This is a genomic window from Rummeliibacillus pycnus, assembly GCF_050459865.1.
Taxonomy (GTDB): Bacteria; Bacillota; Bacilli; order Bacillales_A; family Planococcaceae; genus Rummeliibacillus; species Rummeliibacillus pycnus_B.
In genome coordinates this window covers 57,672-115,342 of the sequence record NZ_JBCMNM010000042.1, presented here as the reverse complement: position 1 = coordinate 115,342, position 57,671 = coordinate 57,672, and the positions used below count along the sequence as shown (strand labels likewise).

Genomic DNA, 57,671 nt, shown 5'->3' with positions numbered 1-57,671 from the left:
AAATCGCTACCCATTCACCTGGTTTTGCACCAGATACTTTTAAAGCTTTATAGGTTGTTACGCCAGCACATAAAATAGGTGCGATTTCAACTGGATTCACATTGTCTGGAATTCTCGCTACATAATCTGCTGGTGCTTTACAATACTCTGCATATCCACCATCAACAGAGTAACCACCGTTTAATTGATTTGGACATAGTGTTTCTTTACCAGTTAAACAGTACTCACATTCACCACATGCAGAAAATAACCATGGAATCCCTACACGATCACCGACTTTAATAGATTTAACACCTTTTGCTACTTCAACAACAACCCCTACGCCTTCATGCCCTGGGATTAACGGTAATTTTGGTTTTACAGGCCAGTCCCCATGTGCTGCATGTAAATCTGTATGACAGACACCGCATGCTTCAATCTTTACGAGAATTTCACCTTCCTCTAGCTGAGGTATAGAAACTTCTTTAATCTCCAACTCTTTTGAAAACTCATTCACTACTGCTGCTTTCACTAACATTCACTCCTTTCTTATTTTCAGTGTTAAATATATGATTGTTAATATAACTACTATTCGTCATTCCTTAATGTTTCTATTATTTAGTTATCTTAAGTCTTGTTGAGATAAAATTTAAACTATTACATTTGAAAGATTATAGTCTATTGAAACTTTCAATTTTATATTACCCCATCTTTTTTCAAAAAAAATAACCCTCCTGACATCAAAGGAAGAGTTAATCGATAAAGAGGAAATTCTCTCTATTTTTCATTAAAAGAATACCCGAACTATACTTCGAATTTACGACATCCAAATTAAACAATTTAAAAAATCTGACTTTATGATGCTTAACCAAATAACGAAAAGAAGTTTATGATCAACAAAATGTTTCTTTATTGTTTATCATCTGTTTACCATCTACTTAAAAAACCTTTTCGAGCTTCTGTTACAATTTTTTCTTCACAAGTATCGCACCAAAATTTTTTATCTCGATTTTCTTTATATTCACGATACTTCTTTGTACCTTCTATAAGTTCAAATTTTTCTTTACAGATCATACACGTAGTTGTGTAAGATATCATTGGTTCCCCCCCTTATTTTAAATTGGATATATATTTAATTTACATTAAATATATATTTTTTTCAAAGTAATAAGAATTTTCCGTTTCTTCATCTTCTTTTCCATTGATGGATCATTCATATTATTTTTCTTCGTTTCTAATCTTCAATATTGTTTGATACATTGTTTTATCTTCCAACTCATGGAACATTTTGATATCAGGTACCTTATTACCTTCAATAATCCATATGTTCCCTCTTTTGGCTATGCCTATATCAAAACCTATAATATTCAGCTCTCCATAGGTTTCCTCCAACAACGTTGAAGCAAGAATACAAGTCTTATTCAGCAGTGTGTCAAAGTTTTTGTGATGAATTAGTCGTATCTTAGCATCAATTATTGCCTGATCTAACGTTAGTAATTTTTGAGCAGCATTGGTAATAAAAAACTGTTCGCCTGCGACTTTTACGATCTTACCTGTAATTTTCCAAACTCCACTTACCTTTTGTGTAACAACTCGGAGATCAATCGGGTTGTTATTGATTGTTGCTAGCGCAATCCTTCGTTGTACAATATACTCACTTTTAGATAGATAGGTCTTTTTTATATATTCAAATGCTTCATCCACGCTCACTTTTTTTAGTTTCCTTATACCTGCGTGAATTTCATATGTTGAGTAATTTTTTCTCGTTATTTGAAGAACTCCTATTCCATTTTGACCGATGCATGGCTTCAGAATGATGGCTTTATAGTGATGTAAATAATCGCGAAACGTTTCTGAAGTGAGTAAATCTGTTTTAGGCAAATACTTTTGAAGCAAATTCTTTCTTTTTAGTACATGATACTGGCTCCATTTACTGTTCAGAAGGTGAAGGAGTGAATCATAAATCCATATATTCCCATACCTATCACAAGCAATATCGAGAACAATTGTATAGCAATCTGGAAACGATTCTCCCAACTTAGTAGCAGCACGAATGGCAATCTGACGTATTTTATGAAAATAGATTTCACAAATGAAAGAATTGAAGGTGGTACGTGTCTTTTTTGTTTTCTTCGCTATACACCATTCAGATAATGTCGTGTCTCTTTGCATTGTTATAAACTGCCGTAATTGTTTATTCGTAGTTGGTGACTTTTGAATAATGTAGTACCGTTGTGTGGTTTCATTTTTCAATGCAGAGAATAACTCTTCTTTATCATCTACTGTTACTATTTTGTCGATTGTTTGAATATGGTATTGATTATTTTTATGAAATATATTCATTTCTTCCGAACCGTATACAGCTTTTATGACTATTGGCTCGTATACATTTAACATAGCTATTAAAGATTCTTTTGATAAAAGTTGGATTTCAACAAGATGTTTTTGTAATTTTTCATCAGCAAATAGTATTTTATATAGATTAAGCCTCCCCCTACTAGCTTTCATTTCCTATTTTCCTCCTGTTCTAGAGAAACCCTCGATCGTTTTCAACCGAGAGTTTCATTAGCGTTACAAAGCTTGACAACCTAAAGCAACAATTGAACCTTGTGTAACAGGCACTGCACCATTTTGATCGAAGAAGCCTGTGATCACAAAGCTTTGAACAATATCATTCGCCGCTGTTGCAACTTGATCTCTAAATACTGCTTCAAAAGGAAATTCCCTTGAACCAATCAATCCTGTTCCTGTTACAGTTACTACACAGTTTTGTCCATCTCTTTTACAAGTAACAGACGTGATATCATTAGCTGTAAACATGAAGCTAAAAGTACCTGGCGACTCTGTATCTACAAATACTAGAGAAAGTGTAGAAGCAGCACGTGTTGTAACACAAACATTCGCTAGGTAAGTCAAATTCCCTGTAATCGTACCACGCACTCCATTGAATTTGACATTCTTGCCTACCTTAGTTGCATTTACTAAAACACCGCATGGACAAGTTACCCCCATATATTCCCCTCCTTTCATAATAGATTATTACAATATATTATCTAAACAAGTTTGAAGACAGTGTATTTGTCATGAAGAACGATAAATTTTCAAATTAATTATTTGAAAATAAAAAATTCCCTCTGAAAATAATCCTTTTCAGAGGGAAAATATATATAAGATTATATAAATTGATAATTAATAACTGCACTAACAAGCGCACAGCATGCAAATATAATCAACCACAAGGCCCATTTGTTTGGTATACCTTTCTTTTTGCTCGCCATTAATCCGATGATACCAACGAGCAACAGGATCATAGCTACACCTATTCCTACCATAAAGGGTATATTCATAGAATTTTCTCCTTTCATCATTACTATTCTCCTTTATCAATTAACTGAAAACGAAACTTAAGCGATGAAGGGTGTGAAAAACGAATATTTTATGCCTTACATAATGTAAAGAATCCCCCTCTAACCTCTGCATTGAATTCACTTTTTCCATTTTTGTGTACATATGAATCTTTATCTTTATCTAAAGAGAAATCACTTTTAAAATTCCCTGAAAGCTTTTTAAAATGGAATGAAAAGCCATCATTTTCTGGAATTGCTACTTTTACATTAGCTGCTGTAGAAATCGACTTGATTTTCTGTAACATAGTTGATGAGCTTACCATAATACTTCTACCCGTTGAATTGACATTCATTTCTGAAAACTCTCCCGAAAAATCTATTTTTGTAGAAGTTGTCTTCAAATGTAGTTTCTTTATATCAAGATATTCCCCGGTTATTTTACATCCGGTAGCACGGATAGTTAGTTCTTCCATTTTCCCTGAAAGTTTAGCGTTACCAGATGTTATATTACAGTTGCATGTTATCGCGTCTAGATCGTCAACAATCAAATTCCCTCCTGTACAATCAATAGAAATAGCATGTAGTTGTCTTTTTGGTAGATATATTTCTAAATTCGTTTTATGAATATTGAATCCAATTTTTAATTTCTTTTTCCTACCATCCGAAATATATAGCTTTCCGCTATTTACTTTATGATGAAAAAGTTGATGTTCTGGAAATTTCTCATTCGTTATTTGAACAATTTTTATTTCATCATTTTCACTTTGAAGAATATGGATGTCCCCCGTAATCCAATCTAATGAAATATCAGATATCGCATCTTTATAACACACTCTTTTTCTATCAGTTAATTCACTAAAGCCAAACATTTCAATATCTCCCTATCATTATTAATTTCACAACAATTTCATTCCGATTCATCTTGTTAGTAACCTCCAATATCAGAATAACGTTCAGCTATTTTTTCGATTAGTTCATCACTGACAATATCGGCCCCCAACCCTTTCATCATTTGTTGTAAAAACTTTAGTCGGTTTACAGTTTCATCATGATTTCGTTCAAATAGAACAGGATTGATCCAAATATTCACTAACAATATAAAAATTTCTGCACATTCTGTAGGAAAATCTGTGGTGATTGATCCATCCTCTTTCCCCTCTATCATAACTTGAGCAATATTTGGTGCATCCTTATCTACTCCTGTCTTAATTCCTCTCACAACAAATTGGGGATTTTTTATTTGTTCGCTTAAGAGTCTATCCATGGAATGTGCTTTTGGGTCTACCACAATATGATCTAATATTTTTGTAAGTTTTTCTCTTGCATTCGTTGCCTGAACAGTTTGAATCAGGTGATCCAACATTTGAGCTGCATAACTAAATTGCTGATCCATTACTGCATTTAAAATATCTTCTTTTGATTTGAAGTGATGATAAATCGCTCCCTTCGACATACCTAACTCGGCAATAATGTCTTGAATACTGGTCTTTTCATAACCTTTTTCTTTAAAGAGTTTTGTTGATACAGATAGTATTTGTTCTAAAGTTTGTTCTGGATATTTATTTCTCGCCATATCTATTCTCCTTTTTAATACCGACCGTTGGTATCTATAATTTATACTATAATATTTTCCATGTCAATAAAAGGTGTTAATACAGAAATATCCAAAAATGAATAATAGGTTATTCATTTAAAAAAAGGGACTGATACCAATCCCTTGGTACCAATCCCTAAAACTCTTTTTATATCTTATTTATTTTTACGTTCATTCGCATATTGTGCTGCTGCTGTAAAGACTACGTCTGATGAAGAGTTCAGCGCTGTTTCACAAGAGTCTTGGATAACCCCAATGATAAAGCCGATTGCAACAACCTGCATTGCAACATCATTTTGAATCCCGAATAAACTACAAGCTAATGGAATTAAAAGTAATGAACCACCTGCAACACCTGAAGCCCCTGCAGCAGAAACGGCTGATACCACCATTAAAATAATAGCTGTTGGAATATCTACATGAATATTTAACGTTTGTGCTGCTGCTAATGTCAACACGGAAATCGTAACCGCTGCACCCGCCATATTAACCGTAGATCCTAGTGGAATTGATACAGCATATGTATCTTTATCTAAACCTAATTTTTCACAAAGCTTAATATTTACTGGGATATTCGCGGCAGAACTACGAGTGAAGAATGCTGTAATCCCACTTTCTTTTAATGCTGTAAATACAAGTGGATATGGATTTCTACGTGCTGCAACAAAGACGATTAATGGATTTACCACTAATGCGATAAATAACATACAGCCTACTAATATAATAAGTAGTCGTCCATATTCAAGTAATGACGAAAATCCATTTGTTACAATAGCATCAAATACAATACCGATAATACCAATTGGTGCTAGGTTAATAACCCATTGTACAACCTTTGAGATGGCATCTGAAAAGTTTACTAGCACACCTTTTGTTGAATCGCTTGCATGCTTAAGCGCTACCCCTAATACGATTGCCCAAGCTAAAATACCGATATAGTTGGCATTCATTAATGCATCTACTGGATTTGCAACAACATTTTGAAGAAGTGTTTGAATTACTTCCCCAACGCTACCAGGTGGTTTTAACTCACCTGTACTTGGTTTTAATGTTAATTGAACTGGGAAGATTGTTGTCGCAATGACTGCTACGCATCCCGCTAAAAATGTACCAACGGCATAAAGAATAACGATCGTTTTCATATTCGTTTTCTGGCCACTTTTATGTCCCGCAATCGCATTCATTACGAGTAATAAAACTAATACTGGGGCAACTGCCTTTAACGCACTTACAAATAACGTGCCCAGCATTGGAACCCATGTTGCTTTCGGGAATACGAGTGCCACGATAACGCCTATAATGATACCAATAATAATACGGTTTACTAGACTAATCGCATTCCACTTTTTCAGAATATTTTTCATAATGTTTCCCCTTCTGTGCCCCTGATGCAAAAAACATGCTGTCTTCCACCCAAGAAAACACTTTGTATTTCTATAAAATACATTTTATCATGAAATTTTAGAATTGTGACAAAAATTTATACAATAATCCTGTTTATTTATGTCCTTATTTTCTAATTTCTGAACGAAAAACTAATATCGGTGATTTAATGTTCTGATTTAGATGTTGTTATTCTAGATTTTTGTACGAATTAAGGATAAATCATTAGCAAATAAGAACATTAATAAAACAGGAGACTTGTAGCTGGATTTTGATCTTGTTTAATAGACAAAAAATCTCTAAATTTTGCTACTTTAAAAAGACAGTTTCTTTTTATATGGAAGAATTATGAGATTTGTTCTAAGGTAGGACTTAAAATGATGTATTCGCGGATATAATTTGGAAAATTGCGGGAGTATGGACTAGAATCGCGGAACTTTCATCCAAAAACGCGGAAATTTGTTCTGAAATCGCGGAAGTTCACTCTTGAATATTCAAAGTATGATTCACTGTTGGATTACAATTGAATATTGGATTAGCCGCATCTAAAAAGACCGCCGATGTAGATACATCGAACGGTCAAGTAGATAGTTGGTTCCATCAAGGGATTTTCTGCTTATACGCTAAGTAACCCTTCTGAGCTTAAGTACCAAGTTTTCTTAAAATTTATTATAGTAAGTATTTGTTCCGTTTAATATTAGGACACTTTTTTTCTTTTCTTAATTCGAAGTTATATATGTCATTCAGATTTCTTATAAAATTTATATTCTATTAATGAAGTATTATAATTCACCCCTAGAGGATGTTTTGGTTGATGATTAGCAATTTCTCTGAAACAGTACAGCTGAAAGTTTGAAAACAAGTTTTTTAGGGATTCATCCATATTACGTTTTTGAATTTTCCCATGTTTCCCCCAAGCAACAACAATCTTATTTGCCCTTTCTAAGGCATTTTTAATGTAAGAATAATTATATTCCCCCACTATTTTGTAAAAGTCCTTCTCGATCTTCAATTTATTAGGATCAGTTGCTCGAAAAGCAAACAGATTTACAATCTCAAGTGAACCATATCCCCATCTCTTTGCAAATTCAATACATACTTTAGTGGTTTGGTCATCTTCAATACCATCCGCAGTGCTCGGATTTAGTAATACAAAGGCTACTCTTGCTGGATTTGAATCGTCCCATTCTCTTATTAAAGAATAACGATAATCACCATCTATAACAGCTTCTCTTCTTATGACTCCTCCCCCCTTAATTGCAGCATTATTAACGTATAACTAAAAATAGAACGGCTATTTATCTATAAAAAAGACCCCCCCGGTGGAGTCCTTAATTATTACATTCTTATTTATCTTGAATGCTGAATATGCAGTTGTTCTCAATTAAACTTCCATACTATCCTAATCCATAGTTATCAATAAATACTGAGGCAAAAAACTACCCTGAAATTTCTTGACTAAAAGATATATTAATCCCTTTTTCTTCTAACTCGCTGACAAACGGGTCAAAGAAGTCACCAATAATCAATTCTTCTGGAGGATTTACACCAATATTCGGAATTTTGCCTTCTGCAATCCATTCAGCCATGATGACAGCTGGGAAACCAGTTGTTTTAGCCATAGAGGTAATATTTCTCTCATTATCATATAAATCTATCATTTCCCATTTTAATGTTAGTTCTTGATTGTCTTTTCTACCTTTTACCATGACACGTAAAACGGTAATATCCTCTTTTGATTTACCTTTTAAATTTGGCTCAAGCAATTTCATGGCTAAAAGTTTAGGAGTTATAAGTTGGCCATCAACCTCGACAGGATTCTCATCTAAAAAGCCAAGTTCATATAAGACTTTCATTTTTTCAAAATGCCCTTTGTATCGTACTGTCTTTTCATATATTCGTTTTACTTTATCCTTTAATACATGAGCTACACTATGAGCATCAGATGCTATCGCTTCACATTCACCTACTGGATTTGGGAAGGTTAAGCTTTCTAGTCCCGAAAATGGAGGTATTTGCACTATTTCTCCATCTTCAACTGCAACGGGATTTCTCGTATATAATCCTAAAACACTTTCCAATCTAAATACCACTTGATACCAAAGTGGAGGTATCGGATCCTTTGGAAGACCTCCACAAATCATGATTGCTTCATCTGCTTCATCCAAAAGTTCTACACCTCTTGCAGCTAGGAAACTAACTATACCGGGTGCAACACCACATCCAGGAACGATAATAATACCTGCCGATTTTGCTAATTCATCTAATTCGACTTTCTCCTCAAACTTCGATCCTACTAAATCTACTAAATTACATTTTGCCTCAATTGCAGCTTTCACCGTCTGTAAGCTAAGAGCATGTGGCAAACAAGCAATGGCAATATCCGCATCTTGTAAAATTTTCACCACGGTATCAAATTCTCCTAGTGCAGCGACCTTACCCGATACATTTGGATTTTGAATAGTTTTTAGACAATTAGCAAGGCTTGTTTCTGATCCATCAACAGCTAATATCTCATCAAACTTAGTGCTATTCGCTAATTCATGCACAATAGTAGTACCAATCATACCCGTACCTAAAACAACAATTTTCAATCGATATTCCCCCTAATTATTAACCATTTGAAACGCTATTCAAAAATCGACGTGTTCTTTCATGATTTGGATTATTAAATATTTGTTCCGCCGTTCCTTCTTCTACAATGACTCCGTTATCCATGAAAATCACTCTATCCGCAACATCCCGTGCAAATCCCATTTCATGTGTCACAACGACCATGGTCATTCCTTCTTTGGCCAAATCCTTCATTACTTGTAAAACTTCTCGAACTAGTTCTGGGTCCAAAGCAGAAGTTGGTTCGTCATATAGCATGACTATTGGTTCCATCGCAAGCGCTCGAGCAATCGCTACACGTTGTTGCTGACCACCAGATAGACCAGATGGGTAAAGATCTACTTTGTCTTTCAATCCAACCTTAGTAAGTAAATCCAATGCTAATTTTTTTGCTTCATCTTTAGGTGTCTTTTTAATAGTCATTGGACCTTCCATTACATTTTTTAATGCCGTCTTATGAGGAAAAAGATTAAAATGTTGAAAAACAAACCCTGTACTTTTTCGCAAAGCCCTGATTTTATTTTTCCTTTGTCGATTTTCTGGTTCAGCATTTATCTCAATGTCATCAATTTTTATATATCCTTCATTTATTTCTTCTAAAAGAGTCATACATCTTAATAATGTTGACTTCCCAGATCCACTTGGTCCCATAATAACAACAACTTCTGATTTTTCTACCGCTAAATCTATACCTTTTAACACTTCATTTTTACCAAAGTTCTTTTTGATGTTTTTTAGAGTGATCATTGTTATTCAACTCCTAACTTATACATTCACATGGCGAGATGATCTCTTCTCTAACCAATTTAGGAATAGATTAAAGCAGGTACATATTACCCAATATATAATAGCTACTGCAATGTAAAGAGTTAATGGTTGGAAAGTCTTTGCAATGATAAGCGTCGTTTGGTAAAGCAGCTCTGTAACCGTTATAACGGAGACTAATGATGTTTCCTTCAGCAATCCAATATACGTATTACCAACAGTAGGAATAGCAGTTCGAATACTTTGTGGAATAATTATTCTTCTCATTGCTTGTCCATTCGTCATCCCTAGCGAATGGGCTGCCTCCGTTTGTCCTTTATCTACAGACATGATTGCGGCACGAAATGATTCTGATAAATAAGCACTTGTATTAATACTTAATGCAATAATTCCTGATGTCATAGCGCCAGGTGAGATTCCTATTTGCGGTAATCCAAAATACACTAAATAGATTTGAACCAATACAGGAGTGCCCCGGATGATGGATACGTAAAATGTAGCTAGGTTATATACGATTTTATTTTTCGAAACGCGAGCTAATGCTACTATTAAACCTATGACTAGTCCAATAGCCATAGAAATAACAGCAAGATAAATTGTGATTAGTGCAGCTTTTGATAGTAAAGGTAATGCACCAAGGACTATATCCATACTATTTCCCTCCCTACTCCAACGGTTTCATACCAAACCACTTCATATAAATTTTTTCGTAAGTTCCATCTTCTTTTATCTCACCTAGTTTTTCATTCATCTTCTTAACAAAATCTTCATTACCCTTTTTGATTGCCATAGCATTTTCATCTCTACTTAATAGTTCACTAGTAACTTTAATTGGAAGTCCTGATTTTTTAATGTTATATCCCATCACTAGACTATCGTTTACTAAAGCATCTAATCTTTTATTAACTACATCATTCACATAGGTACTAAATCCACCATCATATAACTTTACATCTGCACCCTTAGCTTGCTTTGCTAAATCAGCAAAACTTGTACCAGCAGCTGCTCCCACTTTTTTTCCTTTTAAATCTTCTAAAGTCTTAATATTATTTGTATCATTATGCGTTACAATAACTGCACCGGTTACAATATAAGGATCAGTAAAATCTACACTTTTCTTTCTCTCATCAGTAACCGTCATTTGAGCAATAATCGTATCAAATTTATCTGCATTTAATCCCCCAATCAACCCTGCCCATTTGGAAGTTATAAACTCAACTTTAACCCCTAAACGACTAGCTATCTCCTTTGAAATATCAACGTCAAATCCAGTTAATTCACCCGAATCATCCTGGTAATTGAATGGAGGATAAGTGCCTTCGAAACCTACTCTTAGAACACCTTTATCTTGTATGCGTTTCCATACATCCCCACTGGTAGCTTCAGTATTCTTGTTACCATTGCTGCTATTCTTTGCTGTTTGATTACCCTTGGTTCCACATCCTGCTAGAATGCCTAACAGAAGAATTACAGAAAATAGAACATAAATAGATTTACGCATCAATACCCACCCCTTGTTTAAATTTATATATTGAAGTTGTTCGTTCGTTATACTATGAAAATATATGTGGTAGAGAATATAGGTAGAACTAAATTCCGAATATTGAGACATTTATAATGATAGAGTGATCTTTATACGAAAATTTTATTTGATAAAATATAGTTTAGCTGCAAGTGCCTGTTCTCAACACAAATGAAGTCTCTTTCTATTAATAAGACATCAAAAGAATGATGGACTGGCTCCAATCCATTCTCTTGTTGAATAATTCTTTATATCCCTCTATGTTCAGAAAATTTTTTGAACAATAGAAGTAAAAAGGACATAAAAAAAGACAGGTTCCCCTGTCTAATCAAACTTATTTTTATCTATTTTTTCTACCATTGTTTTCAAAATACTATTTCTTTCTTGTTGTATTTTAAGAAATTTAATTGAAATAAAACAATTAAAACAACAGGAATTACGTACATCAAGAGAGTGAAAAGTGGAAATATAAAAATCATCATTTCACGCATTGGATCACCCAATAAATCCACCCCCTTTTTTGGATAATAATACCACATTGAACATGAAATTAATAAATATAAATTTTTTTAGAATAAATCTAAAAGATCATCAAATTTCTCTATAACTTGATCATATTCACTTACATTCCCATAACCGTACTTTGCGTAAACAAAAGGGATACCCGCATATCTAGACGCCTTTAGATCACCCTCTGTGTCTCCAACATAAACAGATTTTGAAAGGTTGTTTCTTTCAATTATTAATTTGATATTCTCACCTTTTGTAAGCCCCGTTCTATCGGGGGTTTCATAATCTAAAAAGTAATTCTCTAGTTTATGATACCGAAAAAATCCGTCAATATAACCCTGTTGACAATTGCTAACGATAAAAAGTTTATATTTCTTAGAAAGGCTATATAGTACATCTTCTAAGTTTTCAAAAAGAATTCCACCGTGTTCCTCTATATATTTTCCTTCAATCTCAAAGCACTGTTTAATTAATTGTGTTCGAGTGTTTATATCTAAGTTTGGAAATAATTTGCTACTTATGTCGCCCATTTGAAGTCCCATAGTACCTTCGAAGTCTCTTCTTGTTAACTTCTTTTCTACCTGCTTATTTTCTTCAACTATGCTATTCCATGCCAGTAGTACAGTATCTATAGAATCCCAAATAGTTCCATCTAAATCGAAAATTATGCTATCCATATGTATGTCCTCCTCTACATTTATAAAATATACGTACGAATCATGTTTTTTGCAGGAAAAATACTGAGTTAGAAGGATATAAAATTCATGTCTGTGATTAAATATTTTCATTGATTGACTACGATCTTTAAATTTCTCAATGTTCAAAGTACAAGCAACTCGATATGCTCCTTGATTTCCTTTAAATCTCTCTAGTTCAGATAAAACTTATTGAACAATAGAAGAAAAATGTGCAACAAGGATGGAACTTATCATATCGAGATGTTATTATTATTCAATTTACATTGGTATAAAATGCAAATTCCAGCCTAAAGCCAAAAAGCTTAGTGCAATCACCCAAATCATCAATAGATCGCCCTTGTGTTTCTGCCAATATAATCCAAGTACTATACATACAAGAAACAATATCTGACTCACTAAAGAAATACTTGTGAACAATACATCTTGCTCCAACTTTTTGCTATATAAATCTATACCAGTAGTTGCAAAATTTAAAATCGTGAGTAAAACTCCAATAATAAAAGCGATTCCTATTAACCATTTTATCCTTTTCATAATATCTCTCCATTTGTTAATGATATATTTCATAATTGTACCATTCAAAAAAATAATAAGATGATTCATGTAAATTGTTGCTGAATATTTCGTAGATTTAGTGATATAGAGGCTACGTCATTAAAGAAGGATTATGCGAATATCAAAAAATCCACCAATAGTTGGTGGACAGGAGTATTTATTGGTTTTGATGAAGTATGTTGCAAGCACTTAGAAGATTTCCATCGGGATCTTTAAATCCGAAACCTCCAAAACTTTCATTATTTACATTTAGGGTTCCGACTGTAACCTCTTTGTCGATAAGCCAATTATAAAATTCTTTTAAATTAGGAGTATAGAAGTCAATTACACTATGTTCAATATCGTTATTTGTATTGATAAAAGATAAGCCCGTTTGTTCTTTAGTTTCAACTAAGAAAATCGTTGGGACTCCCTTTGTACTAAAGGAGAGCATTGCTTGCTTATTACCTCTAAACACTACCTTAACACCGAGAATGTCAATATAAAATTCGATAGATTTATTAAGGTTAGTGACAGGGATTTCAATAGTAGCGATATGCGTTATGAAGTTAGACAAAATCAAGATTCCTCCTTAAATTTTTTAATATTATATATTCAATATGTATTTTGATTATCCTTGTAAGTAAGGAAAAGACTATTGGGACGGTAAGTTGAATAAATAATCAATATGTTACACATCACGTAGATAATGAGCAGCAACATATATACAGCGAAATTGGAAGTATTCTAATAATTTAACGTTCAATTTAAATTAATTTTTAAAAGCATAAATGGTTATTTTCAGTAGAAGATAATTACAGTAGTATTTCTAAAAATAATTTTTACAGGAAGTGAAGAATTGAAAAGTAAATATATTTTTGTATTCACGATTTGTATTTTATTTGTTTCCTTTTTCTTTCTTATAAAAAGCACTTTAGCAGATAAAGGCAGAAAGTATTACGAAGAAGCTGGATATATTGTTTGGGATATTAAAACGAAAAAAAAGATTGTTGCTCTGACCTTTGATGATGGACCTCATCCAACTTACACTGCTGAAATTTTAGATTTATTATCAAAGTATGATGCAAAGGCAACATTTTTTATTCTTGGTAAAAATGCAGAAAAGAGCCCTCAAGTGGTTTTAAGGATGTACGAAGAAGGACATGAATTAGCAAATCATACCTATACTCATCCTCTTAAAGGTAGTGTGTCACAAATATTAAAGGAAATTAAAAAAACAAATGAGACAATTTATAGTATAACAGGTTTCACTCCAACATTATTTCGTCCAGTTGAGGGCAGATATACAGATGGTTTAGTTAATGAAGTTGTTAAAGAGGGATATAAAGTAGTGATGTGGTCTTGGCATCAAGATACAAGAGATTGGGACGATCCAGGAGTTAATAAGATTGTTAATACAGTGTTAAAAGGAACAAAACCTGGGGATGTGATTCTTTTTCATGATGGTGGTAGTGATAGAAAACAAACGGTTAAAGCTTTAGAAAAAATTTTGCCCGAGCTTCAAAAGAAAGGCTATAAATTTGTAACTATTTCGGAGCTGTTAAAAGAACAAGAAATGGTAAAAAAAGAGATTAAAGGAAAAAAATAAGACAAAATATTATTCAATTAATGTAAGAAAATGCTCTCGTAAAGCAAATTAAGGTAATCCCAACGCCTTTATTTGTAATATAAGAGCCTTACTACACTTTTTTGTAGTAAGGCTCTTTAAATTTGTTCATTTTCTATCCTTTTAAATGTATTTACACACAAAATCATTAATAAGTTTGTTGCAAGTGTATGCATTCAAAAATAATTCGGTTAAAGTAACGCCATATTTTGATTACTTAACAATTATTATTGTTGTTGAATCTTATTTTTAGATGGTACAAATAGAGTTAAAACAAATGCGATTATAGCTAAGATTGTCATGAAATAATACGCATCACTTGAACCTAAGGTTGAAGCAATTGTTCGAATGGCTTCAGCAGTAGCATTTGGTGTTTCTTTTATCAATGTTTTCGCATGTTCTGTAGTTTGTGCTGTGAAAATTGTAATAACTACAGCAGATCCAATTGCACCTGAAATTTGGCGTAAGGTATTATTCACTGCTGTACCATGTGTCACAAGTGTTCTAGGTAAGGCATTCAAACCAGCTGTGTTCAATGGCATTGTGATAAAACTCAATCCTATACGTAGGAAAATGGTACGTACCATTAAAAAGGTATAGGTTGTTGTGTCTGTTAGATCTGTTACAACCCACATTGAAGGAATGACGAAAATCAAACCTATAATAAATAACGGCTTTGCACCAAAGCGGTCATACATTTTCCCTGTAACTGGAGACATAAAGGCATTTACAAGAGCACCCGGTAATAATAATAAACCAGCGTCTAATGCAGTAAATCCTCTTCCGTTTTGTAAATATATTGGTAATAAAATCATATCCGCATACATCATCATTGTGACAATAATGTTGATGATGGAAGTTAAAGTAAATAATTTATTATTAAAAACGGATAAGTTAAGAAGTGGATCAGAAGATTTAATTTGTCGAAGACAGAATATTACTGTAGTCACTATCCCCGCAAGTATAGAAACTATTACGACTTTATCATCCCAACCATGGCTTCCTGCATTACTAAAACCATACAAAATAAGACCAAAGCCAATTGTTGATAAAATAACACTCACTACATCTAACTTCGTTTTTGCTGTTTCTGAAACATTAACTAAATATTTAATTGCCATTAATATGACTAGCATAACAAATGGAATTATTCCGATAAATAACCAGCGCCACGAATAATAATCTATTATAAAACCTGCTAATGTTGGTGCAATTGCTGGAGCGAAAATCATGGCTAGTCCAATTAATCCCATCATACTGCCTCTTTTTTCTGGAGGAAAAATAAACATAACTATACTCATTAGCAATGGCATAATAATTCCTGCTCCAATGGCTTGAATCATACGGCCTATTAGTAATGTAGCGAAGTTTGGTGCTACTGCACACAAAATAGAGCCCAATAATAAAAATAGCATTGAACTTATAAATAATTGGCGTGTAGAAAACCGCTTCATTAAATATGCAGTAATTGGGACTAACACCCCGTTAACCAACATAAAACCAGTAGATAACCACTGAATAGTTGTAGCAGAAACAGAAAAAACGTCCATTAAATTACTTAATGCAACGTTTAACAATGTTTGATTTAGTGTAGATAAAAAACACCCTAAAATTAATACAGTTAATAAAACTTTTTTATTTATTTTTATTGATTCCGACATATAAGATCTTCCTCTTCCCGCTTGTTTTTTAGACACTGTGTCAATAAAATAGATAATAGCATTTTTTATTATTGATTCCTATTTACAATTTTTCAAGAAGTGTCAATTAAACAACAAATTTTAAAATAATATTTACTAATTTCGTGTTAATAGATAAAGGAGAATTAAATTGAGCACACAAAAAAAGCAAGACCCACGAGCTCTTCGCTCTAAACGAATGTTTAAAGAAGCTGTCGTAGATATATTGATTGAAAACCCAGATATTTCGAAACTTACAGTACAAAAAATAGCCAAACGTGCCGAGCTAAATCGAGCAACTTTTTATTTACATTTTTTAGATATTAGGGATTTATTAAAGCAGTTAGTTTACGATATTTTCGACGACTTGTTGTTGAAAATGTCTCCAACTTTACAAATTGATAACTTAAATAATCAAGAACAATTAATTACGTTTTTAGATTATTTTTATAAGCATCGAAAAATTTTAGCTGTTCTATTTGAGAATCCTGGTTTCAATAAAAAAATGCATATGTTTTTAAAGGACTTAATTGTCATACAACGTGAAAGTGAATACACTGATCCTACGGAAATAACTCTGTCAATGGATATTATCGCATCTTCAATACTTGGGATAATCATGTGGTGGCTCAGAGATGGGGTTGATTTTAGCTCTGAATATATAGCAAAACAAATAAATGAATTATATCGATAATTATTTTGGAAGTATCCTTACTCCCCTTTTATAATACTTTCTTCAATGTAAAAAGAGCTTGTTACGATTATAAATAACTGTAACAAGCTTTTTTATTAACTTTTAATCTATAAAATTCAATTGTTTGCAAAATACAGAATTAACAAACAATTCAGACTTGAAAAAGAAATCTGCTATAATAGGTTAATACCCACACACATTGTACCCTAGTGTTGGTAATATATTTAAATAACTAATGCTGAAATACCCATATTACACTCAGGATAATATTGCAAAATGTATAACTCCTGATATTCTTAAATTTTGGGGATATGTCCACGGTAGGAAATGGAATATTAATATAATCAAAGGGAGTTCATCGATGAGAAGTAGTTTAAAGATTAAAATGTTAATGGTTTTTTCAATTTTACTGGTTATTTCGTGTTTTCTAATTAGCTTTTTTGTTTATCGTTCATCGTTAAATCTAGTGAAAGAGACTGTTGGTCAACAAAACTTAGCTATGATAGATCATGCAATCTCTAAGATAGATGATAAAAGTTATCAAAATTTAGAAATTGGTGCTAAAAAGGACGGGTATTATCTAGAATTACAAAAAGAACTAGGCTCTGTTAAAGAGTTTTATAAGGTATCTAGTTTGTATACGATGTCTCGTGTGAAAAAGGGTGAAGACTACGAATACTACTATATGGTAGATAGTACGCCAAGTGAGGAATCAACGATTGGTGTTCAAGAGGAATCACCTGAATCCTATCCTAAAATGAAACAAGTATTTGAAACAGGGAAAGTACAATTTCAGTTATCAAATGATGCAGAATATGGTGCTGTACTAGCTATTTATGCTCCGATAAAAAATAAGGCTGGAGAAGTGATTGGATTATTGGGGGCAGATTTGGATGCCACAGCTGTTTATAATGCCATGGATGCCAATAAAATGAAAATTATTACTATTACACTGATTATCCTATTAGTAGGGATCTGCATTGTTTATTTCTTCACAGATTATTTAACGAAACCTATACGAAAATTAACATCACAAGTGAGAAAAGTTGGTAATGGTGATTTAACTGTCGTGATAGAAACAGGCCGAAAAGATGAAATTGGACTTTTAACACAAGCATTTCAAAAGATGGTATTAGATTTACAAAATATCATTCTTGGCATAAACTCTGGGTCCAAACAGTTAATTGACACGACCAATTCAGTGGCTAAAAGTAGCGAGAATGCAAGTGAAGCAATTAGCCACATTTCTGCGTCCGTTCAGGAAGTATCGGCAGGAGCGCATGCACAGTATAAAAGCTCGGAGGAAAGCTCTGTTACATTAGAGCAAATGTCAGAGGGCATCCAACAAATTGCTGAAGCTTCTTCAAATGTATCTCAATTATCATCGACTAGCTTACAAAATGTAGAGCTCGGAAATAGTAGCATTGAAAAAGTGATTCATCAAATGAATGTTATTCATCAATCTGTTCAATTATCGGCAAATGCAATTAAAGAACTCGAGAATCAATCAAACGAAGTTTCACTTATTATAAATATCATTCGTGACATTGCTTCACAAACGAATCTACTTGCATTAAATGCTGCGATTGAAGCTGCGAGAGCTGGTGAGTCCGGAAAGGGCTTTGCTGTAGTAGCTGAAGAAGTAAGAAAGCTAGCTGAACAATCGGAGAAATCAGCAAATAGCATATCGGATTTGATTTCTAAAATAAATGTGGATACGAGTTTAACAGTACAAACAATGAATGTTGTAACAGAAAATGTCGAAGATGGTATACAAGCTGTTGAAGAAGCTGGAAAATCATTTGAAAGTATTCTCCACTCTATTCAGGGCGTAGTATCTCAAACGAAACAAGTTTCTGTAACTTCAGAAGAAATGTCAGCATTCTCGGAGGAAATCACAGCAGGAGTAATGGAAACGACGATGCTTGCAAATAAGGCCGCGAAGGCAACAGAAAGTGTGGTCGACCGAACAATTGAACAAGAAAACTACAATCAAGATATCCTTCACGCCGTATTAAGGCTTAATAAAATGGCGGAAGATCTTGAAAAAACTGTTTCAAAGTTTGATGTAGGTGTCAAAAATCCAGACAATTCCCATGTAATTTAAGAATGAAAAGATAATCTTTAGAATAAAATACCAATCCAATCTATGAACCAGTTGCCGATCTTTAATCGGCAATTGGTTCTTTAATTTCCTGAACGTTTCGTACTTGAACAGCACTCCAACCAATTACTTTGGAAAGAAATTTAAATATTCAATTTACAAGATGATTTGATACAATAACGAACGTCAGGGAATGATAATCCCTCCCTCCTAAGCTTTTGAGCTTGCCCTCTTCAGTTAAAATGCATATGGCCTTTTAATGAAAATAAGTATTGTTTCACGTTCAAATAAAATATTTATTTTTTCCATGTACTAATAGAAATTAGTTCTTATTGGCTTAAAAATAAAGATTTCTCGCAAGAAAAGCTTTTATTAACCTATCTCGATGTTCTAATTAACATCTGCAAATTTTTTTTGCTTAAAAATACATCGTGGTTTAAAGCCGTTGCGGGAAATTTCTTTTCGTCTAAAATTATGATATCTTAATTTGTAGTATATGAAAAATATAAAAAAATTAATTTTACTTAAGTTTTCCATATAAGAAGGGAGTTTTTTTCATCTATGGATATTAGACAACTGCGATATTTCATAGCAATTGTAGAAGAAAGAAAAATTTCTGCTGCCGCTGTAAGGCTTCATATCTCCCAGCCTCCGCTAAGCCAGCAACTGAAAACAATGGAAGATGAATTAGGAACGAAATTAATAGAGAGAACTGGGAAATTTTTAGAAGTGACGGAAGCAGGAAAGGCTTTATATAAGTATGCGCTACAAATGACTCAGTTAATGGAAGAAGCCAAAATGGATGTAAAGGAAGTCGGAAACGGGGAAAGTGGAAGACTGACGATAGGTATCAATACTTTTTCGGTAACCGGATTACCTGAGTTACTTCACCAATTTCACCAAAAATATCCTAAAGTTACATATAAAGTTCAGCAAAATGAGTCATCTCATCTTTGTCAATTAGTGAGAGACCGGATTGTAGAGCTGGCGATTATTCGATTACCGCTCGAGTTAGATGATTTTTCAACTATCCATCTTTATACAGAACCTTTTTACTTTATTACTTCAAATAAAAAGCAGCCTTTTAATCATCAGGTTATGCTTGCTGACATTCAAAACCACCCTCTGATATTACCGAGTACAGAAGGATTGGGAGTGCATTATATGATTTTGGAAGCATTTTCGAAAGCTCAACTACATCCGAACATTATTGCCGAGTGCTCTGACATCTCTCTTTTATTAGATTTAGTTGCTTGTAACTTTGGGGAAGCTATTGTTCCGGAAACCGTCATTAAACAATACAAAAACTACAATATCCAGGCTTTCAAAATTACAGATACAGAGCTATCTGCATCAACGGGCTTAATATGGCTGAAGGATCATTATCTATCAAAAACTGCTCAAAACTTTACAAAACTGTTAACGGGGGACATCAAGGAAATCACGGATTTACAGTGTTAAGGATATTCCAGCATTAAAAATCCCAATCTCTCAATGTCATAATTGAGAATTGGGATTTCCCTGGATGAAGTCTCAAGGATTTTCTTTCTTATATTTCTCCCGCAACTACACTACCTTTAAACATCGTAGCGGTTCTATTGGAGCTTCTAGCAATAGCCTCGGCAGAACATGAAGCTTTAACAAAGACAATGTTTGCTTCGTCTCCGACCTTTGGCCAAATCTGATTGCCTTCATCATTCAAAGTAGTTTTCCCGTCTGTTATAAATCCAAGCGTCTGTGACAATGAACGTTCATCAGCCCACCCTGAAATCTCTGCCAAACGACTAACACGTTCCAAAATGTCTCCGTTTCCAAATGGTGACCAGACATCGAAAATATTATCGTATCCAACAGAAACATGGACTCCTTTCCTGTGCAATAAGCCTACAGGAGGGAATTTCCTTCCAATTGGTACACTAGTAATTATAGAAATTCCTGCATCAGCCAAAATTTCTGCCATTTCCTCTGCATGTGCCTTTGAGATATCGCCAAGTCCAAATGCATGACTGATTGCTACTTTACCTTGCAAACCAGCTTCATTCGTTAATTGTGCCAATCTTTTCATGGTATAGACACCGAGGTGATCCGGATCATGTAAATGTAGGTCGATTCCCGCATTTCCTTCAATAGCAAGTTCAACCATATCTTGTAACGATTTTTCTATATTACCATCAACTGTAGCTGGATCGACCCCACCTACCAACGTTGCTCCCTGACGCAGGCTTTCCCTTACCAAATCATGTGCCTTTGTACGTAACAATCCGTGTTGTGGAAAGGCAACAATTTCATATGATAATTTACCTTCAAATGTTTGTAATGCTTTTTGGACCTCTTCTAAATTTTTTAATCCAACCTCTGGATATATGTCCACATGGGTGCGAACGTGTGTTACCCCGGCGTTCAAGTATATATCCAGTAATTTTTCTGCCCGTTCTTGTGTGGTTGTTTTTAGAGAAGGGAGTATTTTTTTCTCGATTTCAAGTCGATCATAAATATGATTAACTGGTGTTACTGCACGCCATTCATCACCTAGCAATGTTTTATCTAAATGACAATGTTTTTCAGTAAAAGATGGTAGAAGTAACAACTGTTTTACATCCTTTTGTGGGAAGTCGTCTAAAATAGTCTCACTAGCAGAGATAATTTTTGCAATTTTCCCATCCTGAATTAAAAGGTGATAGCAATCGGTCTTTGTGCTGGTTACCATATTGCTATCTACTTGGTATTTACTCTCTAACAGGGCGTTTGTTAGCCAAAATGTATTGTGCATATTATCTATCCTTTCTTATGTGAATTATGAAAGATTGTCTGTAACAAAATTTCCTTTAAAAACTACAGCCTTTCTGGTTGCTCTCCTTGCAACTGCTTCAGCTGAGCAACTTGCATCAACAAAAACGAAATCAGCATTGTCACCGATTTTTGGCCAAGTACGTTCTCCTTCTTTATTTAACGGGGTTATGCCACCGGTAATATACCGAAGGGTTTGTCCTAGTGAACGTTCATCGCTTAAACCGAAGCGTTCTGCCAATGTTCCTGCTTTTTCTAAGCTGTCTCCTTTTCCAAAGGGAGACCAGTGATCCATAACGCTGTCAACACCAAGAGACACATTGACACCTTTCTCTTGAAGCAGTGGGATTGGTATTGTATGACCAAGTGGAACTGAAGATGCAATTGAAATTCCTTGCTCGGCTAGTAGTTCAGCTACTTCGTATACTTCTGCACGTGAAATATCGGCAAATGCCAATGCATGACTAATTGTGACTCTACCTTGCCATCCAGCTTCTTGTGTTAGAGTTGCAAGCCGTTTAAAGGTAAAGATACCTAGATGACCACCTTCATGTAAATGAAGATCAATATCTGCATTTGCTTCAACAGCAAGCTCCATTACAGTTTGCAACGATTTTTCAATATCTCCGTCAATGGTTGCTGGGTCGACACCACCTACAAGTGAAGCCCCATTGCGCAAGGCTTCTCTTACAAGCTGAACGGAATCACTGCGCAATAATCCATGTTGTGGGAAAGCAACTATTTCAACAAAGGCTTTTTCTTTATAAGCTTCCACAGCACGTAAAGTTGCCTCAAGATTTTTTAAGCCAATTACTGGGTCGACATTACAATGTGCACGAATACGAGTTGAGCCTTTACTAGTTAGCAAGTTCAGTAACTTTTCTGCCCGTTCTGTCGCAACAGGAAGCAGTTTTGGAAGCAATACTTCTTCCTCTTCCAGACGAGTGATAATTCCCTTCGTCGGAATGGATGGTGCTTTCCATAGTCCACCATAGTATGTTTTGTCGAGATGTACATGCATATCTCTAAAGGAAGGCAACATCAAATAGTTTTTTGCGTCCTTCACAGGGAAATTTGTTTCTAAAGGCTTATCCGCCGAAACAATGTCTGTTATTTTGCCTTCCGTAACTTGAACGTGGAAACTTTCCGTTTTAGTTCCTGTAACTATACCATCTAGATAATGATAGCTGGTCTCCAATTGAACATTCTTTAGCCAATATGTTTTACCTATCAATTACTTTCCCCCTCGTTTGTTATTGCGCGTTTATCTATTTAATTCATTCCAGCGTTGGTATTCTTTGATTCCGTCTTTATGTTGATGTTGCACCATAGGTAGTCTGCGTTGATTGATTGGTTTGCAATACCCATAAAATTAACATGCCCCTACCTATCTTCATACCATCCTTCCCTCTTATATTGATAATGCTATCATGGTATAAACTATATTAATAATATTAAAAATATAACTTTTCGTTAGTTTTTTAATATATCCGAAGAGATCTTTGGGCTGCTTTTGGCAGGTATTTTATTCAATATTCATATCAATTTGCCTTATCTATTCAGGCATTCATGCTACTTGTAAGCAGTTTTCGTATCAGTTAAGTGCCGGAAACCTTTTCAATAGTTTAAGTGTATACTTTCACAATATACACTTTAAAGTAGTTATAAAATCTGGTCCTTAAATGAAAAATGAGCGCTTATCCTTTTTCAAGGATAGCGCCCTTTTGTTTAATAGCTAAATTATTGTGGTTTCCAATTTTGATCTTTTTCATCTTTTCTGTTTGATTTTCTTACAAACTGGGACAGCCCCTCTAATCCTTTAACTGATAGAAAACGTGTTCAATTTTGCCTCAGTACCAAGCATGACGGTGTTAAGCTCATTCCCTCGGCTATCTTGTCCCCTTCTGAAATAGAGACTGCGTAAAAAATTCTTGCTGTTCACGCGAGCAATCATCTGACTGCGACTTCTCGGCAAATTGCAGCATTGCGCTAAGCCATTAATCCAATCAGCGATTTCTTGATGTGGAAGTAATTCTTTATCAATCATCGTATCCACGATGTTGACCAACCGCTCATCATCCTCATCGCTAAAAATGTGTCTACCATTATGAAGCATACCAGAAATAGCGACAAGAACCTCACGGAGCAGTGCGACGCTGCTCTCCTCGCACTGCACCAGCTCTACAAAAACATCCGCACCGTGAGACGCGCTGTGAGCCCACCCTCCTACTGAAAGGTAACCTCGCAGATCCTTCTCCTCTTTATAATAACGGAGCATTGCATGCATTAATTGCTCAATTTCCGCTTGATTGAAAAATGGATTCTGTCTGTGGCGTTGCACAATCAAAGCGATAGGCAAGGCAGAGAACGTCCTTGTAAAAACTGACTGATCATCCTCGCTGCCAATATTATATAACAAATGGTTTTCATCAGTCAGAACAGTTACGAGGCTACGCAACTCCTCTTCACTGAACCTATTCTCTTCCTTAATCCACATATAAAACATCGGATAAATCAGGTTATCCCGTAATTCTGGCTTAGGATCGCCAATATATTGAAGTAACAAAGGTAAGAAATCTTGATGTTGCTCACCTTCGCGTAACTGATATTCATCCTTCTCAATTCTTTGCAAATCCAACATCAATTTGGTCCTTGTATCGCTCATTTTCCCATCCCTCTCAACATTCGTTCACTCGCCCACCATCTAATCGTACACGATTGTTGAATATTGTTTTATTGTTATTGAAGTAAAGCACCCGTTAGTGCAATGAGATAACTGTTAAATATATCCATTTGACACTTCCTTAGAAGAGGAAATACTTCGCAATTTAGAATGGAGAAGTTTCCAAGTTATGAACCCTAAAAATGTTCCAATAGTATTTAATATTACATCATCTACATCTGCGGAACGCCCCATAGGAATAGAAAACTGCACCATTTCAATAAACAAAGAAAACAGAAATCCTGTTAGTATTACAAATAGTTTTAGATTCTTTTGAAAAGACGACTTTTTCAAAGTTAGAAAAAAACCAAAAGGAACAAATAGTAAAATATTAAGCCCTAAATTACGAATAGGTACGATTATATCAACTGAATTAAACATAATATTGTACATTCCAATAAAAGGTACTAAGTTAACAATTCTCGGCATTCCTGGATTATATACTTTAGGATAAACAGTTACTATTAAAATTCCAACAATGCTAAGAACAAACATCACGTTAACAATTACACTTTTGAAATCTAATTTTCTCTTTCTGCTAACAAAGTAAGTAATCAAAATTACCGCTAAAATGGTTATTAAGAATAAAGGTACTAATACTCCAAATGCCCTCCATAATTGAACCACCAAAACACTCCAATCTGGAAATTACTGTATAAGTTAGTGTATCGTATAATGGACAAATGTGGAAGTGTTTTTCTTTAACTATCCTGCACCATTACTTTAAGTACAAAGTTTCATAAACTCACCTAAACCTTCACCTAGATATCTAGGTGTTATTCAACAATATAGCTATTTAAATCTATTACTTTAGATTCTATTGTGTTCAAAGAAAGCATTTTTCATACTTGGATATTTAATAATCTAAGATACTATTAATTGTTGAACTATAAGTAGCCTTAAAATATCAGAAAAAAGATCCTTTCCTTCTTTCCAGGAAAGCGCCCGATTGTTGAATAATATTATTCATACGTGATTGACTGACAGATACCAAGACTATTTTCTATTTCTATTAAAATTCTGATAATTCGATAAAAATACATCTATAGTAACTGTTCATATAAATTCTGAATTGTTAAACTATTAACAACTACCAAGAATACACTTAAAACTTAATTCTTTCAGGAGGGATACAGATGGAGCAAAAGTTACATTTAATTCCGTATGAAGTGAATGCAGTTGTCGAAGTCGTGTCTGAGGTGCCAAAAGGTATTGAGCTTATTGCAGCTCCAAAAATTTGGGAGAAATCTAAAGGCAAGGGAATCACTGTTGCGATATTGGACACAGGTTGCGATGTCACACATCCTGATTTAAGTGAGCGTATTATCGGCGGACGGAATTTCACTGATGATGATAATGGACGTCCTGATGTTTACACCGACTATAATGGCCATGGAACCCATGTGGCTGGCACAATTGCTGCCGCCCATAACGGTACTGGAGTAGTTGGTGTTGCACCTGAAGCAAGTTTATTGATTTTAAAGGTGCTTGATAAAAATGGATCAGGACAATACGACTGGATCATTAATGGAATTAACTATGCAGTTGAACAAAATGCGGATATCATCTCCATGAGCCTCGGCGGTTCTGAGGATGTATTTGAGTTGCACCAAGCTATTCAAAACGCAATCGCTAAGCAAATTCTAGTAGTTTGTGCTGCTGGAAATGAAGGAGATGGACAGAGTACTTCAGATGAATTGGCATATCCTGCCTGCTACAATGAAGTCATTAGCGTCGGATCCATTAATCTGCAACGCCATTCTTCTGAATTTTCAAATTCGAATAATGAAGTCGACTTAGTCGCCCCTGGTGAAGAAATTCTTTCAACGTATTTAAAAGGAAATTATGCAAAACTAAGCGGAACTTCGATGGCAACACCGCATATATCCGGTGCACTTGCTCTCATAAAAGAGATTGCCAACAAAAACTTTGAGCGAAATCTGACAGAGGACGAGCTGTATGCACAATTAATAAAGAGAACGATTCCTTTAGGAAATTCGCCAAAACTCGAAGGCAACGGATTGTTGTACTTAATAGCAGAGGATTACTTATCGGATGTGTTCAACCAAAAATTATCTGCACAGGCGTTGAAAATATAATGGAAAAGCTAGAATTGCTATACTGTGAATGGGAAACTGCCAAGTCAGACTTTTTAAAATATAAGGGAAATCGACCCTATTATGACGAAAAAAAAGATAAGGAAGTCAGGAATCAATACTATCAGAGTATTTCATTCACGGATGCTAATCTTTCAGACAGCCTTCATGCATTACTTGAAAAAACACATACAAATCAGTTAAATTACAGCCCCCACCGTTATGTGTACCCTTGGGTTGATTTGCAGGAAAACGGTTCATTAAAAAGCCTTTATTCTGGAAATGGGATGGATCCACTTTCTGTCATAGAAGAGGACGTTCGGCTTCATGAAATGCAGGTAAAAGGGTTAATCAGCATCTTTTCGGATAATCGATTAAACTGTGAACATGTAGTACCTCAATCATGGTTCAATAAAAAAGAACCGATGAAAGGAGACTTGCATCATCAATTTGCTTGCGAACCCACCTGCAATAGCAGTCGCAGTAACTATCCTTACTACGATTTCTACGAATATGTCCCTGAAGGATGGATTTTAGGAATCAAAGCTGGTTGCGGCAAGGCTGAAAAAAGTAAATTCGAACCAGAATATGGAAAAGGTATCGTTGCCAGAGCAACACTCTATTTCCTAATTCGCTATCCAAACAAAATAAAAAAAGAACTTGCGAATGTCTCTTTATTGCTAAAATGGCATCAAACATTTCCAGTATCTATCTATGAAAAGCATCGCAACCTAGCTATCCATGAACTTCAAGGTAATCGGAACCCATTTATTGATTTTCCAGAGATGGCAGAAAGTATCGTAACCATATAAACTGAAACTTCCATCAGTGGGGGGGCTTCATCCCCCACTGATTCATAATTGAACGCAAGCTAAGTACGCCACGTCCGTGTGGCAACGCTTGTGTGACCAACATCCTGTTGGCCCGAACCAATTGGGGTTTTAGAGGCTGTTTATCCCCCACCTTTCCTTTTCTCTTTTCTTAAAGTCCTGAGGTGAGGGTATTACCTATTAAACCGGGAGAAAAATGAAGTGATTGATTGAAAACTCTTTTGTGAAGTGGTCTTTCTAGAATAAAAAAATTGAAAGAAGAGCAGCCATTAGGCGGCTCAGATAGTAGACAAACGGCATCCGAATGTGAACATTCGATGCCGTTTGTCATTTTTATGCTTTTCAGAAATGTGCCAGACGATTTTAAAAGGTTCCATCAGCAACTTGTAACAGAATCATACATGGTTTATTAGGAGTAACCCGCAAAACGCGAATTTTGTACGCTAAGCAAATACTCCACCCAATAAAGTGGATTTCCTGTACGTTAAAGGAATCGACTTTTTATTTGTCTTATACAATTAAATGGCCCGATCAAACTTTTTTATAAACGGTTAATCTTTGTTTTAAATGTACATCATGCTGTCTTTAAAGCTTTTCGAGTTTCTTCGGAGTAATGTATTCTTCTTTGTTTGTACCAATATTAAGTTTCTTTTTATATGCAGAAACACAACTACTTTTTGTGGAGTATATAAGTTAAATGGCCCTATACATAAAAAAAGAGCGCACTTCATTCTAGAAATGCGCCCTTTAATTGAATAACAAATAAGTTTTTTATTATTCGTTATTGGAAAATTTTGTTCATCAATCCTCGTCAATCTCATCTTCAAATTCAAAATTCAAAATTCAATACAATTCTTCGGTACTACAGTTACTGATACAATATTTTGAACCAGTTGAAATTAAATCCGTCTGCAGCTGCCTGAAGCCTTATTGTATGCTTACAGGCCGTCAATGTAACCTTATCTGACACTGTTGTCCAATTTTGCCACCCTCCTGAATTCGACAATGTCGTTGTCTTCTGCGGAACACCGTCTACGATAAATGTGATGCCGAATCCTGCTGACTTATTGACAGCCACCCTGTATTGCAAGGTATAAGTTCCTGACGACGGAATATCGATGTCACTATATTCCATCCAAGAATCCGCACCAATCCATCCAAGTGCCTGTCCGCCTCCAATGTCATTGGTATCCTCTATCTTTACATTGTTCATAGAGGTATAGTTTTCCGCCTGAATAAAAGCTTCTGCATCTACAGTTACACTGATGCTTGTTGTCAAAGGAATGTTTTCGGGATTTTCCACACCATTTGGCAAAGTTACAGTTCCATTTACAGTAAAGGTCTGTACAGTCTTTACGGTAGGATCATACTTTGAATCATCTACATTCCATGTCACTTTAGCAACCCCATTCAAGTTGCCTGCATCAGTAACCAAGTCTACTGTCTTCGGCAATCCAAGGGCTTCTGGTGTCTTCGCCGTTCCGTTAGCCAATCCCTGGATGGCTGCGGGCACTGTTATGTTCTTTAACGTCAAGGTTGAACGACTTGGAATGTCTTACGATCCACTACCGTATAACCGTCATTGAGCAAAAAGAGTGCATCATAAGTGCCAGGCGCCAGGCCATTGTTTAAACTAACTCTTCCAGATCCAGACTTTAAATAACTCCATCGCAAAGATGCACCGGCACCTGGAGGAATAGCTCCGGTTCTGTAGATGCCGACCCAATCTTTCCCATTTAACGCTGCCCCAGTATAGGATAGGGTAATAGCTTCCCCTTGGATGTACTGGGATTTGTCTAGTGTTATTTGACCTCCAGCTACTCCAACTGCTTGAACAGTTACGTTAATGCTTGTTGTCAATGGAACGCTGTTCGGGTTTTCAACTCCGGAAGGCAGGGTTACGGTCCCTGGCACCGAGAAGGTCTGCACCGTCTTGATAGTCGGATCGTAGCTAACGCCGCTTAAATCCCAAGTCACACTTGCGTCCACATTTCCTCCATCGGTTGCAAGAATTACTTCTGTGGGCAATCCAAGAGCTTCCGCTGTCTTGGCCATTCCGTTGTTCGCAGATACCGATGCAGGCGCAGTGATGCTGTTTAAATTAACACCGTCAGTCATGAGGTCAATGTCCTGCGAAGAACGGTTATACATGGAATCCGTAGCGAATACCCTAAGTGTATATGGAGTTTTTGGTAATAAACCTGTAATCTTATATTCCCTGTGTTGATCGAATGGCTTATCTAGCGGTAGCGAAAGACTGTTGAACGATTTGTCAACTTCCCCGGTAAGCTTGTTGATCAACTGAACATTGTATTCCAACACACGCACATTGTCATTGGCTTGCTTCATTGTAAAAGTAAGTTCGTTGCTTTTTACGGAATTGATCGTAATATCCTCATCAAACTGTGGAGCGATGAGTTCTCTTGTATCGCTCTTGCTATAGGTAAAGGCATCTTTTCCTTCTCCAGCGTATACTACAGAAGGTATGCCTACAAATTCATTTGTACTTAAATTATAATGTTTGATGATAATTTTAGTACCGTAAACCTCTATGAAATTCGCGATGCGAGGTGTGGTATGATAATTGATATACGCGCCTTCTATATATCCGCCATACGGACCGGCATCAATATAACTAGAATAATTCGTTGAACCGGCATCGAAATACGAAGCCGCACCTTGAAATAGAGAACGTTCGTCAGTCGGGTCGTAATGCGTATGACCTGACAGATATACCACCTGTGACAAATTATGGTCGGCAATATATTTACCTACATTATTACTTGCTGAGGTGCTCCATCCAGATCCCCAATTGGTTCCGCTGATAGGGAAGTGAGAAGATACAAATATTGGTTTGGTTGGATCGTAATCCGGTTCTTTTTGTATTTCGTCAAGGTAACGTTTGGCTTTTTCAGACGTGTTGTTGTTGTCATAATTTCCGTCAAAAACCACAAGATTATATCCTTTTATCTTTACCCGATAAGCATCGTTAAAGAAATTGTTATCGTACGATTTCGTAGCTTCGTTCCACGCGCCCGCCGAACCAGGAGGAATTAATTTTTCGGCGCCGCCCATATCATGGTTTCCTCTTACCAAATAAAGCGCGATATTGTCAAATAAACCTTCACCTTTAAGTTTATTGTAAACATTTGTCAGCTCATTCATCCACTTATATTCTATGGCATTGTTACCACCGGTAACGTCGCCAGGAATCAACAACACGTCGGTCTGCGGGAATATTTTCAGGCTTTTTCTGAAATCATCTTCCACGCGCGCGATTGCAGCAGGATTACTACTGATTTCCGTGTCGCTGTCCACAGTCATATTTAAATCGGCGGGAGTTAATGTTTTATTGCTTTTTTGATAGATAAATATAGCGTTCTTTAGTTCACGCTCGTAATAATTAATGGTTTCCTGTGTATATAATTTTTCTTTTTGCGTTGTTACAACTGTATTTGCCGTATCCAAAACCTTTTTCAAATAATCAAAATCAGTTTGGCTGTAGCCGTTGCTGAGACCGCCTGCTACGATTTTATTTGCTTCTGATATTTGGTCGTTTAATGCGTTCATATCTACTTTATTTACAGCGTAACTATTATAATTCGCTTGAACTACATCATTGCTAAATGCGCCTTTCCAAATCATCAGATCAGCTATATCGAATGAATTACCACCTTGGTTACCCAAACCGTCGACACCTATATTTAATGGGTTCGATGTATCTAAAGTTCCATGCTTCAGCGTAGTTTCAGCCATTTCATAACCATCAATATACATCGACGCGAGCATTTTATCTCTGTCTACAACATATGTCACGTAACGCCAATTGGAAGCATCAAACGTATTGCGCCCAAAGGAAACGTTCTTGTCTTTTGAGGCCGGGAATCCTAAATTCATTTTGACCGAATTAGGTGATGTGTAAATCGCCCAGCCTGGGTTAGAGCCGCTATTTAAATCCTTGTTTGATAATATGGCCTGATTATTTTTAGTGTCGCCCTTATACCAGAAGGATACGGTAAAACTGTCATTACCAAAATTCAAGCTATGCGTAGTACCGACATAATTGCCGCTTCCGCTTTCTAAGTGCAGAGCTTTGGTCCCAGGTAACACACCGTCTACAAAATTATAAATTCCATTTGCTTTCAAATCCTCTTGATTTGCATCGTCCTTTAAATTATTATCAAATTTCATCGATGCAATAAGGGGGTTGGCATTTAATACTGCATTCGTAGGCAATGAAGTTTTACTTTCACCAATTGATTGTGAAACGACAACGCGCAATTTTTTACCAATATCATTTAACGTTACAGTGTAACTGCTGGATGTACCACCCGATTTTATATTGATATATTGATCGCTGATACGTGATTCCTGTACTTGCCATTGATATGTTAGATCTTTGCCCATTGAACCATCACTCATGATAGCATTGGCGTTAAGTGTTTGACCGTAAACCGGCTGCATATTGTCGATTTCGACCGATAGTTTAGGGATGAAATTACCAATGAACACCATATTGATGTTTTTATTATCATATACTTTAGGGATAAAGAATACATAACAGCCGTCATTTGTCATCTTCTGACCGTCTTGCACCTTAATCTTGAAATCCCAATATGTATCTGATTCTTTCGATGTAAGTACGAAGCTATCATATTTCTTGAATACATCTGCGGAAACCTTCAGATAACCATTGTCTTTTTGCTTGGAGTCCCAAATAAAGTATATGCCCGGGAAATCCGTACTGCTAGCGTTAGAAGGAATTTTGTCACCCGATGCGTTTGTACGTGTACTCGCTTTATAACCAATCTCTTTAGCTACGTCTTTATCTGATGTATTCCATGTTATTGCGCTGGCAGTATCTTTTTCTGCGTCTACGTTAGGCGATAACATACCGAATATCATCGATAATACGAGTGTAATGGATAAAATTCTTTTCATTACAGAAAACCTCCATATTTTTTAGTATTTTACGAGCCTGTTCAAAAACTCTTAAAATTGAGTAAAAAAAACGTGCTGAAGTGAAATTTTGATGCGGAACTCATCGTTTATATCGATCATTTCGACGACTCCATAGCGAGTAAGTCGCTCCTCTTTACAAGGATAGCAGGCATCCTCCCATCGGTCGGGATGAGAGGAGATTTTTCGTCATGAAAATCCCCCTTTCATTTCCAATATTGGAACCTTTGTTTTTCTCCTTCTGCTTCTCTCATTAAACTGAAATGTGCATTTCGGAATAGGTTCTTGTTTAATTGTAAGGTAAAAATATTATATTGATATTTTTTCAGAGTATATTTATTGTAAATCTAGTGGGCAATTGTTAAGGGAATATTTATCTTTAAATGCAGAATCAGGTAATGTTACCTACATTATAAAATAGCTCTATGTCTAATGAACCACTCCCGTATAGTAAGTTTATAAATTGCCTCGCTATTTGCATTTCCGAAGTGGGCAATATCGTTATATGGTGGATTAATTGTTTCTCCAGTATAGCTTTTTATGTATTTTATAATTTTTTGTCTAAAGAAGTTTTTAATCCTACAGCAACAAAAGCTTGCACCAAATTTTTCTCCTGATCCCTGATGGACAATATAGGCGATACTGAGGAACAAGCTTTTTTATATTTGGTTTTTCCCTCAATAAACTGAATTGAATATGATTTTTTCATTTAAAAAAGATCCCCGCACAACCTACTTGCCAGGTGTGTGGCGATCTTTTTCATGTTCTGATACGCAGCAGATACTATTAAAATAATCTTTTCATTTTCCGATTTTTTAAGATTTAGTAGTAATATTTGAGTTGGATGAGCTTCTAAAAATGCAGCTGTTGATCTAAATCGTTATAAAATGTTCCTTTGTAATTAAAAGTCCGTGTGAAAAACTGATTCCAATTGATTTTCTTGAATTTTAGACGGCAGCATTCTCATAACTAAGTTACGAATGCTAATTTGAAGTCGATTATCTAACTGTGCAGCTTTTCCTATTCGCCATGACAGATTGACAATCTTTTTTGTCTTTGGAATTCGCTGCTTTTCAAATTCACAAAAAGCATCTTGAATATTTTTGCTCTTCTTTAAAACATTGCTCAGTATGATTGCATCTTCAATTGCTTGACCTGCTCCCTGACCGATATTAGGGGTAGTTGCGTGTGCAGCGTCACCTATTAGCAACATCCTATCGAAGGCAAATCGGCTTAACGGCTTCAGATCAATAATGTCATTCCATATAAGATTTTCGTCTTTAGTCCATTTGAGTATCGCCGGTATAAGTGAATGATAATCATGAAATAGGTGATACAAATCATTCGTTGTAAAGGCCGAGATATTTTTGTCTTGAAAAGGCGCGTTGACACATGCGAACCAATATATTTGATCGTTCGCTAGAGGAACAATGCCAAATCGCCCCTTCGAACCCCATGTTTCAGTAAATTCTCCCGGTACATAAATTTTTTTCGGAACTTTTACTACAGCACGCCAACATGTATAACCTGAATAACGTGGTTTTATGTCAGGAAGGCATTTTTTCCGCACCGCAGAATGAATGCCGTCAGCAGCAATAAGCGCGTCCCCTTCTACGGTTTTTCCATCTTCCAGATACACTGTAACACCAGTTTCATTTTGATCAAAGTTAATGATTTTTTTTCCAAATTCAAGTGTACCTGGTAGAAGACGTTGAATGAGTACTTTTTGCAAATCCGCACGATGGATAGTGAAATAAGCAACTCCATATTTACTGTTTAAGCGATCAATGTCCATTTCACTTATCAAATTACCCTTTTGATCTAGGAATTTCGTACTTTTTATGAGATTGCATTTCATTTCCAAGTCATTTGTAATCCCCAAACGCGCAAGCCCTTTCCAAGCGTTAGCGCCAAGTCCCAGACCTGCACCAGCCACTTTTAATTCTTTCATACGTTCAAGCACCTTGACATCATACCCTTCTTTTTGCAATGCAATTGCTGTTGTCAATCCAGCAATTCCACCTCCTGATATAATGAAGTCATATTTCATTCTTAATGTTCACCTATCCTTTTTGGGGTCTGTTTGTTTTTAATCCAATCTTCTCTCATGCAATATTCACATTTGCCGCGACGACGATAATAGTAGGAAATCGCAGCAAGTCCTAGAGCTACTCCCCAAGGCATCCATGACAACATCGGTCCAATTGTCCCTTCAATTTCACTTAATATAATCCCCTCAGCCGGTACGACCTGAAATTTTATAGCGAAAAAGCCAAAGGTAAAAATAAAACCAGCAGCTGTCAAAGCAATCGCTACTATGGATGCGGGAATAACAGCCATCAGAACCGGTACTCTCTTGCCCCCAATGAAGGGAACCCAACGTGGAAAAACCTCTCCCCACTTCTGAATTAATCCGATTGTTAAAAGTCCGCCTCCTACACATAACCCTCCAAAGACCCATTCAGTTAAAGTAGCCATTGGATTCATTTTTACACTTTCTTCTAAGAATTGAGGCTCCACACCAAGAGGGATTCCCAATGCCCAGGCAAATCTTGTAACAGCATATGGCAACGGCGCAAGCGCAGCTATGAGTGTAATCCAATTTCCCCACCTTATTAAAACAGATGGATTGCCATTTTCTTTTCTTCCACAATACCTGCAAGCATTGCGTACTTTACGTTGATAAGAAACAACTGCAAAAATCCACAATAATGCACCAATAATGCAAATGATCTGATTCAGCATCTGCCAGCTAAATGCAAACTTAAACAAAAAAGCATAAGCAATGGCAGAAATCAATTCGACATCAGGTATAAAAAGGAGTAAGAAAACAGCAAACGCCCAAGAAAAAATGATGATTAACCAGTCAGGTACCATTCTCCCCCATGGACGATTCATAGCTAAACTTATGAATACTCCGAGGATACAAAGCACACAAAAAACGAAGCTGCCTGTTTGAAATGGCAGATAGGTGATGAACGCTGAAAAGATTCCTGATTTCTGTTTAAAGGGATAACCTTCTCCCCCTTGTAACCAGTAAAAATTCATTATTCCGTAAATTACTGACCAAAATAAAGCTACATATCCAACCCAAGAATGCCATCTTATCATTTGTTTCTCGCGTTTTTTTTCTAATTCTTGAGTACTAATCTCCATTTGAACACAATCCTTTCTATTTGTACTTATAAAAAGGATAGTCTGCAAAGGTGTTCATTAAGATGACTTCGAGTTAAAGATTTGTTTAAGTTTTCATCCCCAAATAAATGCTGGTTCCATCTGAAGAAGTGGAAATTTCCAAATCTAAATTCATTTCCTTCATCATGAGCGAAACGATTGAAAGTCCAATTCCAGCACCTTTATCTTCAGATTCTTGGCCAAAGCCAGCTCCCTTGTCCTTAATAACAATGAAGGTTGATCCACGTCGTTCTAAAGTTTGAATTCCAATATATCGTCCTGAGCGAGCATGTCGAGTGACATTTTGAATTAAGTTTTCCAAAATACTTTTAAACCAAATAGGGTCTACCTTCCATATCAGTGATTTTTCCTTTAAATCAATATCTATTTCAAACTTATACTCTTCGAATATAGGATACCATTCCACTATCACTTTCCTAACTTCATCCAATATATCCGTGTCTCGCATATCCATTGGATGTTTACCAGCTGAAAGCAGTGTATAAGAAAGAAGATTGTTGATCATTTTGTCCATATCATCCAGTTTGTTATCAACAATTTGAAGTGATTCTATTTCTGCAGAGGACGTTGGATATTTCTTAGCAGAATAAACGTGCTGCCTCATGACTGTTAAAGGTGTTCGTAAGTCATGAGATATATTGGCGATTAGCTGTTTTCTAAGATTTTCTTCCTTTTTCTCCCTCTCTCTGCTACTCTTCAACTGGTTGATCATCTCGTTAAAAGCACCTTCCAGCCTTCCAATTTCGTCCATTTTTCTGATCACGACTTCATCAGGGATCCCTTCATCTCCCGTTACAGACATCGCAAATTGAAGCTTAACAAGCCGTTTGCGTATATTAAAGAAGAAAAACCAAGAGATTAATAGAAAAGCTCCACAAATGGAGATAAAAAATATCATGAATGGAAAGTCTTTGTATAGAGAAATACTGCCAAGATTTGTGTCAGTGATCGGAACTTGAAGAACCATTACCCCTTGCCTAGGATCGTTTCCTATTAATGCAATAATGGTATATATATTTTGATGGTCTTTATTTTGTAAAAACGTATCTACATGAAATTTGCTTTCCTCCATAAATACAAGGGAATCAGTAAATGTCCAATTTTCAGGAATATCGGCAGACTGATTTCCTATGAATCTAGATTCGCCACTTCCATTTATCCAGAAAACCTCAGCCTTTGGATACTTATTTTTTATAGACTGAAGCCGGCGATTAATTACCTCCCCATCCTGACCATCTAATTCAGCTGCAACTCTTTTCCAAATATCTTCAATTTCCTGTGGATCGTACAATGCTTTATTAAATAGAAGTGGAGAATAATAAATGGCTGGAATAAGAGGAAAAAGGACTAAAGCAAATAAAATTAGAAACAAATATCTAGTCATTAAAGATTGTATGATATTCATGATTTCATCCTATATCCAATCCCTCTGATTGTTTCAATAATTTGCGGATTGCTTGTGTCCAACTCTATTTTTTCACGCAAGTGGCGAATGTGAACCATTAATGTTTTATCCCCTTCAATGTATGGATCTCCCCAAACTGCTTCGTAGATTTGCTTTTTCGTCAATATTTGATTTAAGTGGTCTAATAAATACATAAATATATGAAATTGTTTCCCGGTCAAAACGATGTCTGTTTTCGAATTTGTATTCAAAATACGGTTTGCCTTCTGATCAATTCGCAAGTGCATGACCTGAATAATTTCCGGTGAAACAATTCCAAATCGTCTTACTAAAACTTGAATACGTGCAGCTAACTCATCAGGATGGTACGGCTTTGTCATATAATCATCCGCGAAAGTGAGTCCCTGTAACTTATCTTCCATAGAAGTTCTTGCCGATAGCATCATGATTGGCGTATTCGGGTACTTCTGCTTCAGACGCTGACCGATTGTATATCCATCTAAACCCGGCAGCATAATGTCCAAAATAACAAGATCAGCCTGCTCCATATACTTCATTGCCTCATGACCAGATGTAATCCAAATGACTTCACATCCACAATCTGTTAAAAATTTGCTTACCCAAGAGCCAATTTCTTGATCATCTTCTATATGCAAAATAGTTAGCTTCATAAACTAGGTGCCTCCCCTCAATAATAAAACAGGAAAATTCCACCTAATTTTACCATGCCACCCCAATGATTTATCTAATTATTTTAAATTAAATGACATTTAAAAGCTGATTTTATCAGCGAAGTCAAAAATCATAGACGTTGCAAAAAGTGCTGTTAAAAGAAAAACCATGATTAAATAAAGGACAGTCCCCCGTATAAAAAAGGATTGTCGAACCCCAGAAGCTTGAGCATAATGAGCAGCAGTTAAGCCAGCCATTATACCCAAAAAGGAAAACCACGGTTCGAAGAATAATAAATCCCATAAAGCTAGGTCACGAACATCTACTTCAACAAACCCAGGAAAATCCATTGTAATGATCCCTGCCAACAGAAGCGCTTTTGTAATCATTCCACTTAATCCATGCGCAATCAAAAAGGCTGTGCCAATAAGAGTGGGAGTCAATAAAATAAGTGGATGAATTTTTTTGCCGCCAATCAACGGTATCTTTATCGGAACGATCCTACTCCAAGGCTTTATTAGCGCAATCAAAGCGAATCCACAGAACATGATGGCAATACCCGCCATGTAACTTCCCATGTAAAATATTGCAGGATCTTTTATTTTCCCCGGCATACCAATAGTGCCGCCAGCAGCATGATAAAATCTGACGAATACCGCATACATAATCGCGCTAAAACAGCCAACGTAAGCTGGCCATACAGACGATTTTGTAAAACATACAAAGCGTTCAAAGAAATTCACTCTAGAAGTTGTTGATATTTTATTGATATTTGTTTTTTGCATAGGTACTTATCTCTCCATTTCCGATTCATTTTTAGATGGATTACACTCTTCTCTGTAACCTCAAATAACCTCACATTCATTTTAACTATCGAAAGTTAAATGAAAGTGAGGTCATCTTTAAGTTCTGTTTAAATTTATCGAGATATACGATGTATCAAATTATTGCTAGACTGCTTTATCACGCAGGCTTAACATTTTACCACAATTCTTTTTACCTTATATAAAAGTACAATTTCTGGATTTAGATAAGGATTTAGATAAGGAATACCCGTATCAGAGTAATTAAAATTTGACAAGCATTAATACTATGACATTGTTCAAATGACATATAATCCCCTCAGATTTAAATGCTTAATTATTTTCTAATTTAAACATACTCTTTATTAAACTTTATTCCATTAAAAAAGACGTTTTTCTTGTTCTGGAAAAGCGCCGATTGTTGAAGATCATAATTTAGAAGGATCAACTTTTTAAGATAAAATTTTTTCCTTGGCTTTATGGACTTGGGTTAATAACTACTTTATCCCCTTTTTCTCTTTTTTGAACCAAGCATCTAGCAGCTCTTGCTCTTTTTCACGCGATATCCCTGTTTTTCGTTCTAAATCCTGTCTTGTTTTCTCCCAGTGATACACATCGTGAATTGTATCTTCAAGGGGACGGAAGGTGAGGCCAGCATCTACAGCTTTTTCGATGTCAATGCTAAAAGATCCAAGCCATGGTTCTGTTTCTCCTTCCAAAGGAAAATGTTCAGGTATCCATAACGGCATTTCTGTCCAGGGCTGTATTTTATGATCCAAGAAAAATTGCTCATCTGCCCAGACAAATTCGGCATCGCTATTCGTTACTGCTTTACACGTATTCAAAAGTTCTTCCATAGTTAGTTTATTATCTGGGCATGTTACATTAAACGTGCCTGATTGTCTGTTTTCCGCCATTTTGAACACCCATGTTGCTATATCTTTCACATCAATAATTTGAACAGGACGGACTGAGGGCCCAGGTACCAATACATTTCCACCTTGCTCCATGCGCTGGATCCAGTATGGAAGCCGATCCGTATAATCAAACGGCCCGACAATAAGACCTGCCCTGACATTTAAAACGCGCTCCGGCCAATATTTCTCTGCTTCTGTTTCACACAGCATTTTCAACGCACCATAATGCTCGTAAGGAGAAATTCTCCCTTCCTCAACGTCTTTCAATCGATCATCCGACGGCATGGACTGTAGATGATAGTCTTCAGTGATATGCAACGGAATCCAATCTTTATAAACAGAGATGCTTGAAATGAATGTATAATGTTCGACGCTATCCCTTAGCACAGCTGCGATTTTGTTAATTTGGTGGGGGGCAAATCCACATGTGTCCATTACGACATCCCATTTCCTGTTTTCGAGCTGTGATACATTACCGTCCCTATCACCAATTAGCTGTTCCACCTCGGAAAACGCCTCTTTATTGTTCCCGCGATTGAATAACGTAATTTCGTGTCCTCTTTTCAATCCTTCTTCTACCAACGCTCTTCCTAAAAAACGAGTACCTCCCAATATAAGAACCTTCATACGCTTCCCCCATTCGTATTAATAGCCTACAACAAATACATTCGTTTTATATAACGTTTTTCCTTCTAAAAAGTTAAGACTTAAAATGGAAAATGAGCGCTTATCCTTGTTACAGAAAAGCGCCCTTTAATTGAATAATGTGAGAGCTTCTATTAGCTAATTTAATGAAAAAGTGGCTGCTCTTGTTTAGCAATCGCCCCCATTAGTTAAATAACATTACATTTTTCTGATTTCTTGTAATTTCTTTAATTGGGGTACCGTCAGGAAAATGCGGATTTACAACGTTAAGAAAATTTAATGTGAAAAAGCCGAATTCCAATGGCTATGGAATCCGGCTTTCATGATGACTTTTAATAAAACTCGTTATTCAACTATCGCGTGTTCGTTAGCTTAAGGTACTTCCGCGATATGAGTAAACCAAACAAATGAGGTCATTATTTACTTTTATTTAAACGAACGACCAATTCTAATTCCTTTATTTCTTCACTAAAGCCTTCACTATTTGTTCGACTTGGCTTGAGTGTAAATGATTTTGGTATCGTATCCATTGGAGGCAAAGTCAGTACCATATGATGACCATAGTTCCCAACAGCCATGCCTGCTTGTAGTTTCAGTTTATCATATACATTACCATTATTATCGACTACTGAGAAATCAAACCATGGCCAACTATCGTTTTCATCCATTTCAGTAGGGTAATCAATCGTTAGGTCTATTCTTGTTGATAGAGGTGAAAATGTTACTTTGTCGGCTGTTAATGTATAAACTTCATCAATCGTTTTAGTTGTAGCCTTTGGATAAAACTCAAACACATCGCCTTTTATTTTTTCAATTGGGAAAGCCACCTTCAATTTGCCCTCATAGCCAAATAAATCTTCTCCATGGACCGCAACCTCAATGTTATCGCCATAGTCATTATAATTAGAAAAGGTAAATTGATGATGTTCAATTATTGTTTTCGAGTTTATGTCATCTTGCCCTGTTGATCCAATCGCTGGTTTAACGGGTTGTCCATTAATTGTTATATAGCTAAAGCCGGCCTTTTCTTCTTTCATCGAAAGTTCTTTTTGACCTGTATAAACTACTGTTACGATTAACCGGCTGCCATCATAAGCTGCTTCTTTTACAGTCATTGTTAAGCCATTTTTACTATCCTGTTTATCAATTATTGTCGTAAGTTGATCGTGTTCAATTTTATCTGAGGCAATGTCTCTAAAGTCCTTATAAATTGGACCAATTAGGGGAATATTTGATAATGCTTCCGCCATGCCTGTTGAAACAAATCCAGAACCAAGCAAAGATAGACATAACCCACACGCTACCAAGATTGACCGTTTTGTGGTTCTTCCTACTTTTCTTTTTTTCTTGGCTTGAAAGATAGCCATCTTCTCCCTTGCCATTAGCTTTTCAACAGGTACATTTATGTTGTCGATAGATCGATTGAATTTGTCTTTATTCATAAAGATAGCCCTCCTTTAAAATGGGTCTTAGCTCATTTTTCGCTCTATTTAAGTGTGATTTCACAGTTCCTTCCGGATAATTCATGATGGTGGCAATTTCCTTAATGGACAAATCGTGATAATACCTCAACAAAATAATGGTCTTAACAGTAGGATTTAAGAATTTAAAGGCTTCTGATAAATCCATCGAATGCATTATAAAATCAACATTTTCAGAAGCGATTAATTCAGTAAAGATTTCCTCATTATCTGTAGTAAAATGGCGGGACTCTTTCCGAATAAAATCAATCGATTTAAAAACTAGAATTTTTGTAATCCAACTCGAAAAACGTTCAGGCTTTTTTAATGTCTTTATTGAAATATAGGCTGTATAAATTGTTTCTTGATAGATATCTAGAGCATCTTGTTCATTTCTAACGTATGCATAGGCTGTTCGGTACAGCTTTTGTCGAACAGAACCAATAAGTTGTTCAAATGCTTCATCATCACCCTTTTTTGCTTTTTGCACAAATTTTGCTATATCCATTTTGGATCTCCCCTCCGTTACACAATAAAGTCGAATGAGGAAGTAAATCGGTTGCAAAATAATTAAATACAGTAAACTTTTTATACATTATCTTTTTCCATTTCCTTTAGCCTACTATAAAATGCCGCCTGACTGATTCCTGTAATTGTACATATCTCCTTACAGTTTTATCGGTAGTTTTACGTAATTCAATGGCATGATTCATACCTTGATGCTTATCTGTATATTTTTTAACTCTTCCTCGATATTTTCCCTTTTGCTTGGCCAATTTAATTCCTGAACGTTAAAGAGTAAATATAAATATAACTAATCCTTCTTAACTAACCTGCCCGTTAGTTTAAGTGAATTTCTTCACAATTTTCACTATACAATTTGACGTGTTATTCCACAATCTGGCCCTTTAGCTAAAGAAGGCACAATTCTTTTTCAAGAATTGCGCCCGATTGTGGAATATCAAGATTATAATTACTCCATAAACAGAATTAGCTTATCAATATATGTTTGTTTAATAATTGCTTTCGTCTCTGAATAAAGAAAACTCTACATAGTACAATACCTGCCACCCCTGTTCCAATTGGATAAAAAAATGGATAATAAATTGTTGGATAAAGAGTTAAGATATCCGAAAAATACCCCATTCTCATAAGTTCTGTTCCTGAGTAACCAATTATTCGCACTGCAAGTGGGGTTTCTCTTCGTGATTGATACGAAATATGGTTTTCAGTAATCTTACCTTTTCTGTCAATCCATATAATCTTCCATTTTCGTTCATCCATTGGTGTATCGTCATCGGTAAGCCGTTGAACAATGGCAATCTGTTTATTGACTGTTAAAATATCTAACCAAGAAAAATAGCGACTTCCACGGTTACTATTTGATAACCAAATTTCATCAGCTTTTGTTACTCCTTTACCATCCACTAAAATATGAAGCTTCACAATATCACCAGCTTCCAGGCCTTCTTCTTTATCCCATAGTGTTAAGCTTCCTTTTTTTTCAGTAGGTTCCTCTATAATTTTGATATTTTGGCCGTTTACTTTTATATTTTGTACATCAATAATTGTTGGAAATCCTTGATCATCTTTATAAGCATGCTGGATTGAATATTGACTATCAACTACCCATTGCGTCAACACCTCACGAACCATAAAAAATAACGGTAATGCAGAGACAACAAACAAAATTATACCTATAATTAATAAAATTCTACGTTCGATAACACATCCTCCTTATTCCATTTCTACAATAGAATGGGTATTATTATCATATCAAACCAAACGAGCATTCGAAATAAGTTAATGTTAAATTGTATAGGATAAACTACTTATTACAACAATGCAATTGCTATTCAAGCCCAAAAACTCAAAGTTCTATTTTGCTAATCTATGTTTATTTTTTCTTGAGATTCTTCCTCCATTGAATGGTCCCTTTAATGAAAATAAGCGCTGTTCCTTGTTACAGAAAAGCGCCCTTTAATTCAATACCGGAAGAACCTCTTTTAGTGATATGACACTCATTTCTCTGTCGAATGAAGTAGTTTTATTGAGATGAGCTTCTCTTTTATTCATCATTAGAATTTCAAGTCTTTTTTTATCAGGATGCATAATAGTCTATCTGTAAGGTCCAATCGTGATAAAATATCATACAAACAAATAGAGCTTTGAAAACTCATATATGAAATATTATATTGGCTAATAACAGAATAGTGAAAAAGTCATTAAAATAAAGGGGAAAGAAATAAATGGCAGAATTAATGGATTGGAAAAATAGTGCTCACGGGCAAAAATTTATAGCTTCTTTTAGCGGAGGAAAGGATAGTGCATTAGCTCTATATAAAGCAATGATGGTTGGAGAAGCGGTTGGACTGATTGTCATGCTGGAGGAAGAAGGGAAACGTTCTAGATCCCACGGAATGCCTCCGGAACTCATACATGCCCAAGCTAAATCTATAGGTTTGCCCGTATATACTGCTGCTGCAAGTTGGACAGATTATGAAAAAGTATTTATACGTCTTTTAGAAAAGGCTAAAAATCAAGGATCAGAAGTGTTAGTAACTGGAGACTTAGATATGCCTGCACATGGCTGTTGGCATGAAAAGGTTACGAAGTATGCTGGATTAAAACTTGGAATGCCCTTATGGGAAATGAACCATCATGAAGCTGTCGAAGAGTTCATAGATTTAGGATTTGTAACGATCATTGTAACTGTAAATTTATCACTTGGAATGCGAGAGGACGATTTAGGGCGAACGTTAACTCATGAATACGTGAAGGAGCTTGAAGCTCGTGGTATCGACCCCTGCGGAGAAGGTGGAGAGTTCCATACCACAGTACTAAATGGGCCCATTTTTAAACATCCTATTCCAGTTCGTAAATGTGAGATTTTTAAGGATGGAGAATATGCTTTTTTGCCCTTGGAGCTAGATCAGTAACTTTATAAACCTTGATAAAAGTGCAAATAGAAAAAGCATGTTTTGAAAAATGATCAAAACACGCTTTTTCTATATTGAATTGAAACATCCTTTTATAAAATTTGATAATTTTTATAATCCTTTCTACACAGATATGCGAGAGAAAAGCCCCCGTTAGTTGAAAAGACTATCATTTAAATCTTGGATTCATTAAATTTTCATCATGTAGTTCTTCCTTAAAAACTTCACCTTTGAAGTATCCTAAGTATGCAATTTCTAATCGTTCAATATATAGGCTTAATTTATTCTTAGGTACACCTTTTACCTTATACATATCTTTGGGATGAAAATGCCATAGAAGACTTCTCATAATAAACACATACGTTTTACTTAACATCACGGACAATTCTTTATCTAAGTTATCTTGAATTAGAGTTTCATTTGTTAAATCTATTATACAGTTGTAATAATCCCAAAAAGCACTCTTATTAAATTTACATTCTTCGTGTAAAAAATAAATAAAACTACCTTCTTTGCCTTCATAGTTACTTTTTAATACTTCTACTGCAATACTCATATTTCACATCCTTATGTGTTACTAATGTATTTAAAAATCCCTTTTGTTAAACAATCCTGCCCCGATAGTTTAAGTAAATTTCTTCACAATCTCACCTGAATTTTAACATAAATACCCAGAAATTTTTTAAAGGTATTGTTCAATTATATGCCCCGATAGTTGAAGAAAGAGATAAACCAAGTAGTGACTTTATCCTTTAGTTTATATTCCCAATTGGTAATATTACACAAATAATCCTGTATCATTCAAACCAAAACATCTTTATAAGTGCATTCTGTTAATATGTATCTTACTCTTCTTATTAAAAAGCCTAATTTCTCAATTTATTGTAGAGAAATTAGGCTTTTTCATCACTCCATTAAAGCGTCTATAGTCTAATGACTTGATTTATTGATTATTTCTTATAGTTATAGTTTTTGTTGCAACTGTTTGTTGAAATGCCTTATCATGCTCAACAATAACCATTGTGGGATTAAATTGTTGAATAAGCTCTTCAATCTGCATTCGCGAATAAATATCAATAAAATTTAATGGTTCATCCCATATATATAAATGAGCTTTTTCACATAAACTTTTAGCGATAAGCAGCTTTTTCTTTTGTCCACCAGAATAAGTAGATATATCTTTCTCAAATTGAATTCGTTCAAAATCCATCTTACGTAGGATGGATTTAAATAACGTCTCATCAATCTCGTGTTCTTCAATAAAATCCGATAACAATCCCTTCAAATGAGAAGTATCTTGTTGGACATAGGAAATTATGAGTCCTGAACCTAAATTAACTGTACCTGTATGCTGTATTGGATTTCCAAGAATTAGTTTTAAGATACTACTTTTCCCGCTTCCATTCTTTCCATCAAGTATAATTCGCTCCCCTTGTTCAACTTTGAAGTTAATTGGTTCATTTACTATTTGGTCACCATACTTAACAGACACATCAGTCAAAACAACCAATTCATTTGACTGAAATTTTAATTGTTCTAATTTTAACGACTCAGTTTTCTCCACATTTTTTAGTAATTTTGACTTTTCTTCAATTGCTTTTTGTTGCCTTGCTTCAAGGTTCTTCGCTCTCTTCATCATCTTGGAAGCTTTATGACTTACAAAACCCTTATCTAACTTAGATCCTGAATTCGTTGTTCCATTTTTGGAAGCTTCCACTTGATGAGACCAACCTGCTGACGACTTTGCAGACTTTTTTAATCTCCCTATGTCTTTTTGTAGACGCTCATTTGTAGCCTCTTCGTATTCCTGCTGTCTATCAAAATTTAACTTCCAAGTGGAATAGTTACCACTTTGAACTTCAATATTTGCTCTATTTATAGATAAGATATGGTCAACGCATCCATCTAAAAAGATTCTGTCATGTGAAATTAAAATAAACCCTTTTTTCTTCCTTAGATAATCAGAGACCATCTTTCGTGCATCAGTATCTAGATGATTTGTTGGCTCATCAATTAATAGAAATTGACCCTCATTCAAAAATAGTGCAGCAAGCAACACCTTTGTTTGTTCTCCATTTGATAATGTTTTAAATGGTCGATACATGGCCTCGGCATCAACACTTAAATAGGATATTTCACGCAGAAATTCCCAATCTTCTGCATGAGGACAAATTTCTTCAAGGATTTCATGAGTGAACTTGTTCTTATCCGAAACTGGGTAAGGGAAATAATTAAATTCTACCGAAGAAGTGATCTTCCCACTATACTCATAATTACCTAATAATAAATTAAAGAATGTCGTTTTACCTCGTCCGTTTCTACCAATAAACCCTAGTTTCCAATCCGTATCTATTTGAAAGTTTACACCTTCAAAAATATTATCAAAGCTACCTGGGTATGAAAAAGTTAAGTCTTGAACATTTATCATTGACATAATAATTCCTCCTTTATATATCAAAACTTTTCATATAAAGTCGGAATATCCATCTATTTTTTTAATTCCTCTATATAAGTTTGATGGATATTAACGACTTATATAGAGCATTACATGTGTAACAATATTGTCTGAATCACTCATTTTTATCTCTCCTTTATTTGTTAGGTTACAGATACGGATTAATAAAGTGAAACTGCCCGTTAGTGCGGGATAAGTATCAACTTACCTATAAGAGAATAAAAAAATCCTCCCAATTTGTAATCGGAAGGATTAGTATTTCACTTATACTTTATAAGTTCTTATTAATCATGGGAATCATGACAAATAAAGTATGAACTGATTTATAAAAATGGACAGACTAACCCTATATTTTGTAGTTTGAAGTTATTAATTTCAAATTTTTAAATACAGATTAGTTAATCATTATTCATCCATCAGTCCTTTCATTATTCTATTTTTAGTGTAACATTCTTTTTTATGGAAAGCAATTTCACGAGCGGTGTTTCTAATTAAAACTGGACGTATTCAGCAATTACAATATTTCGATATATCCTTCTGTTCCATGCACGCGAATTCGTTGCCCATCTTTTATCAGTTTGGTAGCATTCTCCACTCCGACAACTGCTGGTAAGCCATATTCACGAGCGATAACTGCTCCATGGGTCATCAGTCCACCAACTTCGGTGACTAGGCCTTTTATGGATACAAACAATGGTGTCCAGCTAGGGTCAGTAAATGAGGTGACTAATATATCTCCATCTTCTAAATCAGCATCTTCTATGTTTAAGATGACACGTGCTCTTCCCTCTATAACTCCGGAAGAAACAGGAAGACCCACAATCGCTTCGGCTGGGAGATTTTCTCGTTTGTACTCCCCTACAGTGATTTCACCATCAGACGTGATAACACGTGGTGGAGTTAGTTTTTCATATAATTTGTACTCGTCTTTTCGTTTGCAGATAATCTGGTAATCTAGTTTATTTATGCGTACGACTTCGTGAAGTTCTTCAAAAGTAAGATAGAATATATCTTCTTTTTCATGAATAACGCCCACTTGTACGAGTTGTTCGGCTTCTTTCAGTAAAGCCTGCTTATAAACAAAGTAGCGATGAATCATGCCATATTTTGGATATTCACGATAACCGATGAAATTCCGGATTAGGTCAATCATTCGTTTTGTTTCTTTAGCTTTTTGTGCACCATCTGGTAATTGCTTCAGTCGATCTAATAACTCTTGTTCTTTTTTCAAAGCAACATGCAGCCCTTGCTCAAATTTCCGATTGCTAGCATTCGGCTCGAAGTTTTTGATGTTACCTAGAATCATGGGGACAAGTGTAGTTGGTTTTTCGCTCCAACGAGTTTTAGTGATATCGATTTCTCCACTACATCGCATTCCGTATTTGCTGAGATAATCATAGATAGCGTTCCGGGTTTCGGATCCACCTTCAAACTTAAGCAGATCATCCAAAAAGTTATCATCTTTTACGTGTTGTAAATAATTAATTACTTCTGGATAAGGACGAATCACATCTGCGACATCCAATAGTGCCAGACCCATTTCCGAAGTAATATTGTTTGGTACAGATTGAGAAAGCGTGTCTGCTACGTTTTTTTCACCTAACCACTTCTCCATTTTTTCATTGATCCATGATGAAGCATTCATAGCAGCCATAAATACACGCGAACTCTGTGGGTTAAATAAAATCCTCTTTAATTCCTGGATATCTTCTAGAATAAAATCAAACAAATCTGATCCTGATTTCGTTTGGATGTTTTGTTTTAACTCTTCTATCGACGATTGACTACTTTTGATCAAATCAGAAACGATCGTCGGATTGTTTTCGATTTGTGCTTGAGAACCCTCAGGCGTCACACCTTTATTGCTTTTACCGGGACTCTGTTCTTCCTTATCATTTGGTAACAATTTAATAAAATCTCGCTCTAATACGGTCATTAGTGCGTCTTTCATAAGTGGATCGTGTTGTCCCATGGTATTTAATAAAGCTTTTCTGCTGTCAGGTGAAGCCAGATGATGTGTGCAATCAACAAACAACCTTCCACCGGCTTTACGCATGGATGCAGGAGTCGTTAAAAGGAAAAAAGACAATCCCAACGGTTTCATGGGATCGGTCATCATTTGTTGATGACCAACAGATAAATAGACGTGATTTTCTTGATCATTTGCTTCAGGGATGGGGTATAAAGTCGTGATGGGACGACTCTGGACAATATAAAATGTGTCGTCTACCAAACACCATTCGATATCTTGCGGGCAACCAAAATAAGCTTCGATCTGTCTTCCGATACGCGCTAGTTGTAATATTTGTTGTTCTGTAAGTGTTTGAGTCATTTGCTGATCAGGATCGATCGGCACGGTCTCTGTTCCTCCTTCTTTTCGTGCATAGATGGCCAATTTTTTGGTTGCTATCATCTTATCGACGATTTTATCTTCCTGTACTTTATAACAATCGGCAGAGACCAATCCAGAGACCAGTGCTTCACCTAGCCCAAAACTGGCATCGATTGATAGTAACTTTCGGTTAGAGGTAATCGGATCAGCGGTAAATAAAATCCCTGAAGCCTGTGGGAAAACCATCCTTTGAACGATAACGGATAAATAAACTTGACTGTGGTCAAATCCATTTTGTATACGGTAGATTACCGCGCGATCCGTGAAAAGAGAAGCCCAACATTTTCTAATATGCTGCAAGATGGCTTCTTTTCCGATGATATTTAAATAGGTGTCTTGTTGACCAGCAAAGGAGGCATGTGGCAAATCTTCAGCGGTCGCACTAGAACGCACTGCATAAGCATGTTCATCGCCAAACTTTGAGAGATAGTCAGCAACTACGCACGCAACATCGGAAGGAATTTCTACTTCCATAATAATTTGTCTAATCTTCTTGCTGATTTCACCAATTTGATCTCGTTCTTCTACTTTTAGCATTGTTAGGCGATCCAACAAAGAACGATACATTTCGTTATGTTCGATGGCTTTTTGATATCCCTCTGTTGTAACACAAAATCCTTCTGGTACTTGTATTCCTTGAATTTTTGATAATTCCCCTAAATTCAACCCTTTTCCGCCAACGAGCAATAGCTGTGTTTTATCTATCTCCTGAAAATCGATAACCAAAGAACTCATCTGCATCGCTCCTAACCATTAATGTGTTATTGATTTTAGCAGTAATAAATGGGAATAAACAGTCTATATTGACCATTTTTTATATGGTATAATTAAAGTAGGAAGAGTACAAAAAAGCGAAACCTTACCATACAGTAGTAAACTGATGCCTCGGTTCATCCACTCGAAAGTAGCTCAAATGCCTTTTAGCCCACTGTTTAAAACAACTTTTTCCTTTTATTCCCCATATAATATCTTATATTAATTTGAGTTATCAAATTCTTAATAAAATCCCCTGCCCATTGGCATAAGTACTCAAAACAATTCACGATTGAATCAAAGCTTCCCATTTTAACAGAACTACAGAAAGGCAAAAAATGTTATACTTATTAAAAATTATCAAAAGTACCAAAAATCCCCTCAACAACATTGTCAGCAGTCACCTGAGTAAGTGGAATTCTCTTGATTGTAATTGATTGAACACCCCAATAATATCGATCACTTGCTTCTTGGTCCTGTGCTTCGATGTGCAAGAACCCTCCATCCTCTTGTATGTCCATGATATCTGGATTACGTAGTGGATAATAGAATCGCCAGTGATTCGATGGGGAACAGCCGATGGACCAATTTTGGATATCATTATATTCGAAATTAAAAGCCGAATACATGGTAAATGCTCCATTTCTTAGAGTGTATAGTCTTCGTCATATAATTCGATTTCCATAACATACTAGGGCCCATCTCGCCATTCATTATCTTATTCTATATCATTCTTATTTTGGAATAAGAGAATAAAACCCTTAATCATCCAGCCTGAAAAGTAATTATTCGATTTATCTCTTAAAAATTTGTCACGACACTTACATAATCACCTTTCTCAGTACGATTATTGAAAGGAAGACCGGATAAAAGAACAATTGTATCTACTGCATTATCGAGACTTAACTGCCCTTACCCACGAACTTACACGTAGAGGTAGGAAAAGTAGTCGCAGAATAAAATAGAAAAAAGAGTAATTAAAATAGTATAGGGGGAAGTATATGTTAAAGAATTGGACTTTGTTCGAGAAATTATGGTTAATCATTTCAACCGCAGTTATCGTTACACTAAGTTTTATTTGGAAGGACACACTAATTGGTTTTATTTCATCTATCACCGGAATTATTTGCGTCGTCTTAGTTGCGAAAGGTAAGATATCGAATTTCTATTTTGGACTTGTGAATGCAATTGCTTATGGATATGTCGCTTACGGTTACGGATTATATGGAGAAGCTATGCTCAATATCCTCTTCTATGCACCTATTCAATTTATTGCATTCTTCGCATGGATTAAGCACAAGAAATCAGTAAATGACGCGGTAAACGGGGAAGAAGTTTATGCGAAACGGTTAAGTAAGAAGCAGTGGATTATCTTAGGAGTAATCATAGCAGTTGGTTGGATTGCTTACGCGGAAATTCTATTCTTCTTTAATGCACAACAAGTACGATTAGATAGCCTTGCAGTTGTTCTTTCTGTAATTGCACAGTTCCTACTTTTATTCCGATACGCTGAACAATGGGTAATGTGGATTGTCGTAGATGTTCTAACGATTTCTCTTTGGATTGTAACGCTTGTTTCAAGCGGAGGAAATGACTGGGCGGTATTAGTGATGTGGATTGCATTCCTAATTAACGCAATTTACGGATATATCAACTGGCTGCGCATTTCTAAGGAGGGAAAATAGTATGAACTACGGAGTAGAAGTTTCAGAATACAAAGGAAAAACAATTGGTGTCTACGGAGGGAAGTTTCTCCCCTTCCATAAGGGACATCTAAGTTGTATCTTAAAAGCACAATCAATGGTAGATATCCTTTTCGTTGTCGTAGGTTATGATGATGATTACGATAAATCATTATGCAAAGGAGCTTCCTTCAAATGGGTATCGAATAAAGTCCGGGAACGTTGGATTTCCCGCGAACTAAAAGATTTCCCTAATATCCGCGTATTTTCTCAATATGAAAGGCGTTCCGACGATTACATGAACGATCCTTCTATTTTAATTTCCTATGCAGAGTTGCTCGAGAAAGTCGGAGGGAGAATTGACATGGTATTTAGTAGTGAATTTACCTACGAAGAATACTTTGCAAAATATCTTCCGGAAAGTAAGCACGTAGTTTTAGATTACGGACGAATAGATGTTTTTGTTTCTGCTACAGATATTAGAACCAATGGGATTTACGAAATGTGGGATTTCCTACCGAAAGCAGTTCGCGAGTATTATACGAAGAGAGTTGCAATTTGTGGAATTGAATCCGCGGGAAAAACGCACCTTATCAAGATGTTAGCGAGAAGGTTTGATACAAATAGTATTGCAGAGTACGGAAGAACGTACTACGACGAGCTGAATAATTTCAGCGGTGTCGATGAAGAAAGCGATTATCCTAAAATTGCCATAGGGCATTGCCATATCATGAATGAAGCGTCGAAGGAATCGAACAAAGTATTATTAGTAGATACGGATTTAGTCTACACGCAATATTTCTACTCAAGAAGTTTCGGTCAACCTTCCGTACTACTTGACCAATTAATTTCCGGAAGAGAGGAGAAAATAGATACTTACATCTATATCGAACCGCACAATTACCATGAACTCGATGGTACACGAAGACCTATAGAAGAGGCGGAGCGAAAAGTAAGGAATACGTTTTTGAAAAGTATTTACGCGGAATACGGAATCGACTTAATCATTGTTGATGAACCTGACCGACTAAAACGTTACGAAAAATGTGTAGAAATTATCAAGAAGGTACTATAATGGCATATATTATATTAGAAGGAGCGCGTGTATCCCCCTGACGAATTGGATGCGAACTCTTACTTTTTCGAACAAACACAAGGACATTCAAATACATAAAAATCGCACTTGCCTCATTATAATAAATAAATTTTTTGAATCGATTTACATCCTGAAAATTTAACGATATTTGAATTTACTGTAAATTTATATCTTTCGCTTTCACATGGTATATTAAAACTCTTAATATATTTTGAAAGTGATTTAGTTTATGAAAAAATTATATATTATTAATTTTATTATTTTAAAATGCTTATTTATTGCAGCTTCAGTCTATGGACTATGGTTATGGTTGCTATTTATCTACGTTAACCTTCCTTCAATTGAATCAAAAAATTCGTATATTATTACGTTTTTCAAGGCTATTATATTATATTCAGTAGTGATAGTAGCTGGAGTAATTCTGCTTTGGGGTATATTTTTACTTTGTCACTCATTTATTAATGGAATCTACATGTTAGTTTGCAAAGTATTTAAAATCAAAACGAACGACTTATTTTCATACAAGCAAACTGATAAAATAGATGCAAATGGAAAAATTTCAAAAACCTCTAAATTTGTTTTATTAACATCTCCTAAGATGAATAGTAAAGAGTTTGAAAAGCTATTTTATAAAATTTTTGGGGTTTGTGAAATATTGACTTTAATCATTTGCTTAACAGTAGCAGATAAAAGTCATTCTTTACTATTTGGTGGTATCTATTTTATAGAAATTAGTGTTTATTTCTCACTTATATTGATACTTATCTCCATTACTATAAAGGATACATTCCAATTTGATGTACCCCAAGTTGTTTCCAATAGCGAAAAACTTGATACTAAACCAGAAGAGCAAGTTGTCGAACAAAAGATTGAAAAAATTATTTTTACAAAGAAAGAATTAAACGAAGAATTTGCTAATATTGATTCTTTAGATGGCTATGCATTTGAAGAATATTTAGCAAATATCTTTAGTAAATTAGGTTTTATCTCATCAGTCACCCAAAAATCTGGGGATTATGGCGCTGACCTAATATTAGAGAAAGACAACATTTCAATAGTAGTTCAAGCGAAACGGTATAAGGGAAATATTGGAAACAGCGCTGTGCAAGAAATCTATGCTGCACAGGCGTATTATAAAGCAAATAAAGCTTGGGTAGTGACTAATAGCTACTTCACCGCAAACGCAATTCAATTAGCAAAGAATACTAACGTAATGTTAATCGATCGTGATGAACTAAAACTACTAGTATATAAAGCGATGACTACATAAAAAGATTATCAAATAAAGGCGATTTGAGAAGACCCAATCTTCTTTAATCGCCTTTTAATATTATTTTTATACTCTTCCTCACCTACTCCATTTGTTTTTTGCGTGAATAATTATTAGAAATTATTAAATGAATTAATTAAAAAGACCGCTGATTTTAGTACATCGAACGGTAAATTAGGTAGTTGGTCCCCTTGTGTTACATATGCACGAATTTGTTCATAAGTAACCTTCAATAGTGGTTTAATGATTATTTGGTTAAAGTAAAATACGACTTAACTAAAATTATGTGAAAATAACACATAATTTTGATTAAGTCGTATCGCTAATTTGCTATTTTGTTAAATTGAAGCTCGTATTATTTTAAACTTTTAGATAAAAAACTTGGCAAACACTATATCTTATTACCAATTTAAAATGCTAAAGCATTTAGTAGACTGTTAGGTTTACTAGATTCTAATATCGCTTGACTTAAAAATAGCTTATAGTTTCTAATACATACTTTCCATTTTGTAATTGGCTAAATTTCAAATAAACGTTGATTCTGTTCATTGGGCTATAGTTTTTTGGTTGGAAAGAAAACTCAAAAGTTGCAAATCCAGTACCAACATAAGAATCTTCATTTTTTATTTGAGATGTTGTGACTTTTTTTACAGCCTTAGAATAGCTTGCAATCTTTGCTTTTGAATTCGCTTTACGAGTACCTTTTACTTTATATTTGTAATTATCCAACGAATAACCATATCCAAGCATATAGTTAGTACTTGTTTTGGCAACTAAGTGTTTTTGCGCATATGCTTTAAAATTATCTGTTTTTCCGTCACCTAAAGAAGTACCGTAAATTTTGATTAGTTTTGCAGCTTCTGGTCTTAATTCGGTCATAACTGTTTTTGTTTTAAATTTCTTAGGTAAAGTGATTACTCCCTTTTTTGAAACTACCGGTGTAGTACTTGCTGTTTTAACCGTTTTACTTGTGGATGTAGCGCTACTTGCCGCTGAAGCACCTACTGTCCCAAATACTAAGCTACATGCAAGTACCATTGACATAACGATACCTTTTTTGAATTTCTTACTTCGTTGTTTCATAAAGTTCTTACCATCCTTTTCGTATTATCTTTTATCCAATTTTTATCATTGATAATTTATTTTACCATAATAAAACCCACTATTTACTTAACATCACTAAAACAGGATAAATTTACTGAATACGGATTATAAGATAGAAACATCTTCCTATCCATTTTTAAATTTTTACTAAATTTTTAGCTTTCACACATTAATTATTGACTATAAAATACCCCTTAATACCTAAGTAGTATTGTAGAAATCACGATAGATCAATAATCAATTGAAGATAAGTAACGCCCCGTTTCATATTCATACTATGACACATCCCCTACTCATTTAATAAATGCATTTTCTTTATCACACAAAATATGGAAATAATAAAAAGGACTGCATTCACAGCCCTTTTCATCATTATCAACCTTTACACGAATTTTCCCTGTAAGGAGTCGTTGCATTAAACCTTTTTTAGTACAAACTATATAAATAGCAAAATTCGCTTATTAATTGATCTTAAATCTATTTTTTCTATAAAACTTTCGCAATTGAAAGATATAAATCCAGTCGTATATGAAAGTAGCAATCGAAAGCATCATAATCAGATTCGTTCTAAAATAAATAAAAAATGCAATAGCAGCAAATAAGCTTCCTAACATTTTAAAAAACGCGATATAGATAGATTGACCGCTTAAGTTACCTCTACTTAATAATAGAGAAATAAATAGACCAGACATCATTAAATTTTGTGAAAAAGCAGCATATTTCCCTTCAACATCATTAAACTCAAATGTCATCGCAATTATGATAAGAAAACTGAGTACGAGAGTTATGAAAAATGACAAGTAAAAATACTCTACAGAAATCCCCTTCTTGATGTCCTTTCGTCCATAAATTAGAAATTGCATCAAAATAATAATATCCAGTAAAAACCAGATAAATGTTATGATTATTTGTGATCCTGAAGGAGGGAAAATGAATGTAAAAATAAATTCCCATGATATATTTGCACAAATGGCTACCATAGGCATTCCATAATTTTTATCTTGAAACCCACGTATAATTATTAGAATATAAGTTAGAATCCAAAATAGCCCAGTACTCAATTGTAAAATAGAAAGTAAGTCCCCCTGAATAAACGAAACCATCCCCCAATTTAAACAATCTTGATAATAAAAATTTATTCATTATCTAGATACTATATGAGTCGAAATCTGGTTTATGTTAGAACACTTATATTAGCATTTGTAATCGATGCTTCAATAATTTTAAACTTAAAAAATCACCAATTGAACGAAGAACCGGCGCCCACTGCTTGATTTACGCTTAAAGTCATATTAAGCACCTACTTATTTTCATTGTATTTTTATAACATTCATTAAATTAAATTTTGGTGATTCCCTCCATATAACTCAACTCAACTGCTTTTCATTAAACTTAACTCGCAACTCATTATTTACATTCAAAAATACGCGAGCTGTTTCATTTAATGATTGAGATATCACAATCTTTCCATTTATATCAAACGAAATTAAATGTTTATCAAACAATTCATCATGATTCGGGCAAAGTAATAATCCATTATTCACATCAAGTCGCTCCACATTTATCGAAGCGCTTCATGTTTTAATATGACTCGTAATTAGAACTCGCGGATCTGTTACACCACATAATGCACATTTACACTAACGATCGATCAGTAACTTTTTAAACTTTCCCTGGCCTATACGTGATTTGAATAAATGTTCTTTTTCAGTTTGTGTTATATGTGCTCACTGCCTTTGACTAAATGCAGCTATCGCTACATTCAGCCAAAGTTATAGTTTTCTTTAGTGTTATGTATAGATTAATATGAAAGTATACATCATTAGGGGTTGCTAAAATATGGAAAACGTTGTTTTTACGATACTCTCAATAATTGGATTAGCTGTTATGTGGTTTACTATATTTGGAAAGAAAAAAGATTTTAATAATCTTTATACAGGTGGTTCTTCAAGTTTAATTGAACTGATATTCGACGTTACCTTTAAGCTTTCTCCAATATTAATAAAAAGAATTCTCACATTTCTTATGGGGTTATTTTGTACGTTATTATTTATAATGTGTTTATATTTTTATAATTTTGGATAGTGATATTTTCGTCTACCAATTACATGCTATAATAAAAACATCAATCCTTTTTAAATTTTATTTATATTGAATTTATATTGAATTTATACAGAGCGTTTAATTACGCCCTAATTAGAAAGGATTTGATTGATGATGAAAAACATTAATGAAACATTCGAAGAAATTGGAAAAGAAATTAACAAATTAGAACCTGAAGCAAGGTGTATTCTTTTGAATAGAATTTCAATTGAATATTTCTGCATTGATAGACGTTCTAAAGCAGAAAAATTAAGAGAAGAACAATATCTAAAAAATAATATGTAATTCTTAGAGGGTAGCTTATTAGCTGCCTTTTTTAGTAGTAGTATAGATATAG

Annotated in this window: 50 protein-coding genes and 1 pseudogene (1 of these 51 only partly in view); 11 read left to right on the top strand and 40 right to left on the bottom strand. The window is 35.1% G+C overall.

All coding sequences use genetic code 11. The features are described from left to right. From adhP to ABE048_RS10480, 16 genes are all read right to left on the bottom strand, one after another. A protein-coding gene (gene adhP, locus ABE048_RS10555; protein ID WP_430311207.1) for an alcohol dehydrogenase AdhP crosses the window boundary here: on the bottom strand, positions 1 to 511 show its start. The gene continues 512 nt to the left of window position 1, outside the view; the window shows 511 of its 1,023 coding nt (coding positions 1-511); it begins with the start codon at positions 509 to 511; the stop codon falls past the left edge of the window. Positions 512 to 906: 395 nt separating this feature from the next. After that, a complete protein-coding gene (locus tag ABE048_RS10550; protein ID WP_430311205.1) occupies positions 907 to 1,077 on the bottom strand; it encodes a hypothetical protein in 171 nt (56 codons plus the stop codon). A 120-nt stretch (positions 1,078 to 1,197) separates the two neighbouring features. Next, entirely contained in the window at positions 1,198 to 2,487 is a 1,290-nt protein-coding gene (locus tag ABE048_RS10545) for a YheC/YheD family protein (protein ID WP_430311203.1), read from the bottom strand. Between the two features lie 63 nt (positions 2,488 to 2,550). Beyond that, on the bottom strand, positions 2,551 to 2,991 hold the full coding sequence (locus ABE048_RS10540; protein WP_430311202.1) for a hypothetical protein: 441 nt from the start codon (positions 2,989 to 2,991) through the stop codon (positions 2,551 to 2,553). 161 nt (positions 2,992 to 3,152) lie between these two features. Continuing rightward, entirely contained in the window at positions 3,153 to 3,326 is a 174-nt protein-coding gene (locus tag ABE048_RS10535; protein WP_430311201.1) for a hypothetical protein, read from the bottom strand. 89 nt (positions 3,327 to 3,415) lie between these two features. After that, positions 3,416 to 4,195 carry a DUF4097 family beta strand repeat-containing protein gene (locus tag ABE048_RS10530; RefSeq protein WP_430311199.1) on the bottom strand — a complete coding sequence of 260 codons (780 nt, stop codon included), beginning with the start codon at positions 4,193 to 4,195 and terminating at the stop codon, positions 3,416 to 3,418. Between the two features lie 56 nt (positions 4,196 to 4,251). Then, positions 4,252 to 4,899: a TetR/AcrR family transcriptional regulator gene (locus tag ABE048_RS10525; protein WP_430311197.1), complete on the bottom strand. Its 648-nt coding sequence runs from the start codon at positions 4,897 to 4,899 to the stop codon at positions 4,252 to 4,254. Positions 4,900 to 5,075: 176 nt separating this feature from the next. Beyond that, positions 5,076 to 6,284, bottom strand: a complete 1,209-nt coding sequence (gene sstT, locus ABE048_RS10520) for a serine/threonine transporter SstT (protein ID WP_430311195.1) — start codon at positions 6,282 to 6,284, stop codon at positions 5,076 to 5,078. 758 nt (positions 6,285 to 7,042) lie between these two features. Continuing rightward, entirely contained in the window at positions 7,043 to 7,498 is a 456-nt protein-coding gene (locus ABE048_RS10515; RefSeq protein WP_430311232.1) for a DUF1643 domain-containing protein, read from the bottom strand. Positions 7,499 to 7,742: 244 nt separating this feature from the next. Beyond that, on the bottom strand, positions 7,743 to 8,897 hold the full coding sequence (locus ABE048_RS10510; protein ID WP_430311194.1) for a saccharopine dehydrogenase family protein: 1,155 nt from the start codon (positions 8,895 to 8,897) through the stop codon (positions 7,743 to 7,745). 19 nt (positions 8,898 to 8,916) lie between these two features. Further along, entirely contained in the window at positions 8,917 to 9,663 is a 747-nt protein-coding gene (locus tag ABE048_RS10505; RefSeq protein ID WP_430311192.1) for an amino acid ABC transporter ATP-binding protein, read from the bottom strand. A gap of 18 nt (positions 9,664 to 9,681) precedes the next feature. Then, entirely contained in the window at positions 9,682 to 10,332 is a 651-nt protein-coding gene (locus ABE048_RS10500; protein WP_430311190.1) for an amino acid ABC transporter permease, read from the bottom strand. A gap of 13 nt (positions 10,333 to 10,345) precedes the next feature. After that, the gene (locus tag ABE048_RS10495) at positions 10,346 to 11,182 is read right to left on the bottom strand and encodes a transporter substrate-binding domain-containing protein (protein WP_430311188.1); all 837 of its coding nucleotides are present in this window, start codon (positions 11,180 to 11,182) and stop codon (positions 10,346 to 10,348) included. Positions 11,183 to 11,772: 590 nt separating this feature from the next. Continuing rightward, positions 11,773 to 12,390, bottom strand: a complete 618-nt coding sequence (locus ABE048_RS10490; RefSeq protein WP_430311187.1) for an HAD family hydrolase — start codon at positions 12,388 to 12,390, stop codon at positions 11,773 to 11,775. A gap of 279 nt (positions 12,391 to 12,669) precedes the next feature. Further along, complete coding sequence (locus ABE048_RS10485; RefSeq protein WP_430311186.1) at positions 12,670 to 12,945, bottom strand: hypothetical protein; 276 nt, start codon at positions 12,943 to 12,945, stop codon at positions 12,670 to 12,672. 178 nt (positions 12,946 to 13,123) lie between these two features. Next, positions 13,124 to 13,522: a VOC family protein gene (locus ABE048_RS10480; RefSeq protein ID WP_430311184.1), complete on the bottom strand. Its 399-nt coding sequence runs from the start codon at positions 13,520 to 13,522 to the stop codon at positions 13,124 to 13,126. Between the two features lie 282 nt (positions 13,523 to 13,804). Between ABE048_RS10480 and ABE048_RS10475 the strand changes: the two genes are divergently transcribed. Next, complete coding sequence (locus ABE048_RS10475; RefSeq protein ID WP_430311182.1) at positions 13,805 to 14,554, top strand: polysaccharide deacetylase family protein; 750 nt, start codon at positions 13,805 to 13,807, stop codon at positions 14,552 to 14,554. 245 nt (positions 14,555 to 14,799) lie between these two features. On the opposite strand, the gene ABE048_RS10470 is transcribed toward ABE048_RS10475, so the two are convergent. Then, positions 14,800 to 16,233, bottom strand: coding sequence for a DHA2 family efflux MFS transporter permease subunit (locus tag ABE048_RS10470; RefSeq protein ID WP_430311181.1), 1,434 nt, complete (start codon positions 16,231 to 16,233; stop codon positions 14,800 to 14,802). Positions 16,234 to 16,402: 169 nt separating this feature from the next. On the opposite strand from ABE048_RS10470, the gene ABE048_RS10465 reads away from it, so the two are divergent. From ABE048_RS10465 to ABE048_RS10455, 3 genes are all read left to right on the top strand, one after another. Then, positions 16,403 to 16,945, top strand: coding sequence for a TetR/AcrR family transcriptional regulator (locus ABE048_RS10465; RefSeq protein ID WP_430311179.1), 543 nt, complete (start codon positions 16,403 to 16,405; stop codon positions 16,943 to 16,945). Positions 16,946 to 17,306: 361 nt separating this feature from the next. After that, entirely contained in the window at positions 17,307 to 19,052 is a 1,746-nt protein-coding gene (locus ABE048_RS10460; protein WP_430311177.1) for a methyl-accepting chemotaxis protein, read from the top strand. A 558-nt stretch (positions 19,053 to 19,610) separates the two neighbouring features. Beyond that, positions 19,611 to 20,510: a LysR family transcriptional regulator gene (locus ABE048_RS10455; protein ID WP_430311176.1), complete on the top strand. Its 900-nt coding sequence runs from the start codon at positions 19,611 to 19,613 to the stop codon at positions 20,508 to 20,510. 88 nt (positions 20,511 to 20,598) lie between these two features. Here ABE048_RS10455 and ABE048_RS10450 read toward each other — a convergent pair whose 3' ends face one another. From ABE048_RS10450 to ABE048_RS10435, 4 genes are all read right to left on the bottom strand, one after another. After that, positions 20,599 to 21,819 (bottom strand): amidohydrolase, encoded by a 1,221-nt coding sequence (locus ABE048_RS10450; protein ID WP_430311174.1) that lies wholly within the window; start codon positions 21,817 to 21,819, stop codon positions 20,599 to 20,601. A 24-nt stretch (positions 21,820 to 21,843) separates the two neighbouring features. Beyond that, a complete protein-coding gene (locus ABE048_RS10445) occupies positions 21,844 to 23,067 on the bottom strand; it encodes an amidohydrolase family protein (RefSeq protein ID WP_430311230.1) in 1,224 nt (407 codons plus the stop codon). Between the two features lie 588 nt (positions 23,068 to 23,655). Further along, on the bottom strand, positions 23,656 to 24,501 hold the full coding sequence (locus ABE048_RS10440; protein WP_430311172.1) for a DUF2785 domain-containing protein: 846 nt from the start codon (positions 24,499 to 24,501) through the stop codon (positions 23,656 to 23,658). 114 nt (positions 24,502 to 24,615) lie between these two features. Further along, positions 24,616 to 25,185, bottom strand: a complete 570-nt coding sequence (locus ABE048_RS10435; protein ID WP_430311170.1) for a VanZ family protein — start codon at positions 25,183 to 25,185, stop codon at positions 24,616 to 24,618. A gap of 509 nt (positions 25,186 to 25,694) precedes the next feature. On the opposite strand from ABE048_RS10435, the gene ABE048_RS10430 reads away from it, so the two are divergent. Together ABE048_RS10430 and ABE048_RS10425 are read left to right on the top strand one after the other, a co-directional pair. Beyond that, the gene (locus ABE048_RS10430; RefSeq protein ID WP_430311169.1) at positions 25,695 to 26,657 is read left to right on the top strand and encodes a S8 family peptidase; all 963 of its coding nucleotides are present in this window, start codon (positions 25,695 to 25,697) and stop codon (positions 26,655 to 26,657) included. Beyond that, the gene (locus tag ABE048_RS10425; protein WP_430311168.1) at positions 26,657 to 27,466 is read left to right on the top strand and encodes an endonuclease I family protein; all 810 of its coding nucleotides are present in this window, start codon (positions 26,657 to 26,659) and stop codon (positions 27,464 to 27,466) included. Before ABE048_RS10430 ends, ABE048_RS10425 begins: the two co-directional genes overlap by 1 nt. Positions 27,467 to 28,352: 886 nt before the next feature. Here ABE048_RS10425 and ABE048_RS10420 read toward each other — a convergent pair. The 13 genes and pseudogenes from ABE048_RS10420 to ABE048_RS10360 all read right to left on the bottom strand — a co-directional run bounded on the left by ABE048_RS10420 (position 28,353) and on the right by ABE048_RS10360 (position 43,229). Beyond that, positions 28,353 to 28,937, bottom strand: a complete 585-nt coding sequence (locus tag ABE048_RS10420; protein WP_430311167.1) for a carbohydrate-binding protein — start codon at positions 28,935 to 28,937, stop codon at positions 28,353 to 28,355. Positions 28,938 to 29,014: 77 nt separating this feature from the next. Further along, positions 29,015 to 32,425 carry a LamG-like jellyroll fold domain-containing protein gene (locus tag ABE048_RS10415; RefSeq protein WP_430311166.1) on the bottom strand — a complete coding sequence of 1,137 codons (3,411 nt, stop codon included), beginning with the start codon at positions 32,423 to 32,425 and terminating at the stop codon, positions 29,015 to 29,017. Between the two features lie 565 nt (positions 32,426 to 32,990). Beyond that, entirely contained in the window at positions 32,991 to 33,152 is a 162-nt protein-coding gene (locus ABE048_RS10410; protein ID WP_430311164.1) for a hypothetical protein, read from the bottom strand. Between the two features lie 192 nt (positions 33,153 to 33,344). After that, entirely contained in the window at positions 33,345 to 34,493 is a 1,149-nt protein-coding gene (locus ABE048_RS10405; protein ID WP_430311163.1) for an FAD-dependent monooxygenase, read from the bottom strand. A 2-nt stretch (positions 34,494 to 34,495) separates the two neighbouring features. Next, a complete protein-coding gene (locus ABE048_RS10400; protein ID WP_430311161.1) occupies positions 34,496 to 35,599 on the bottom strand; it encodes a hypothetical protein in 1,104 nt (367 codons plus the stop codon). 85 nt (positions 35,600 to 35,684) lie between these two features. Further along, positions 35,685 to 37,043, bottom strand: a complete 1,359-nt coding sequence (locus tag ABE048_RS10395; protein WP_430311159.1) for a histidine kinase dimerization/phospho-acceptor domain-containing protein — start codon at positions 37,041 to 37,043, stop codon at positions 35,685 to 35,687. Continuing rightward, positions 37,040 to 37,714, bottom strand: coding sequence for a response regulator transcription factor (locus ABE048_RS10390; protein ID WP_430311157.1), 675 nt, complete (start codon positions 37,712 to 37,714; stop codon positions 37,040 to 37,042). The genes ABE048_RS10395 and ABE048_RS10390 overlap by 4 nt, the downstream gene beginning before the upstream one ends. 99 nt (positions 37,715 to 37,813) lie before the next feature. Further along, positions 37,814 to 38,500 (bottom strand): DUF3995 domain-containing protein, encoded by a 687-nt coding sequence (locus ABE048_RS10385; RefSeq protein ID WP_430311155.1) that lies wholly within the window; start codon positions 38,498 to 38,500, stop codon positions 37,814 to 37,816. 515 nt (positions 38,501 to 39,015) lie between these two features. Beyond that, positions 39,016 to 40,062, bottom strand: a complete 1,047-nt coding sequence (locus ABE048_RS10380; protein ID WP_430311153.1) for an SDR family oxidoreductase — start codon at positions 40,060 to 40,062, stop codon at positions 39,016 to 39,018. A gap of 434 nt (positions 40,063 to 40,496) precedes the next feature. After that, the gene (locus ABE048_RS10375) at positions 40,497 to 41,522 is read right to left on the bottom strand and encodes a DUF4179 domain-containing protein (protein ID WP_430311152.1); all 1,026 of its coding nucleotides are present in this window, start codon (positions 41,520 to 41,522) and stop codon (positions 40,497 to 40,499) included. Beyond that, entirely contained in the window at positions 41,515 to 42,048 is a 534-nt protein-coding gene (locus tag ABE048_RS10370; RefSeq protein ID WP_430311150.1) for a sigma-70 family RNA polymerase sigma factor, read from the bottom strand. The genes ABE048_RS10375 and ABE048_RS10370 overlap by 8 nt, the downstream gene beginning before the upstream one ends. An 80-nt stretch (positions 42,049 to 42,128) precedes the next feature. Further along, positions 42,129 to 42,331, bottom strand: a pseudogene (locus ABE048_RS10365) (recombinase family protein); the annotation flags it as partial. Between the two features lie 199 nt (positions 42,332 to 42,530). Next, positions 42,531 to 43,229 carry a hypothetical protein gene (locus tag ABE048_RS10360; RefSeq protein WP_430311148.1) on the bottom strand — a complete coding sequence of 233 codons (699 nt, stop codon included), beginning with the start codon at positions 43,227 to 43,229 and terminating at the stop codon, positions 42,531 to 42,533. Between the two features lie 560 nt (positions 43,230 to 43,789). On the opposite strand from ABE048_RS10360, the gene ABE048_RS10355 reads away from it, so the two are divergent. After that, the gene (locus ABE048_RS10355; RefSeq protein ID WP_430311146.1) at positions 43,790 to 44,479 is read left to right on the top strand and encodes a diphthine--ammonia ligase; all 690 of its coding nucleotides are present in this window, start codon (positions 43,790 to 43,792) and stop codon (positions 44,477 to 44,479) included. Between the two features lie 169 nt (positions 44,480 to 44,648). Here the strand turns inward: ABE048_RS10355 and ABE048_RS10350 are convergent, their stop codons facing one another. From ABE048_RS10350 to ABE048_RS10335, 4 genes are all read right to left on the bottom strand, one after another. Continuing rightward, positions 44,649 to 45,035, bottom strand: coding sequence for a hypothetical protein (locus ABE048_RS10350; RefSeq protein ID WP_430311144.1), 387 nt, complete (start codon positions 45,033 to 45,035; stop codon positions 44,649 to 44,651). 387 nt (positions 45,036 to 45,422) lie between these two features. Further along, positions 45,423 to 46,913: an Lsa family ABC-F type ribosomal protection protein gene (locus ABE048_RS10345; RefSeq protein ID WP_430311143.1), complete on the bottom strand. Its 1,491-nt coding sequence runs from the start codon at positions 46,911 to 46,913 to the stop codon at positions 45,423 to 45,425. Between the two features lie 535 nt (positions 46,914 to 47,448). Continuing rightward, positions 47,449 to 50,061, bottom strand: coding sequence for a phosphoenolpyruvate synthase (gene ppsA / locus ABE048_RS10340; RefSeq protein ID WP_430311141.1), 2,613 nt, complete (start codon positions 50,059 to 50,061; stop codon positions 47,449 to 47,451). 368 nt (positions 50,062 to 50,429) lie between these two features. Next, positions 50,430 to 50,708, bottom strand: a complete 279-nt coding sequence (locus ABE048_RS10335; protein ID WP_430311140.1) for a hypothetical protein — start codon at positions 50,706 to 50,708, stop codon at positions 50,430 to 50,432. 372 nt (positions 50,709 to 51,080) lie between these two features. Here ABE048_RS10335 and pnuC point away from each other — a divergent pair, with 372 nt between their 5' ends. From pnuC to ABE048_RS10320, 3 genes are all read left to right on the top strand, one after another. Beyond that, a complete protein-coding gene (gene pnuC, locus ABE048_RS10330) occupies positions 51,081 to 51,764 on the top strand; it encodes a nicotinamide riboside transporter PnuC (RefSeq protein WP_430311139.1) in 684 nt (227 codons plus the stop codon). 1 nt (position 51,765) lies between these two features. Continuing rightward, on the top strand, positions 51,766 to 52,836 hold the full coding sequence (nadR, locus tag ABE048_RS10325; protein WP_430311137.1) for a multifunctional transcriptional regulator/nicotinamide-nucleotide adenylyltransferase/ribosylnicotinamide kinase NadR: 1,071 nt from the start codon (positions 51,766 to 51,768) through the stop codon (positions 52,834 to 52,836). 250 nt (positions 52,837 to 53,086) lie between these two features. Next, positions 53,087 to 54,127, top strand: coding sequence for a restriction endonuclease (locus tag ABE048_RS10320; protein ID WP_430311135.1), 1,041 nt, complete (start codon positions 53,087 to 53,089; stop codon positions 54,125 to 54,127). Positions 54,128 to 54,595: 468 nt separating this feature from the next. Here ABE048_RS10320 and ABE048_RS10315 read toward each other — a convergent pair whose 3' ends face one another. After that, on the bottom strand, positions 54,596 to 55,210 hold the full coding sequence (locus ABE048_RS10315) for a hypothetical protein (protein WP_430311133.1): 615 nt from the start codon (positions 55,208 to 55,210) through the stop codon (positions 54,596 to 54,598). 1,388 nt (positions 55,211 to 56,598) lie between these two features. Then, complete coding sequence (locus tag ABE048_RS10310; protein WP_430311131.1) at positions 56,599 to 56,775, bottom strand: HNH endonuclease; 177 nt, start codon at positions 56,773 to 56,775, stop codon at positions 56,599 to 56,601. 670 nt (positions 56,776 to 57,445) lie between these two features. Here ABE048_RS10310 and ABE048_RS10305 point away from each other — a divergent pair. Next, positions 57,446 to 57,619 carry a hypothetical protein gene (locus ABE048_RS10305; RefSeq protein WP_430311130.1) on the top strand — a complete coding sequence of 58 codons (174 nt, stop codon included), beginning with the start codon at positions 57,446 to 57,448 and terminating at the stop codon, positions 57,617 to 57,619. The last annotated feature ends 52 nt before the right edge of the window (positions 57,620 to 57,671 follow it).

Coding starts and splice junctions, on each gene's coding strand:
- pnuC (WP_430311139.1), top strand. CDS start 51,081: ATGTTAAAGAATTGGACTTTGTTCGAGAAATTATGGTTAATCATTTCA.
- nadR (WP_430311137.1), top strand. CDS start 51,766: ATGAACTACGGAGTAGAAGTTTCAGAATACAAAGGAAAAACAATTGGT.
- ABE048_RS10525 (WP_430311197.1), bottom strand. CDS start 4,899: ATGGCGAGAAATAAATATCCAGAACAAACTTTAGAACAAATACTATCT.
- ABE048_RS10370 (WP_430311150.1), bottom strand. CDS start 42,048: ATGGATATAGCAAAATTTGTGCAAAAAGCAAAAAAGGGTGATGATGAA.
- ABE048_RS10350 (WP_430311144.1), bottom strand. CDS start 45,035: ATGAGTATTGCAGTAGAAGTATTAAAAAGTAACTATGAAGGCAAAGAA.
- ABE048_RS10470 (WP_430311181.1), bottom strand. CDS start 16,233: ATGTCGGAATCAATAAAAATAAATAAAAAAGTTTTATTAACTGTATTA.
- ABE048_RS10305 (WP_430311130.1), top strand. CDS start 57,446: ATGATGAAAAACATTAATGAAACATTCGAAGAAATTGGAAAAGAAATT.
- ABE048_RS10460 (WP_430311177.1), top strand. CDS start 17,307: ATGAGAAGTAGTTTAAAGATTAAAATGTTAATGGTTTTTTCAATTTTA.
- ABE048_RS10410 (WP_430311164.1), bottom strand. CDS start 33,152: ATGAAAAAATCATATTCAATTCAGTTTATTGAGGGAAAAACCAAATAT.
- ABE048_RS10535 (WP_430311201.1), bottom strand. CDS start 3,326: ATGAATATACCCTTTATGGTAGGAATAGGTGTAGCTATGATCCTGTTG.
- ABE048_RS10430 (WP_430311169.1), top strand. CDS start 25,695: ATGGAGCAAAAGTTACATTTAATTCCGTATGAAGTGAATGCAGTTGTC.
- ABE048_RS10395 (WP_430311159.1), bottom strand. CDS start 37,043: ATGAATATCATACAATCTTTAATGACTAGATATTTGTTTCTAATTTTA.
- ABE048_RS10455 (WP_430311176.1), top strand. CDS start 19,611: ATGGATATTAGACAACTGCGATATTTCATAGCAATTGTAGAAGAAAGA.
- sstT (WP_430311195.1), bottom strand. CDS start 6,284: ATGAAAAATATTCTGAAAAAGTGGAATGCGATTAGTCTAGTAAACCGT.
- ABE048_RS10415 (WP_430311166.1), bottom strand. CDS start 32,425: ATGAAAAGAATTTTATCCATTACACTCGTATTATCGATGATATTCGGT.
- ABE048_RS10405 (WP_430311163.1), bottom strand. CDS start 34,493: ATGAAATATGACTTCATTATATCAGGAGGTGGAATTGCTGGATTGACA.
- ABE048_RS10440 (WP_430311172.1), bottom strand. CDS start 24,501: ATGAGCGATACAAGGACCAAATTGATGTTGGATTTGCAAAGAATTGAG.
- ABE048_RS10495 (WP_430311188.1), bottom strand. CDS start 11,182: ATGCGTAAATCTATTTATGTTCTATTTTCTGTAATTCTTCTGTTAGGC.
- ABE048_RS10375 (WP_430311152.1), bottom strand. CDS start 41,522: ATGAATAAAGACAAATTCAATCGATCTATCGACAACATAAATGTACCT.
- ABE048_RS10320 (WP_430311135.1), top strand. CDS start 53,087: ATGAAAAAATTATATATTATTAATTTTATTATTTTAAAATGCTTATTT.
- ABE048_RS10380 (WP_430311153.1), bottom strand. CDS start 40,062: ATGAAGGTTCTTATATTGGGAGGTACTCGTTTTTTAGGAAGAGCGTTG.
- ABE048_RS10540 (WP_430311202.1), bottom strand. CDS start 2,991: ATGGGGGTAACTTGTCCATGCGGTGTTTTAGTAAATGCAACTAAGGTA.
- ABE048_RS10390 (WP_430311157.1), bottom strand. CDS start 37,714: ATGAAGCTAACTATTTTGCATATAGAAGATGATCAAGAAATTGGCTCT.
- ABE048_RS10400 (WP_430311161.1), bottom strand. CDS start 35,599: ATGGAGATTAGTACTCAAGAATTAGAAAAAAAACGCGAGAAACAAATG.
- ABE048_RS10550 (WP_430311205.1), bottom strand. CDS start 1,077: ATGATATCTTACACAACTACGTGTATGATCTGTAAAGAAAAATTTGAA.
- ABE048_RS10545 (WP_430311203.1), bottom strand. CDS start 2,487: ATGAAAGCTAGTAGGGGGAGGCTTAATCTATATAAAATACTATTTGCT.
- ABE048_RS10530 (WP_430311199.1), bottom strand. CDS start 4,195: ATGTTTGGCTTTAGTGAATTAACTGATAGAAAAAGAGTGTGTTATAAA.
- ABE048_RS10345 (WP_430311143.1), bottom strand. CDS start 46,913: ATGTCAATGATAAATGTTCAAGACTTAACTTTTTCATACCCAGGTAGC.
- ABE048_RS10485 (WP_430311186.1), bottom strand. CDS start 12,945: ATGAAAAGGATAAAATGGTTAATAGGAATCGCTTTTATTATTGGAGTT.
- ABE048_RS10500 (WP_430311190.1), bottom strand. CDS start 10,332: ATGGATATAGTCCTTGGTGCATTACCTTTACTATCAAAAGCTGCACTA.
- ABE048_RS10450 (WP_430311174.1), bottom strand. CDS start 21,819: ATGCACAATACATTTTGGCTAACAAACGCCCTGTTAGAGAGTAAATAC.
- ABE048_RS10490 (WP_430311187.1), bottom strand. CDS start 12,390: ATGGATAGCATAATTTTCGATTTAGATGGAACTATTTGGGATTCTATA.
- ABE048_RS10335 (WP_430311140.1), bottom strand. CDS start 50,708: ATGTATTCGGCTTTTAATTTCGAATATAATGATATCCAAAATTGGTCC.
- ABE048_RS10505 (WP_430311192.1), bottom strand. CDS start 9,663: ATGATCACTCTAAAAAACATCAAAAAGAACTTTGGTAAAAATGAAGTG.
- ABE048_RS10355 (WP_430311146.1), top strand. CDS start 43,790: ATGGCAGAATTAATGGATTGGAAAAATAGTGCTCACGGGCAAAAATTT.
- ppsA (WP_430311141.1), bottom strand. CDS start 50,061: ATGAGTTCTTTGGTTATCGATTTTCAGGAGATAGATAAAACACAGCTA.
- ABE048_RS10385 (WP_430311155.1), bottom strand. CDS start 38,500: ATGCAAAAAACAAATATCAATAAAATATCAACAACTTCTAGAGTGAAT.
- ABE048_RS10315 (WP_430311133.1), bottom strand. CDS start 55,210: ATGAAACAACGAAGTAAGAAATTCAAAAAAGGTATCGTTATGTCAATG.
- ABE048_RS10425 (WP_430311168.1), top strand. CDS start 26,657: ATGGAAAAGCTAGAATTGCTATACTGTGAATGGGAAACTGCCAAGTCA.